This window comes from uncultured Roseobacter sp., from assembly GCF_947501835.1.
Lineage (GTDB): Bacteria > Pseudomonadota > Alphaproteobacteria > Rhodobacterales > Rhodobacteraceae > Roseobacter.
On sequence record NZ_CANMXR010000005.1, the window covers coordinates 1 to 55366 of the forward strand.

At 57.8% G+C, this 55366-nt stretch carries 65 protein-coding genes and 3 pseudogenes (1 of these 68 cut by a window edge); 18 read left to right on the top strand and 50 right to left on the bottom strand.

Features of this window, described 5'->3' with window-relative positions; translation table 11 throughout:
* Window positions 1–191: 191 nt before the first annotated feature.
* A complete protein-coding gene (locus Q1A20_RS11270; protein ID WP_299916970.1) occupies window positions 192–794 on the bottom strand; it encodes a DUF6058 family natural product biosynthesis protein in 603 nt (200 codons plus the stop codon).
* 452 nt (window positions 795–1246) lie between these two features.
* Here Q1A20_RS11270 and Q1A20_RS11275 point away from each other — a divergent pair, with 452 nt between their 5' ends.
* From Q1A20_RS11275 to Q1A20_RS11290, 4 genes are all read left to right on the top strand, one after another.
* Window positions 1247–2743 carry a winged helix-turn-helix domain-containing protein gene (locus Q1A20_RS11275; RefSeq protein ID WP_299407733.1) on the top strand — a complete coding sequence of 499 codons (1497 nt, stop codon included), beginning with the start codon at window positions 1247–1249 and terminating at the stop codon, window positions 2741–2743.
* A 306-nt stretch (window positions 2744–3049) separates the two neighbouring features.
* Complete coding sequence (locus tag Q1A20_RS11280) at window positions 3050–3361, top strand: hypothetical protein (protein WP_299407736.1); 312 nt, start codon at window positions 3050–3052, stop codon at window positions 3359–3361.
* Window positions 3362–3559: 198 nt separating this feature from the next.
* Window positions 3560–3859, top strand: coding sequence for a hypothetical protein (locus Q1A20_RS11285; protein ID WP_299407738.1), 300 nt, complete (start codon window positions 3560–3562; stop codon window positions 3857–3859).
* Window positions 3860–3956: 97 nt separating this feature from the next.
* A complete protein-coding gene (locus Q1A20_RS11290; protein ID WP_299407741.1) occupies window positions 3957–4301 on the top strand; it encodes a hypothetical protein in 345 nt (114 codons plus the stop codon).
* On the opposite strand, the pseudogene Q1A20_RS26130 reads toward Q1A20_RS11290, so the two are convergent.
* From Q1A20_RS26130 to Q1A20_RS11300, 3 pseudogenes are all read right to left on the bottom strand, one after another.
* Window positions 4278–4382: pseudogene (locus tag Q1A20_RS26130) on the bottom strand (FAD-dependent oxidoreductase); the annotation flags it as partial. The gene Q1A20_RS11290 and the pseudogene Q1A20_RS26130 overlap by 24 nt on opposite strands.
* Before the next feature lie 375 nt (window positions 4383–4757).
* Window positions 4758–4999 (bottom strand): annotated as a pseudogene (locus Q1A20_RS11295) (transposase); the annotation flags it as partial.
* Between the two features lie 179 nt (window positions 5000–5178).
* Window positions 5179–5415, bottom strand: a pseudogene (locus Q1A20_RS11300) (IS5/IS1182 family transposase); the annotation flags it as partial.
* Between the two features lie 186 nt (window positions 5416–5601).
* Between Q1A20_RS11300 and ttcA the strand changes: the two are divergent.
* The 9 genes from ttcA to Q1A20_RS11345 all read left to right on the top strand — a co-directional run bounded on the left by ttcA (window position 5602) and on the right by Q1A20_RS11345 (window position 14380).
* Window positions 5602–6429, top strand: coding sequence for a tRNA 2-thiocytidine(32) synthetase TtcA (gene ttcA, locus Q1A20_RS11305; protein WP_299407743.1), 828 nt, complete (start codon window positions 5602–5604; stop codon window positions 6427–6429).
* 117 nt (window positions 6430–6546) lie between these two features.
* On the top strand, window positions 6547–8094 hold the full coding sequence (locus Q1A20_RS11310; RefSeq protein WP_299407745.1) for a bifunctional diguanylate cyclase/phosphodiesterase: 1548 nt from the start codon (window positions 6547–6549) through the stop codon (window positions 8092–8094).
* Between the two features lie 153 nt (window positions 8095–8247).
* The gene (yidC, locus tag Q1A20_RS11315; protein WP_299407748.1) at window positions 8248–10074 is read left to right on the top strand and encodes a membrane protein insertase YidC; all 1827 of its coding nucleotides are present in this window, start codon (window positions 8248–8250) and stop codon (window positions 10072–10074) included.
* Window positions 10074–10811 (top strand): MOSC N-terminal beta barrel domain-containing protein, encoded by a 738-nt coding sequence (locus Q1A20_RS11320; protein ID WP_299407751.1) that lies wholly within the window; start codon window positions 10074–10076, stop codon window positions 10809–10811. Before yidC ends, Q1A20_RS11320 begins: the two co-directional genes overlap by 1 nt.
* A complete protein-coding gene (gene yihA / locus Q1A20_RS11325; RefSeq protein WP_299407752.1) occupies window positions 10811–11461 on the top strand; it encodes a ribosome biogenesis GTP-binding protein YihA/YsxC in 651 nt (216 codons plus the stop codon). The genes Q1A20_RS11320 and yihA overlap by 1 nt, the downstream gene beginning before the upstream one ends.
* A gap of 57 nt (window positions 11462–11518) precedes the next feature.
* A complete protein-coding gene (gene argB, locus Q1A20_RS11330; RefSeq protein ID WP_298974959.1) occupies window positions 11519–12382 on the top strand; it encodes an acetylglutamate kinase in 864 nt (287 codons plus the stop codon).
* A 57-nt stretch (window positions 12383–12439) separates the two neighbouring features.
* Window positions 12440–13234 carry a sterol desaturase family protein gene (locus Q1A20_RS11335; protein ID WP_299407754.1) on the top strand — a complete coding sequence of 265 codons (795 nt, stop codon included), beginning with the start codon at window positions 12440–12442 and terminating at the stop codon, window positions 13232–13234.
* Window positions 13235–13356: 122 nt separating this feature from the next.
* Window positions 13357–13881 (top strand): ferredoxin, encoded by a 525-nt coding sequence (locus tag Q1A20_RS11340; protein ID WP_299916971.1) that lies wholly within the window; start codon window positions 13357–13359, stop codon window positions 13879–13881.
* A 4-nt stretch (window positions 13882–13885) separates the two neighbouring features.
* Window positions 13886–14380, top strand: a complete 495-nt coding sequence (locus Q1A20_RS11345) for a histidine phosphatase family protein (RefSeq protein WP_299407759.1) — start codon at window positions 13886–13888, stop codon at window positions 14378–14380.
* Between the two features lie 23 nt (window positions 14381–14403).
* Here the strand turns inward: Q1A20_RS11345 and Q1A20_RS11350 are convergent, their stop codons facing one another.
* From Q1A20_RS11350 to crcB, 8 genes are all read right to left on the bottom strand, one after another.
* Window positions 14404–15174 carry an amino acid ABC transporter ATP-binding protein gene (locus Q1A20_RS11350; RefSeq protein ID WP_298974951.1) on the bottom strand — a complete coding sequence of 257 codons (771 nt, stop codon included), beginning with the start codon at window positions 15172–15174 and terminating at the stop codon, window positions 14404–14406.
* A 49-nt stretch (window positions 15175–15223) separates the two neighbouring features.
* A complete protein-coding gene (locus Q1A20_RS11355) occupies window positions 15224–16522 on the bottom strand; it encodes an amino acid ABC transporter permease (protein ID WP_299407762.1) in 1299 nt (432 codons plus the stop codon).
* Between the two features lie 5 nt (window positions 16523–16527).
* Window positions 16528–17748, bottom strand: a complete 1221-nt coding sequence (locus Q1A20_RS11360) for an ABC transporter permease subunit (protein WP_299916972.1) — start codon at window positions 17746–17748, stop codon at window positions 16528–16530.
* A gap of 132 nt (window positions 17749–17880) precedes the next feature.
* A complete protein-coding gene (locus tag Q1A20_RS11365; protein WP_298974945.1) occupies window positions 17881–18897 on the bottom strand; it encodes an amino acid ABC transporter substrate-binding protein in 1017 nt (338 codons plus the stop codon).
* Window positions 18898–19086: 189 nt separating this feature from the next.
* Window positions 19087–19803: an ATP12 family chaperone protein gene (locus Q1A20_RS11370; RefSeq protein ID WP_299916973.1), complete on the bottom strand. Its 717-nt coding sequence runs from the start codon at window positions 19801–19803 to the stop codon at window positions 19087–19089.
* On the bottom strand, window positions 19800–20474 hold the full coding sequence (locus Q1A20_RS11375) for an HAD-IA family hydrolase (protein ID WP_299916974.1): 675 nt from the start codon (window positions 20472–20474) through the stop codon (window positions 19800–19802). Before Q1A20_RS11375 ends, Q1A20_RS11370 begins: the two co-directional genes overlap by 4 nt.
* Window positions 20471–21514, bottom strand: a complete 1044-nt coding sequence (locus Q1A20_RS11380; protein WP_299916975.1) for an RluA family pseudouridine synthase — start codon at window positions 21512–21514, stop codon at window positions 20471–20473. Before Q1A20_RS11380 ends, Q1A20_RS11375 begins: the two co-directional genes overlap by 4 nt.
* On the bottom strand, window positions 21511–21891 hold the full coding sequence (crcB, locus tag Q1A20_RS11385) for a fluoride efflux transporter CrcB (protein WP_299501955.1): 381 nt from the start codon (window positions 21889–21891) through the stop codon (window positions 21511–21513). Before crcB ends, Q1A20_RS11380 begins: the two co-directional genes overlap by 4 nt.
* Window positions 21892–22005: 114 nt before the next feature.
* On the opposite strand from crcB, the gene Q1A20_RS11390 reads away from it, so the two are divergent.
* Window positions 22006–23337 carry a replication-associated recombination protein A gene (locus Q1A20_RS11390; RefSeq protein WP_299916976.1) on the top strand — a complete coding sequence of 444 codons (1332 nt, stop codon included), beginning with the start codon at window positions 22006–22008 and terminating at the stop codon, window positions 23335–23337.
* Window positions 23338–23430: 93 nt separating this feature from the next.
* Window positions 23431–24681, top strand: coding sequence for an Hsp70 family protein (locus Q1A20_RS11395; protein WP_299916977.1), 1251 nt, complete (start codon window positions 23431–23433; stop codon window positions 24679–24681).
* Between the two features lie 142 nt (window positions 24682–24823).
* Here the strand turns inward: Q1A20_RS11395 and rplQ are convergent, their stop codons facing one another.
* The 8 genes from rplQ to rplO form a co-directional block, all read right to left on the bottom strand.
* Window positions 24824–25243: a 50S ribosomal protein L17 gene (gene rplQ, locus Q1A20_RS11400; RefSeq protein WP_299916978.1), complete on the bottom strand. Its 420-nt coding sequence runs from the start codon at window positions 25241–25243 to the stop codon at window positions 24824–24826.
* Between the two features lie 159 nt (window positions 25244–25402).
* Entirely contained in the window at window positions 25403–26419 is a 1017-nt protein-coding gene (locus tag Q1A20_RS11405) for a DNA-directed RNA polymerase subunit alpha (RefSeq protein ID WP_298974932.1), read from the bottom strand.
* 114 nt (window positions 26420–26533) lie between these two features.
* Window positions 26534–26923: a 30S ribosomal protein S11 gene (gene rpsK, locus Q1A20_RS11410; protein WP_011567694.1), complete on the bottom strand. Its 390-nt coding sequence runs from the start codon at window positions 26921–26923 to the stop codon at window positions 26534–26536.
* Window positions 26924–26938: 15 nt separating this feature from the next.
* Entirely contained in the window at window positions 26939–27307 is a 369-nt protein-coding gene (gene rpsM, locus Q1A20_RS11415; RefSeq protein ID WP_298974928.1) for a 30S ribosomal protein S13, read from the bottom strand.
* Between the two features lie 236 nt (window positions 27308–27543).
* Window positions 27544–27729 carry a hypothetical protein gene (locus Q1A20_RS11420; RefSeq protein WP_299407785.1) on the bottom strand — a complete coding sequence of 62 codons (186 nt, stop codon included), beginning with the start codon at window positions 27727–27729 and terminating at the stop codon, window positions 27544–27546.
* Window positions 27730–27770: 41 nt separating this feature from the next.
* Complete coding sequence (locus Q1A20_RS11425) at window positions 27771–28415, bottom strand: adenylate kinase (RefSeq protein ID WP_299407787.1); 645 nt, start codon at window positions 28413–28415, stop codon at window positions 27771–27773.
* Window positions 28412–29779: a preprotein translocase subunit SecY gene (secY, locus tag Q1A20_RS11430; RefSeq protein ID WP_298974922.1), complete on the bottom strand. Its 1368-nt coding sequence runs from the start codon at window positions 29777–29779 to the stop codon at window positions 28412–28414. Before secY ends, Q1A20_RS11425 begins: the two co-directional genes overlap by 4 nt.
* Before the next feature lie 119 nt (window positions 29780–29898).
* On the bottom strand, window positions 29899–30381 hold the full coding sequence (gene rplO / locus Q1A20_RS11435; RefSeq protein ID WP_299407790.1) for a 50S ribosomal protein L15: 483 nt from the start codon (window positions 30379–30381) through the stop codon (window positions 29899–29901).
* A gap of 324 nt (window positions 30382–30705) precedes the next feature.
* Here rplO and Q1A20_RS11440 point away from each other — a divergent pair, with 324 nt between their 5' ends.
* Window positions 30706–31446 carry a hypothetical protein gene (locus Q1A20_RS11440; RefSeq protein WP_298974918.1) on the top strand — a complete coding sequence of 247 codons (741 nt, stop codon included), beginning with the start codon at window positions 30706–30708 and terminating at the stop codon, window positions 31444–31446.
* A 54-nt stretch (window positions 31447–31500) separates the two neighbouring features.
* On the opposite strand, the gene rpmD is transcribed toward Q1A20_RS11440, so the two are convergent.
* The 11 genes from rpmD to rpmC all read right to left on the bottom strand — a co-directional run bounded on the left by rpmD (window position 31501) and on the right by rpmC (window position 35797).
* Entirely contained in the window at window positions 31501–31689 is a 189-nt protein-coding gene (gene rpmD, locus Q1A20_RS11445; protein WP_298974916.1) for a 50S ribosomal protein L30, read from the bottom strand.
* Window positions 31690–31691: 2 nt separating this feature from the next.
* Window positions 31692–32270 (bottom strand): 30S ribosomal protein S5, encoded by a 579-nt coding sequence (gene rpsE, locus Q1A20_RS11450; protein WP_298974914.1) that lies wholly within the window; start codon window positions 32268–32270, stop codon window positions 31692–31694.
* A gap of 114 nt (window positions 32271–32384) precedes the next feature.
* Window positions 32385–32744, bottom strand: a complete 360-nt coding sequence (rplR, locus tag Q1A20_RS11455) for a 50S ribosomal protein L18 (protein ID WP_298974913.1) — start codon at window positions 32742–32744, stop codon at window positions 32385–32387.
* A gap of 11 nt (window positions 32745–32755) precedes the next feature.
* Entirely contained in the window at window positions 32756–33289 is a 534-nt protein-coding gene (rplF, locus tag Q1A20_RS11460; protein WP_298974911.1) for a 50S ribosomal protein L6, read from the bottom strand.
* A gap of 11 nt (window positions 33290–33300) precedes the next feature.
* Complete coding sequence (rpsH, locus tag Q1A20_RS11465; protein WP_195819744.1) at window positions 33301–33693, bottom strand: 30S ribosomal protein S8; 393 nt, start codon at window positions 33691–33693, stop codon at window positions 33301–33303.
* 12 nt (window positions 33694–33705) lie between these two features.
* On the bottom strand, window positions 33706–34011 hold the full coding sequence (gene rpsN, locus Q1A20_RS11470) for a 30S ribosomal protein S14 (protein ID WP_298974909.1): 306 nt from the start codon (window positions 34009–34011) through the stop codon (window positions 33706–33708).
* Window positions 34012–34029: 18 nt separating this feature from the next.
* A complete protein-coding gene (gene rplE, locus Q1A20_RS11475) occupies window positions 34030–34593 on the bottom strand; it encodes a 50S ribosomal protein L5 (protein ID WP_299734794.1) in 564 nt (187 codons plus the stop codon).
* Complete coding sequence (gene rplX, locus Q1A20_RS11480) at window positions 34593–34898, bottom strand: 50S ribosomal protein L24 (protein ID WP_298974905.1); 306 nt, start codon at window positions 34896–34898, stop codon at window positions 34593–34595. Before rplX ends, rplE begins: the two co-directional genes overlap by 1 nt.
* A complete protein-coding gene (gene rplN, locus Q1A20_RS11485; protein ID WP_011567679.1) occupies window positions 34898–35266 on the bottom strand; it encodes a 50S ribosomal protein L14 in 369 nt (122 codons plus the stop codon). The genes rplX and rplN overlap by 1 nt, the downstream gene beginning before the upstream one ends.
* Before the next feature lie 72 nt (window positions 35267–35338).
* Window positions 35339–35578: a 30S ribosomal protein S17 gene (gene rpsQ, locus Q1A20_RS11490; RefSeq protein ID WP_298919265.1), complete on the bottom strand. Its 240-nt coding sequence runs from the start codon at window positions 35576–35578 to the stop codon at window positions 35339–35341.
* A gap of 12 nt (window positions 35579–35590) precedes the next feature.
* Window positions 35591–35797, bottom strand: coding sequence for a 50S ribosomal protein L29 (gene rpmC / locus Q1A20_RS11495; RefSeq protein ID WP_298974904.1), 207 nt, complete (start codon window positions 35795–35797; stop codon window positions 35591–35593).
* 438 nt (window positions 35798–36235) lie between these two features.
* Between rpmC and Q1A20_RS11500 the strand changes: the two genes are divergently transcribed.
* Together Q1A20_RS11500 and Q1A20_RS11505 are read left to right on the top strand one after the other, a co-directional pair.
* Complete coding sequence (locus Q1A20_RS11500; protein WP_299407803.1) at window positions 36236–36907, top strand: CPBP family glutamic-type intramembrane protease; 672 nt, start codon at window positions 36236–36238, stop codon at window positions 36905–36907.
* Window positions 36908–37275: 368 nt separating this feature from the next.
* Window positions 37276–37896 (top strand): TIGR02466 family protein, encoded by a 621-nt coding sequence (locus Q1A20_RS11505; protein WP_299407804.1) that lies wholly within the window; start codon window positions 37276–37278, stop codon window positions 37894–37896.
* Between the two features lie 227 nt (window positions 37897–38123).
* Here the strand turns inward: Q1A20_RS11505 and Q1A20_RS11510 are convergent, their stop codons facing one another.
* The 19 genes from Q1A20_RS11510 to rpoC form a co-directional block, all read right to left on the bottom strand.
* Window positions 38124–38474 carry a hypothetical protein gene (locus tag Q1A20_RS11510; protein ID WP_298974900.1) on the bottom strand — a complete coding sequence of 117 codons (351 nt, stop codon included), beginning with the start codon at window positions 38472–38474 and terminating at the stop codon, window positions 38124–38126.
* Between the two features lie 250 nt (window positions 38475–38724).
* Window positions 38725–39138, bottom strand: coding sequence for a 50S ribosomal protein L16 (gene rplP, locus Q1A20_RS11515; RefSeq protein WP_219499988.1), 414 nt, complete (start codon window positions 39136–39138; stop codon window positions 38725–38727).
* Window positions 39139–39151: 13 nt separating this feature from the next.
* On the bottom strand, window positions 39152–39859 hold the full coding sequence (gene rpsC / locus Q1A20_RS11520; RefSeq protein WP_195819735.1) for a 30S ribosomal protein S3: 708 nt from the start codon (window positions 39857–39859) through the stop codon (window positions 39152–39154).
* A complete protein-coding gene (gene rplV / locus Q1A20_RS11525) occupies window positions 39859–40239 on the bottom strand; it encodes a 50S ribosomal protein L22 (protein ID WP_195819734.1) in 381 nt (126 codons plus the stop codon). The genes rpsC and rplV overlap by 1 nt, the downstream gene beginning before the upstream one ends.
* 3 nt (window positions 40240–40242) lie before the next feature.
* The gene (rpsS, locus tag Q1A20_RS11530) at window positions 40243–40521 is read right to left on the bottom strand and encodes a 30S ribosomal protein S19 (RefSeq protein ID WP_067296663.1); all 279 of its coding nucleotides are present in this window, start codon (window positions 40519–40521) and stop codon (window positions 40243–40245) included.
* A 3-nt stretch (window positions 40522–40524) separates the two neighbouring features.
* Entirely contained in the window at window positions 40525–41367 is an 843-nt protein-coding gene (rplB, locus tag Q1A20_RS11535) for a 50S ribosomal protein L2 (protein WP_299407810.1), read from the bottom strand.
* A gap of 288 nt (window positions 41368–41655) precedes the next feature.
* Window positions 41656–42198 carry a hypothetical protein gene (locus tag Q1A20_RS11540; RefSeq protein WP_299916979.1) on the bottom strand — a complete coding sequence of 181 codons (543 nt, stop codon included), beginning with the start codon at window positions 42196–42198 and terminating at the stop codon, window positions 41656–41658.
* A gap of 112 nt (window positions 42199–42310) precedes the next feature.
* Window positions 42311–42607 carry a 50S ribosomal protein L23 gene (locus Q1A20_RS11545; RefSeq protein ID WP_299407814.1) on the bottom strand — a complete coding sequence of 99 codons (297 nt, stop codon included), beginning with the start codon at window positions 42605–42607 and terminating at the stop codon, window positions 42311–42313.
* Complete coding sequence (gene rplD / locus Q1A20_RS11550; RefSeq protein WP_298974886.1) at window positions 42604–43221, bottom strand: 50S ribosomal protein L4; 618 nt, start codon at window positions 43219–43221, stop codon at window positions 42604–42606. The genes Q1A20_RS11545 and rplD overlap by 4 nt, the downstream gene beginning before the upstream one ends.
* Entirely contained in the window at window positions 43218–44090 is an 873-nt protein-coding gene (gene rplC / locus Q1A20_RS11555) for a 50S ribosomal protein L3 (RefSeq protein ID WP_298974884.1), read from the bottom strand. The genes rplD and rplC overlap by 4 nt, the downstream gene beginning before the upstream one ends.
* Before the next feature lie 19 nt (window positions 44091–44109).
* Window positions 44110–44424, bottom strand: coding sequence for a 30S ribosomal protein S10 (rpsJ, locus tag Q1A20_RS11560; protein WP_108838874.1), 315 nt, complete (start codon window positions 44422–44424; stop codon window positions 44110–44112).
* Window positions 44425–44583: 159 nt separating this feature from the next.
* Window positions 44584–45759, bottom strand: a complete 1176-nt coding sequence (gene tuf, locus Q1A20_RS11565) for an elongation factor Tu (protein WP_298974861.1) — start codon at window positions 45757–45759, stop codon at window positions 44584–44586.
* A gap of 108 nt (window positions 45760–45867) precedes the next feature.
* Entirely contained in the window at window positions 45868–47985 is a 2118-nt protein-coding gene (gene fusA, locus Q1A20_RS11570) for an elongation factor G (RefSeq protein WP_298974882.1), read from the bottom strand.
* A 62-nt stretch (window positions 47986–48047) separates the two neighbouring features.
* Window positions 48048–48518, bottom strand: coding sequence for a 30S ribosomal protein S7 (gene rpsG / locus Q1A20_RS11575; RefSeq protein ID WP_195819724.1), 471 nt, complete (start codon window positions 48516–48518; stop codon window positions 48048–48050).
* A 12-nt stretch (window positions 48519–48530) separates the two neighbouring features.
* Window positions 48531–48902, bottom strand: a complete 372-nt coding sequence (rpsL, locus tag Q1A20_RS11580; protein ID WP_011570072.1) for a 30S ribosomal protein S12 — start codon at window positions 48900–48902, stop codon at window positions 48531–48533.
* A 460-nt stretch (window positions 48903–49362) separates the two neighbouring features.
* Window positions 49363–50259, bottom strand: coding sequence for a DMT family transporter (locus Q1A20_RS11585; RefSeq protein ID WP_367180891.1), 897 nt, complete (start codon window positions 50257–50259; stop codon window positions 49363–49365).
* Window positions 50260–50315: 56 nt separating this feature from the next.
* Entirely contained in the window at window positions 50316–51548 is a 1233-nt protein-coding gene (locus tag Q1A20_RS11590) for an HlyD family secretion protein (protein ID WP_299407821.1), read from the bottom strand.
* Between the two features lie 3 nt (window positions 51549–51551).
* Window positions 51552–51902 (bottom strand): hypothetical protein, encoded by a 351-nt coding sequence (locus tag Q1A20_RS11595; protein ID WP_298974875.1) that lies wholly within the window; start codon window positions 51900–51902, stop codon window positions 51552–51554.
* Between the two features lie 232 nt (window positions 51903–52134).
* Window positions 52135–55366, bottom strand: the 3' portion of a protein-coding gene (rpoC, locus tag Q1A20_RS11600; RefSeq protein ID WP_299407824.1) for a DNA-directed RNA polymerase subunit beta'. 1013 nt of this gene lie beyond the right edge of the window; the window shows 3232 of its 4245 coding nt (coding positions 1014–4245); its start codon lies off the right edge, out of view; its stop codon occupies window positions 52135–52137.

Here is a 55366-nt window from a genome sequence, read left to right on the forward strand (position 1 = left end):
AGCGTGACCCGGATGAGCGACAACGGCCCCAAACAAAGAAGGAAAACGAGCTTGACCCAAACGCCCAATTAGAGAAGCTGACCTTGGCTAGGATCCGATCAGTGTGGCGACACGTGCGATATCAGGCCTTGCAATCATCCCGCGAGACCTCCGAGATATTTCTTGCGCACGTCAATGATACAGCGCCGTCGTTAGGACGCTTCAACCTCATGAGGCGCAAACTCGGATTCGACCTTATCGAGGAAATCGACTGCGCGGCCCAGGAGGCCGAGGTCAATCTGACTTAGCTTATCAACCGTCTGCTGCATCATCGCTTCGATGAACATCACACCCGACTGTTTCAGGAACACTGACTCCGGTAAACCGTCTCGCGTGCAAACGCCGTACACACCATTCAGAAAATGGCCCCAGGTCGCATTAGCATGATCTGCATCGAATTGCTTCGTCACAGTTGGCGCAACATCAGTCAAAGCTTTGCCAAGATCGCTCGACAAGAACGCCGAACGGGAGGCATTGTATCGATCAAAGAAATGCGTCCGCGCCCGTTCCTCGGTATCGAGACCGAACCGCTGGATGGCTTCAATCCATGCCTCGTACCCTTTCAGGTGGAACCGATATGTCGTGTCATCGGCGGCATCGCTGACGAACGACGCAGACCGCCCTGAAGCGCCATAGACGTATGACGGACCCGGGAAGACGCGCCTTTCAACGAGTTGGCATAGATCCGACAAGGACAAGTCGCACGTCTGGGCGAAGTCATGTTCTTCTAGAAAGTGATTGTAGAGATAGTTCAATAGCATCTTCGGAACCCATTCTCGCTGTTTTTATAGTGATGGCAGAAAGCTGCAGCAGATTGCTTCGAGGGTGGTCGAAGTATTTGCGCAACCGGAGGTTCCAGTGAAGAAGAGCCGTGGCCGTTGTGCGGACAACCTACCGCTCTTTGCAATTGCGCCAATGTCCGCCTTCGACAAAGCGTTTTAGTGTTTCGAGTTTGTTTAAAGCGCTGTTGGAGCGATTGGGAGGCGTTCTGTGTATAGGGAAAAAGCTCTCAGCTGCGAAGAAGCGAAACTGCGAACTCATAACGATGGCCCCGATGAACGTTCGAAGCCGGCCATTTGTACGCCACTGTTGTTTAATCTAGGTCAATTCCTTTTTTCAGCTAAAGTGCTCAGAAATGGACGACACCTTTGAGCCAATGAATAATATTCGTTTTTTAGATTTTTCCTTCAACGACCAAATGCGGCGATTGACACAAGGAACGAAGGATGTCGCGATTGGGGCCCGCGCCTTCGATCTATTGAGCCATCTGATTTCAAATCGCGACAGGGTGGTCAGCCGTGATGAAATTATGGACATCGTTTGGCCGGGCATTGTCGTCGGGGAGAATAATCTAAATGTGCAAGTGGCCAATTTGCGCCGCTTGCTTGGTGCCAATGCTATTACGACCGTTCCGGGGCGCGGCCTTCGGTTTGGCCTTGACGTCGAGATGGATGCGCAATCGCCCGAGCTTTCCGAGCGCCCTTCGGTCGTCATCTTGCCGTTTTCCAACCTGTGTGGCGATCCTGAACTGGACTGGCTAACGGATGGCTTCGTCGAAGATATCACCACCGAACTTTCCCGGTTTCGCGACCTTTTCGTGGTCGCGCGTAATTCAGCATTCGCTTACCGAAAGATGCCTCACGACCCGCGGATCATTGCGCGGCAACTTGGTGTGCGCTACGTGGTTGAAGGCAGCGTACGCATATCCCCAGATCTTGTGCGTGTCACCGTTCAGCTGATTGACACGGCCAGCGGCGCCCATGTTTGGGCCGAAAGCTTTGACGATGATTTTGCGAGGCAATTCGAAACGCAAGAACGGGTCGCGCGCGCGATTGTGACCTCCCTTGCGCCTTGGATCGACCGGGCCGAAGCCGAACGGGTGCGCAGAACGGCCCCTGAAGATTTGACTGCGCATGGCTTAGCCCGCAAAGGTTGGGCGGTCATCTCAGCAGGTGAAATGTCTTTTGACCCCGCGCCGCGCAACAGGGCGGCAGAACTGGCGCAGCAGGCATTGACCCATGATCCCCAGTCGGGTCTGGCGTGGCGCGTGCTGGCTTGGGTCGGCTGGTGGAACGCCTACCATGCGACAACGGATTCGATGCCTAAGACCTTGGCAGAGGGCATTGACGCGGCAACTCGCGCAATCGCGATTGATCAGACCGATCATCACGCTCGCAGATTGCGCGCCCTTTTGCATTTCATGAATAAAAGTCCCGAAAGCGGCCTGACGGAACTGAAGCAGGCCCACCAAATGAACCCGAATTGTGCCGTCACACTGGCTTGGCTTGGCCTATACGAGGGGTTTTACGGCGATCCCGCAGCAGGCGTTCCTTTGGTCAAAGCAGCGCTGAAACACAGCCCACTCGACCCCGCCCGCGGATCATTTTTAGCTGCGCTTGGGTTTGCACAATTCACGGTTCGTAATTACAGCGCGGCGGCGCAAGCGGCGGAGTCGGCGCTGGCTGAAGCCGCCGACAGCGCCACCCCACTGATCTTAGCGTCAATCGCATGGGTCGGCGTCGGGCGGATCGACAAGGCTCAAGCCGCGTTTGAGCGAGTTGCCGCGATTGCACCGAGCCTTGTGGCGGCTCGGTTGTCAGGGCAGTGGCTAAGCACCAATCCAGACTATGCTGCACGCGCGGATCTGTTTTTCCGTATTGCCGCTGGTCTGGATATACCTGATACCGCTGAAAAGCTGCTATGAACCAATAGCATCGGGCAAATTTTAGAAAATTTTAGCCGAGCGTATAGCTGGTATAGTCACATCTGCGCTTGGATCGATTTGAAACAATCTTAATCTAATCGAAGATGGGGCGAATGCACATTCCGGAAAGCATAAGTATCTAAAAACCGCGGTGGAATTTCCGGACACCTTGAACGGTCGACCGGCCGGTGCCGAGGCGACCGTTCCGTCACGCAGTACATTCAACACTTTTGTTCATGTCATCAAAGAAGCTGTTTTGCCTTAAGCATTTGCCGCTGTCCTCGGAGAATAAGCGCAGGAAACTACATGACCCCAGAAACCCTTGCTCTCATCGCCTCGTATTTGATGTGTTCCGAAGCTGCTGAAGTGCGAGTTTTGGATAGTTCTGAGATCGAACATTGCACGTCTATCTACATGGAAGTGAAACTCGGTTTTGTGCCCGATGTAAGCCTCGACGAATACCAAATGATGTCTGCGGCTCAACGCGCCGAGGTAAATCAGCGGGGCTACGCTGGGTTTTTAGCTTGGCGGTCGTCAAACGCCGGTCCGATGACTGAGCTGGACGTGGACGCCAAACCTTCGGAAATGGCCGTCCAGACCAATCCTCCATATCGTTGATCGAAAACGCTACTGCCGACTGCGAGGTATAGAGCGCACCTACCGGTGCCGAAGTCTGGCCTGCATTGCCCACCGCAAGAAAACATCTGATCTGAAGATGAGTCAGCACATGAACACTTCAACACACTCGATTTGGATTCTGATTTTTCAACGTGTGTCTGCATTTCAATCTCATGTTGAGCTGCCAGAGGACCAGCAATGAAATATGAAAACATCCTGCCTCATCGCTCAGACAATTCCGTACCAGTGCTTAGTGATAAAGAGATTGAAGCTCGCGTTTTCAGAAATCTGGAAGCTACACGGAAAGAGTGGGCAGAGGAACATGAGGGAGCAGCGGTGCTGCTCCAATACCCTGACAATCGGACGCTGTTTCAGCGCATGGCCGCACGGTGGTACTTGCACAGCCAACGAGTGCAACTAAAGACGCAGGATGAAGGTTTCGAGACAGGTTTTGAGCCAGACTGGCCGGGGCATTGGGCGACGGCCAAGTATTTGTAGCAGCCTTGTTTTGGACAATTCATCTATGACAATTGGTTTGGTAACCGGCCCAGGTTGACTCCATCAGATCAAAATGGAGGTGGCGCGATGAAACGGTATGAAACCGCAAAGACCCTTTTTCGCTTGCGAGACCGGCAAGGGTTGGGACGGCTGCAAGTCTTTCTGCCACGCTGATGCGAGCCTTTCGTGTCAGGCTGACGCACTTGCACATACGACACCCCTTGCCGCCTATGCCGAATGGATGAAGGGGTTTTTAACGCCGTTGCCGGATGGCCGTTATGAACTTACAAGCTTTGCGCTGGACGAGGATACCCACACTTTCCAGCCTGATCTGCGTGTCATTTCATGGAAAAGGGACCCAATCGCCAGCCGCAAAGATGTGATCGTCCGAGGTTCTGCATGTGCGATCCGTCCTGATCCAGTTGTCCAGTTCCAGCCCTGAGACCTCTGCAAGGTGCTGATCGGGTCGCACACCGATCCCAACAAGAACGACGTCACAAGCAATGACCGTCCCGTCCGACAACTCCGCCTGAGTGAGGTGGCCATCCGTTCCCAGAAGCCTGGAAGGTTCGGTATTTTCACGCAGATCACCGGCAAACCTCTCTATAGTTGAGCGCTGATATCGGAAGACGGCAATCCGGTGCGAGCTTCAAAAAGCGTTGAAGTTTCGGTTGATGGCGCGCTGGACGAAACACCCCTAATTGCACGACTTTTGCCTGTTCAGGCGTGGAGCCCGGCAAAGAGATCCCATTGGCAATCTCACATTGGTCGCGGCGACAATGGCGCAGCGGCAGACGTGTCGGCGGATTGTGCACCGGCGCTTAGGTAGAATGATCGAGGACTCGGTGTTCAACTCGAGACGGCAAAACCAGCGGTAAACGAGGTTCAAATGCACCTATTCGCAGAGCCGCCGCTTCAACCGAATGCCGAAACAATATCCCACCAGCAGCATGAGGATCAGCAGTTCCGGGTCAACGGATGGCCGCCCCTTGTGCTTGTAGAAGTCCGCGAGATGACGCGGATGTTGCCCAGACCGACGAACTGATCAATAGACCGCTGAAGGTGGTCTTGTGGGACATTATCCTCCCGCGAGAACTCATAGGACAACTGCGTCTGAGCTTCCTGCCCCGCTCCCATCATCGCCAGACCGTCCCTGTAGGACAAATTGAATCAGGCAGTAATGTCTCGATCAAGCACGACTTTTTCAAAAAATTGCGCCCACTCTTTGGAAAAAAACGTATTTTGGGCGCAGAAAGTGGGGGTTTGAATGTGGTGCAAGGGCCTTTCTGATCAGGCTCAGCGCGGTTTCTGCGGTGTAGAAAAGATCTTGCCAGTTTGCGGGGGTTCTGGGCGGTGGCCGCGAGCAGAAATTCGTCATTTGCACCGCATGGGCTACATAAGCGGATGCGTTTCGGCCCGAGGATATGTTTGAGATGCGCGAAGAGTATTTCAACCTTCTTTCGGAGTTTCATCGAGATTTCGTACTGACGGGTGTCGGCAATGTCGTGAGCAACTTGGTGGGCGTCTTCGTGTTCTTCTCGGGTGATCTTGCGCGCGGCGGCATTCAGCACTTGGCTTTGGAGAACCTGCTGACCTAAGCAGCCAGATCCTCCCGACATAGGGCGTTGTCGCTGACAAAGCTGGCTGGTTTTTCAAACAGCCAGACGAGCGCAGAGAGCGGCGGTTGCCCAAAGTGAGCAGAAAGCTTCCAGTAGACGAAGTTTTGCCTTACTCCATCGGCTATGACCGATGACCTTGATGACATCCATCCCATCTTGCAGGGTGCTCCAAAGACGACAGAATTCCGCAAGCTTCGCAAGCGGATCATACGCTCCGTTCGCGAAGCCGTGGAACAATATGGCATGGTGGAGCGGAGCGATGCGCGCTGGCTCGTTTGCTTGTCTGGCGGCAAGGATAGCTTCACGCTTTTAGCGGCCCTTATCGAGTTGAAGTGGCGGGGTCTTTTGCCCGTTGATCTTCTGGCTTGTAACCTCGATCAGGGACAACCAGGGTTCCCGGCAACGGTTCTCCCGGATTTTCTGACTAAAGTGGGTATACCGCACCGGATCGAATATCAGGACACCTACTCCATCGTCGTGGGCAAGGTCCCCGCAGGTCGCACCTATTGTGCACTGTGTTCGCGGCTCCGCCGAGGAAACCTCTATCGGATTGCGCGTGAAGAAGGCTGCAGCGCGGTTGTATTGGGTCACCATCGGGATGACATCCTTGAAACCTTCTTCATGAACCTCTTTCACGGCGGACGGCTGGCGACAATGCCACCAAAGTTGATCAACGAAGAAGGGGATTTGTTTCTCTATCGCCCACTCGCGCATGTGGCTGAAGAAGACTGTGAGAAATTTTCAAAAGCAATGGGTTACCCGATCATCCCCTGCGATCTCTGCGGCAGCCAGGATGGATTGCAGCGACAACAGGTCAAAAAGATACTGGATGGCTGGGAAAGCAACAGTCCAGGCCGTCGCCAGGTGATGTTTCGCGCCTTGATGAACGCGCGGCCATCGCATCTGCTCGACCCAAAGCTCTTTGATTTCCAAAGTTTGGCGCTGAAGTAGATAAACTTTTATACAATCCGAGTGCATTTCAACCGACGGTATTAACCGTAGCGTCACCTGTATGAGCATATTTTCTTCAGAAACGTGCATTTAGCACCGATCTGCAAAGGAAGTATCATGTCAGGGGTTCTTGCCGAAAACTGGGCGCGTATACGTGGGAAAGTAGCCGGTTTTCTAACGCGTCCCATGGCACTTGCCTTTCTGCCCGCCCTGTCGCTGGGAGCTTTTTGGATCGGTGGCGACACGGCTCTGATTGCGGCAGCCGTCATCATGCCTCTGATCTACATGCTAATCGGTGGATTAGACAGTAACCGCTTCACTTTTGGTGTAGGCCGTATGGCATCAGGCATGCTGGATAAAAGCTTGTTTGCAGCGATGGTACAACGGACCTTTGACAAGGCGCAGGAAACCACCCTGACCAGCGCGACCTTCCGGATCGAAATCGACGACGCCGATGAACTTGCTGAACGCTATGGCCAGGCAGCCAGCGACACTGTGGTGAGCCGCGTTAGCGAACGTCTGATCGCCACCCTGCGCGATGGGGACGCGATTGCGCAAACAGGGGATTTCAAATTCTCAATTTGCTTGCAGCCGGTTCGTCAACTGGATCTTGAACTGTGCATCCAACTCGCCGGACGCATGCAGAGCGCTCTGGAAGAACCGATCTCGATTGATGGCACGTCGGTTTACATCACGTCTTCCGTCGGGTTTTGCCAGTTGAGCCGGATCAGCAATGGCACCGCCGAAAGCTGGATGGAGGCCGCTGGCACCGCTCTCAGAGAGGCCCAACACCATGGGCCCAGCGCCATCAGAGCCTATTCTGACGAAATGAAGCGAAAATCGCAGACCAAGGCGGAACTGCGCGAAGAAGTGGCCAAAGCTTTGGAAAGCGGGCAAATTCGCCCATGGTTTCAGCCCCAGATTTCCACTGACACAGGCTTGGTAACCGGTTTCGAAGCGTTGGCGAGATGGCAGCATCCTGAACGTGGTATGATCTCACCCGCAGACTTTCTGCCCGCAATTGAGCAGGCTGACATGCTGGAGCGCCTTGCTGAGGTTATGATGTTCCACGCGTTCAACGCTCTGAAGGAGTGGGACAAAGCCGGAGTGGTCGTTCCAAAAATCGGCGTCAATTTTGCCGGGCCGGAACTGAAGAACCCGCGTTTGATCGACAAAGTGAAATGGGAACTGGATCGATTTGATCTCACCCCAGAGCGGTTGACGGTGGAGGTGCTCGAAACTGTGGTCGCGGGGGCCCCTGATGACGTGATCAGCCGGAACATAAATGGCCTGGGCGAGCTTGGCTGCAGTGTCGATCTGGATGATTTTGGCACCGGCCATGCCTCGATTGCATCCATTCGCAGGTTTTCGGTGAGCCGGATCAAAATTGACCGTTCATTTGTGATGAAAGCCGATCTTGATCCCGAACAACAACGCATGATCAGTGCCATTCTGACCATGGCAGAACGGCTGAACGTGGAAACGCTCGCTGAAGGTGTTGAGACCGTTGGTGAGCATGCGCTTCTGGCGCAATTGGGATGCAATCACGTTCAAGGGTTTGGAATTGGCAAACCAATGCCGTTTGACCAGACCCTCGATTGGATCGCAGTGCATAACGCCAAACTGCAAGATGTGCCGCGCATCATTGGCAATCGCACCGGATAGGCCTTTGGGTCTGCGATGGTGCGGTCCCTCCGAAAATGAATTTCATCAAAGGACACGGCGCGAAATCAGCCAAAAACCCCGATTCCGCTTGACCTTTGTGCCTGCACTCTGTTGAACCCACGCTGATATCAAACAGATCAGGTGGCTGTCCCTATGGACGATCAGAACAAGAACCTCATTCTTGCAACAGCGCTCAGTTTCCTTGTGATTCTGGTGTGGTTTGTTCTCTTTCCACCGCCTGAACCTGACGTTCCCCTCGAAGGCATCCCTGCCACCCAATCCTCAACCGCGGATTCGACTGCATCTGTTCCATCTGCTGCGCCTTCTCCGACGGCTCAGGAGACCCTCACGCCCGAGACCAGCAACGGTGATGAGGCTATTTCCGATGCGCCGCGCGTACCGCTGACCACAGACCGTCTGACCGGATCGGTTTCTCTGCTGGGTGGCCGCATCGACGACCTTTCGCTCAGGGACTACCGCGTCAGTCAGGATGCCGAAGCGGAGATCGTTACAATGCTGGCACCCGTCGGCAGCGCAGATGCTTATTATGCACTTTACGGCTGGGCGCCGGGAGCAGGCGTTGCACCGGATGCTGTCCCTGGGCCAACCACGCTCTGGACGCTTTCGCAGGGTGATCAACTGGGTGTTGGCGCCCCCATCACATTGACCTGGGACAATGGCGCCGGTCTGGTTTTCACGCGGACCATCGAGATCGATGAAAACTACATGTTTTCTGTCTCACAGTCGGTTGCGAACACATCCGCCGCCGCCGTAAATCTCGCGCCCTACGGCATCTTGGCCCGCCACGGGGAACCATCAGAGCTTAAGAACTTCTTCATCCTGCACGAAGGCGTTGTCGCGATGGCGGATGGCGAGTTGACAGAAACAGATTGGTCCGACATTCCGGAATTCGCAGTCGGGCAGCGAGAAGGCGTGCCATCAGAACGGATCGAGGACGTAACCAATGGCTGGATCGGCTTCACTGATCACTTTTGGATGGCGACACTCATCCCTGATCAAACCACGCCAACGCGTCTGACCACAAAGTATCTGCCGCGCAACGACATCTACCAGGTTGAAACCGTTCTGCCGACACAAACGGTGGCCGCGGGTGCGACAGCCACGGTCTCAACGCAGCTTTTTGCCGGTGCAAAGGAATGGGAAACCATCCGCGAATATCAGTCCGCGGGCGTAGACCGCTTCATCGATAGCATCGATTGGGGATGGTTCTTCTTTCTGACGAAACCGATTTTCTGGTTGCTGCACGAGTTGAACCAACTGATCGGCAACATGGGTTGGGCGATCATAGGATTGACCTTGATCATCAAGGCTGTGCTCTTCCCTCTTGCATACAAATCCTATGTTTCCATGGCCAAAATGAAAGAGCTCCAACCGCAGATGGAGAAGCTCAAGGAAGAGGCTGGCGACGATCGACAGAAAATGCAGCAAGGCATGATGGAGCTTTACAAGCGGGAGAAAGTGAACCCCGCCGCTGGCTGTCTGCCCATCCTTCTACAAATCCCGATCTTCTTTTCGCTCTACAAGGTAATCTTTGTCACAATCGAATTGCGGCACGCGCCCTTCTTTGGCCCCTTCCAGGATCTGAGCGCGCCAGACCCGACCTCCATCATGAACCTGTTTGGCCTGCTACCATTCGCTGGTCCGGAACCGAATTCAATCATGGCGTTGATCTTCATCGGCATTCTGCCGCTGCTGCTGGGCATTTCCATGTGGCTGCAACAAAAGCTGAACCCCGCCCCCACGGATCCGACCCAGCAGATGATCTTTGCCTGGATGCCTTGGGTCTTCATGTTCATGTTGGGTGGTTTCGCGAGCGGGCTGGTGGTGTATTGGATCGCCAACAACACGATCACCTTCACACAACAATACCTGATCATGCGCAGCCAGGGCTACAAACCTGACGTTTTTGGCAACATCAAAAGCGGTTTTAACCGGAAATCCAAATCGGACCCACAGTGATGAAAGTCGCCCACATCCTGCGCCATCCGTTGAAAAGCCATGGCCGGGAAGCGCTGGAAACCGTCAGCCTGAACGCGGGGCAATCCATGCCCTATGACCGGGTTTGGGCCGTCGCGCATGAGGCGTCAAAAGCGGATGGCAGCGCGTGGGCACCCTGCGCAAACTTCAGCCGCGGGTCAAAAGCGCCAAGCTTGCTGGCGATTTCATCGCGTCTGGAGGAGGATGCAGAGGTCTTGCATCTCTCTCACCCAGATCGTCCTGACCTCAGCTTTAACCCCGACACCGAAGGCGACAAACTGATCGATTGGGTGATGCCACTGGTGCCGCAGAACCGTGCCCTGCCTGAAAGAATTATCCGCCTGAACGGGCGGGGCTTCACGGACAGTCATTTCGCGTCCGTGACCCTGTGCAATCTGGCCTCCCACAAAGCTGTGGAAGAGCAGATCGGACAGCCCCTTTCCATCCACCGCTGGCGTGGCAACATCTGGTTTAAAAGCACAGCGCCTTGGGTCGAATTTGACTGGATGGGGCGCGATGTACGTGTTGGCGGCTGTGTCCTTCGGTTGCGCGAACGCACCGATCGGTGCCTTGCGACAACGGCCAATCCCGAAACAGGCGAACGCGATACTGACATGCTGGGCGCGTTGAAGCATTGGGGCCATCAGGATTTCAGCGTGCGTGCAGAGGTGATCGAAGCGGGCCCCGTGCAGCTTGGCGACCCGGTTGAGGTCTTGTGATGCAGTTGCCCTTTCCCATCGCCGATGAGCCTGACCCGCAAATTACCGAAACCGGTCGATTGCTTTTTGCGGGCGAGACCGAATTCGTCAAAGGTGTCGTGGCCATGTCAGGGCTGCCCGAACCAGATCGGCTGGAGGTCTGCTTTGCCGGCCGCTCCAATGTGGGCAAATCGTCTTTGATCAACGCGCTGACCGGCCGCAAAGGGCTGGCCCGTGCGTCCAATACGCCCGGGCGTACGCAGGAGATCAACTTCTTCACCGCAGGCGAGGCGCATTATCTGGTCGATTTGCCCGGCTACGGTTTTGCGAATGCCCCGATCCCGGTGGTGGAAAAGTGGCAGCGGCTGCTCAAGCAATATCTGTCCGGACGCCAGACCCTGCGCCGCGCCTTTGTGTTGATTGATGCGCGCCATGGCGTCAAAAAGGTCGACGAAGAAATCCTGAGCCTGCTCGACAGCGCCGCAGTCACCTTTCAGGTCGTGCTGACCAAGGCTGACAAGGTCAAGGAAGCGGAACGTGCCAAGGTTCTGGATCAGGTTCGCGGCGCCCTGTTAAAACACCCCGCCGCCTTTCCCGAGATTGTCGTGACCTCCAGTGAAAAGGGCTGGGGCATTCCCACTTTGCGCTCTATCATCGCGACGCTGGAATAGCGGATCCCTTGCACCATCGCTGACCTGCGCACATAACCGCATGACCCAAGGCCCAGAATGAAGACTCAAGATATGAACCGCGATTGGATTGCCACCGCCAGCACGCTCAACAAGGCGCTCCCCTATCTGCAACGCTATGCCGGTGCCACGGTCGTGATCAAACTCGGGGGCCACGCGATGGGCAGCGATGAGGCGATGGAGGAGTTCGCCCGCGATGTCGTGCTGATGCGGCATGTCGGGGTGAACCCGGTGATCGTGCACGGCGGCGGCCCGATGATCAACGCAAAGCTCGACGCGCTGCAGATCAAATCCGAATTCGTGCACGGCAAACGTGTGACAGACGCGGCCACCATGGAAGTGGTCGAAATGGTGCTGAGCGGTCTTGTCAACAAGCGTATCGTGCAGGCGATCAACCGTCAGGGCGGGCGGGCCGTGGGCCTTTCTGGCAAGGATGGCGCATTGATCACCTGCACGCAGACGCACCCGGAACTTGGATTTGTCGGCACACCGGATGTGGTCAATCCGCGTCTGCTGCGGGATCTGGCGGAAAAGGAATACATCCCGGTGATTGCGCCCCTGGGTGCCGGACATGCGGGAGAGACCTTCAACATCAATGGCGATACCGCCGCGGGCGCAGTCGCCGCCGCGCTCAAGGCAGACCGGCTGTTATTGCTGACGGATGTTGCGGGGGTCAAAAACGCCCAAGGCGATGTGTTGACCGAACTCAGCGCCACCCAGATCCGGGAGATGACGGCGCAGGGCACCATTGCGGGCGGCATGATCCCCAAGACGGAAACGGCGCTTGATGCGCTACAGGGCGGTGTGCGCGCGGCTGTTATTCTCGACGGGCGCGCACCCAACGCCTGCTTGCTGGAGCTCTTTACCGAGCATGGCGCGGGATCGATTATTCGCGCGGACTGACGCAGATGTGTCATGCTGTCGCTTGGAGCACCGCGCGGTGTGTTCTAAGTGTAGCGCATGGAAAACGAAACTCTCATTCGGCTGAGCATTTTTCTGGGCCTGTTTGCACTGCTGGCGACGCTGGAAGCGCTGGCACCCCGGCGTGTGCGCAGTCAACCGCGCAGCCGTCGTTGGACCACGAACTGGGGGATCACGCTTGCAAACACCCTGACGCTGCGAGCATTGGCCTTTGCATTGCCGCTGCTGGCGGTCGGTGCCGCGCTGGATGCGCAGGCACAGGGCTGGGGCCTTTTCAACGCGCTTGACTGGCCCCTGTGGCTTGAGTTTACCCTCGCCGTTCTGGTGCTCGACTTCGCCATTTGGCTGCAGCATCTGATCACCCATAAGGTGCCCTTGCTCTGGCGCTTGCATCAGGTGCACCACGCAGATGTGGACATGGATGTGACAACGGCCATTCGCTTTCATCCGGTCGAAATTGCCCTGTCGATGCTGTTGAAGATCGGGTTGGTCTATCTTTTGGGGCCTGCCGCGTTGGCTGTGATCGTGTTCGAGATCCTGCTGAATGGCACGGCGATGTTCAATCATGCCAATATCCGTCTGCCGCTTTGGCTCGATGCCATTGTGCGGCGCGTTCTGGTGACGCCGGACATGCACCGGGTCCATCATTCCGTGCACCGCTCCGAACATGACAGCAACTATGGCTTTGCCCTGTCGATCTGGGATCAGATGTTCGGCACCTACATTCCCCAACCCAAGGCGGGCCACGACGAAATGCAGGTCGGGCTGGAATGGCAGGACGACAGACCGAGCCGGTTTGGCTGGTCGATCTCCCTCCCCTTCGTTCGGAAATGACACTGCCCGAGACCGAAAGGCTGGCCGCGCCTTCGGGTCTATTTGTGATGGGTGCGTTCCATCCCCCTCCAAATGCGCGTTCAGACGGGCACTGCACCCTTGTCCTACTCGGCGCGGGCAGATTGTGTTGGCCCACGTTCAAAGCAGCATCTGAATATCGCGATGGCCATCCCGATCCCCTTGACCGCTGGTCCAAGAGGGTCATCGGCGCCCTTGCCGTGCAGGTTGGCGCAGATGACATCTATCCTTCAGATGGGCCACCCTACGCCCCGTTTATCGATTGGGCGCTCAACACCGGTCGCTTTTTTCAAAGCCCGACAGGCATGATGGTGCATGACAGTGCCGGGTTGATGATCTCCATCAGAGGCGCATTGACGTTCACCACCAAGCTGGACCTCGACAGTTCCGCAGCGCGCAACCCCTGTGACACCTGCGTCGAGCAGCCTTGTGTTTCTGCCTGCCCGGTGGGTGCATTGTCTGGCTCACACGCCTATGATGTTCCTGACTGCAAAGCGTATCTCGACACAATGGAAGGTCAGGATTGCATGGAAAATGGATGTCAGGTGCGACGGGTCTGTCCGGTTTCGATAGCCTTTGATCGTGCGCCGGAACAATCCGCATTCCACATGACCGCTTTCAAAGGATGACCGCATGCGCCGCCTGATCCTGATGCGCCACGCAAAGTCTGATTGGGGGCATGTCGGTCTGGAAGATCATGACCGCCCCCTCAACAAACGAGGAAAAGCCGCTGCAAAAGCTTTGGGCGCGTGGCTGAGGCAGGCGCGTTATGTCCCGGATCAGGTGATCTGCTCTTCAGCGGAACGCACCGGGCAAACACTGTTGGGCTTGGACCTGCCAGCCCAAACGGAGCTGGCGTTCACCAGAACCCTTTATCTGGCGGAGGCAGAAGAAATGAGAGCGGTGCTGAGCGGGGCAACGGCGCAATCGGTGCTGATGATTGGGCACAATCCCGGCATCGCGGACATGGCCGAACGTCTGGTGGCCATCGCACCCGACCACCCGCGGTTCCTTGACTACCCCACAGGGGCGACACTGGTTGTTGATTTCGACATCAAGGGCTGGAACGAAATCGGCTGGCACATTGGCCAGCCGATTGACTTCATCATCCCGCGCGAACTCGCGTAGCGCGGGGCCAGCAGCACCGGTCTTCAGTGCCCGAGGATCTGGCTGAGGAAGAGCTGTGTACGCGGGCTTTGTGGATTGTTGAAGAAGGCTTCAGGTTCGTTCTGTTCCACGATCTGACCCGCATCCATAAAGATCACGCGGTTCGCCACCTGACGTGCAAAACCCATCTCGTGGGTCACACAAAGCATGGTCATGCCCTCTTCGGCCAGCTCGATCATCGTGTCGAGCACCTCCTTGATCATCTCCGGATCAAGCGCGGAGGTCGGCTCGTCAAAGAGCATGATGCGCGGACGCATGCACAAGGACCGCGCAATCGCCACCCGCTGCTGTTGGCCCCCCGACAGCTGACCGGGGAACTTATTGGCCTGGTCAGGGATTTTCACCTTCTCCAGAAAATGCATCGCCGTTTCTTCGGCTTCTTTCTTGGGCGTCTTGCGCACCCAGATCGGCGCCAGCGTGCAGTTTTCCAGGATCGTCAGATGCGGGAAGAGGTTGAAGTGCTGAAAGCACATGCCAACCTCTGACCGGATCTTGTCGATGTTCTTGAGGTCTGACGACAGCAACGTGCCGTCCACCTCAATAGAGCCTTGCTGATGCTCTTCCAACGCGTTGATGCAGCGGATGAGCGTGGACTTACCGGACCCGGAAGGCCCGCAGATCACGATCCGTTCGCCACGGTTCACAGTAAGATCAATGTCGCGCAGCACGTGGAAGGTGCCATACCACTTGTTCATCTTGTTGATTGTGATCGCGATCTCGTCCGAGACCTGCATTTGAGTTGCGTGTTCAGCCATGATCTGGCCTCCTTATTGTACCCTATCGCTTACGCTACTTGAGGGTGTGTTACCGATGGTCGGTCGCGAGGCGACGTTCTAGCCATTGTGAGTATTGCGAGATGCCGTAGCAGACGATGAAGAAGAGGAGGGCCGCAAAGCCAAAGAGCTCCCAATAGACACCATTCCACTCGGTCGAGGCCAGGATCGGTCCACGGATCATCCCAACCATGTCGAACATCGAGATGACCGACACCAGCGTCGTATCTTTGAAAAGACCGACGGCCACGTTCACGATGCCCGGAATGGAGATCTTGAGCGCTTGCGGCAGGATGATCAGCCGCATCGCCTGCGGATAATCCAACCCCAGACTGTCGGCGGCTTCATACTGACCCTTCGGCAAGGCGGCGAGGCCGCCCCGGATCACCTCGGCAATATAGGCCGCCGAGAACATGGTGATCATGATCACCACGCGCAGGAATAGGTCAACACCGGAGCCGGGCGGAAAGAAATACGCCAGCATGACGTTCGCCACGAAAAGCAGGGTGATTAGTGGCACGCCGCGGATGAATTCGATGAATACCACACAAATCCATTTGATGAGCGGCATGCTGGACTGACGTCCAAGCGCCAGCGCAATGCCAATCGGCACGGACAGGGACACACAGGTCACGCCCAGCATCATGTTGAGCATAAAGCCCCCCATGTACCGGCTGGGCACCGCAGGAAGCGCCGCATTGGCCGAGGCATTGTCCGGGATCAGCCAGCCCCCGATTGTCCAGATGACAAAGGCCGCGATGATGCCCCCAAAGAAGCCGGCAGCGAAGCTACCCGCGACCAGACGCTGATAGACCAGGAAGCCACCAACAATGCCGACAAAGGCGAGGATCGGGACAAAGACCGTGCCCCCCCAGAGCAGGTAATAGGCAATGAACGGGTATATGGCCGTGAAGGCCAGCAGCTTGCGCGGCAGGTCGAAAAACAGCACGGGTGCGGCTGCGACAAACAGCAGGATGAAGGCCAAACCGGGACGCCAATATTGATCATCAGGGTATTGGAAGCCAAAGAGCAGCTGGTTCCAGCGTTCCGACAGGACGGCGAAACAGGCCGCAGACGCCCCATCGAGGATTTCGCGGCAGACGGCAAGGCTCGGCGCCTGCCAGATACCGCCCATGATCCACGGCAGCGCGGATGACAGGATGGCATAGATGAAATACAGCGCGACCAGCGTCAGCAGCCCGTTCAGCGGGGTGGCGAAGAGATTGTCCTTCACCCATTTGGCTGGTCCGGCGGCATTGCTGGGCGGCGGTGCTGTCGGCACCTCCTCTGTACGGACGAAGGCGACGGAATGTGCATGCGTATCTGACATGGGCATCAGCGCTCCTTCAGCTTAACAGAGTTGTTGTAGACGTTCATCACTGCTGAGATCAGCAGCGAGATCGTGAGATAGAACAACATCATCAGGACCACGCATTCGATGGCGCGACCGGTTTGGTTCAGGGTGATCCCGCCCAGCGTTGCAGTTACGTCCGCATAGCCTACCAGGATGGCGAGCGACGAGTTCTTGGTGATGTTGAGGTATTGCGAGATCAGCGGCGGGATAATCACCCGCAACGCCTGGGGCAAAACAACGAGGCTCATCACACGGCCCGAGCGCAACCCAAGCGCCGATGCGGCCTCGGTCTGCCCTCGGGAAACCGCCTGAATACCCGCGCGCACGTTTTCAGCGATGAAAGCGCCGGTGTAGATGGACAGGGCAAACCAGATCGCGATCAGCGGCGCACCGATCTGAATGCCGCCCCTCAGGTTGAACCGGTTGGCAAGCGGATCTGGCAGGTCGAGCCCGATGGGCTGACCCATCAAGAGAAAAATGACGATTGTCGGCACGAAGAGGATCACCAGAGACGGCCACCCCATGGGCAGCAACTGACCGGTCTTGTAGAGCAGGTTGGTCGCGTAGCGCCGATAACCGATGGTCCCGATGATGGACAGAATGAACACGGCCACCACAACCATGGACCCCTCGCCCCAAATCGGCGCGGGTGAATAAACGCCCCGGTTGGTAAAGGCAAACATGCCAAAAAGCATCTCACGTTCCGGGTTTTCGCCCAGATAAGGACGGGCGCCCGGCATCGAAACGGTCATGATGCCGTAGATGATCAGGATCCAGATCAGGACCGGGATATTGCGAAAAATCTCCACGTAAAAGGCCATGATCTTGGATACAAGCCAGTTTTTGGAGAGGCGCAGCACACCGGCGAAAACACCGAAGACGGTCGCCATCAGACAGGCCAGAAAGGCTACCAGCAGGGTATTGAGAATACCGACAATGGCGGCGCGGGCGTTTGTGGATTGGCTGGTATATTCAATCAGGCGCTGGTTGATGTCATAGCCCGCGGGCGCGCCCAGGAAGGAAAAATCGATCCTTAAGCCCTGTGCCTGAAGATTGGCGGCCAGATTGCTATACAAATAGCCAACCGAAAGCGACAGCAGGATGAAAGCGATCACCTGGAATGTCATTGATCGATACCGCGTATCATTGATCAACATAGACAGGTGAAAGGAGCCCTGCGGTGGGTCCGTCAGTGTCGTCATTGAAATGTTCCCCGTGGTTCCGACCTTTGTTTTAACGGGTACTTTGCGCACCTCGGTGGTCGGGTTTTGGTTTTATGGGTCGTTAAAAAGCGAAGGGCGCAGATTTTTTCTGCGCCCTTGGCCGTGTTGTTCTTAGCGGAACGGAGGCGAGTAGATCAGGCCGCCGTTTGTCCATTGCGCGTTGAGACCGCGTGCCAGACCAATCGGTGTTTCTTCACCAATGTTCTTGGCAAAGACCTCACCGTAGTTGCCTTCGGCTGCAATCGCACGCTTGGACCACTCGGCGTCAAGGCCGAGCATTTCGCCCAATGTACCCTCAGTGCCCAGCAGGCGTGCAACTTCCGGGTTCGTGGTGTTTGCGGCCATCTCGTTGATGTTGGTCGATGTCACACCCAGTTCTTCGGCTGTGATCAGCGCGTTCAACGTCCAACGCACCACGTCACCCCATTCGTCGTCGCCGTGGCGCACAAGCGGGCCCAGTGGCTCTTTGGAGATGATTTCAGGCAGCAGAACGTGGTCGCCTGGGTTCTCAAACGTGGCACGAGTCGCCGCCAGGCCGGAAGCGTCTGTGGTGTAGGTATCGCAGGCGCCCGCGAGGTACTGTTGCTGACCTTCCGCGTTTGTCTCGATTGGCACGGGCTCATAGCTGATGTTGTTGGCGCGGAAGAAATCCGCGAGGTTCAGCTCTGTGGTCGTACCGGTCTGGATGCAGACGGTTGCGCCGTCCAGCTCTTTTGCCGAGGTCACGCCAAGCGCTTTGGGCACCATGAAGCCCTGACCGTCATAGTAGTTCACACCAACGAAGGTGAACTTCAGGTCGACATCGCGGCTGAACGTCCATGTGGTGTTCCGCGCCAGCATATCGATTTCGCCGGACGCCAGTGCCGTGAAGCGTGTTTTGCCGGTTGTCGGCACGAATTCCACAGCCGTCGGGTCATTCAGAACGGCAGCGGCAACAGCGCGGCACACCGCAACGTCAAAGCCCTTCCATTCGCCATTTGCGTCCGGAGCCGCAAAGCCCACAAGCCCCGTGGTCACACCACAGTTGAGTTTGCCGCGCGCTTTTACGTCGTCCAACGTACCAGCGGCCGCTGCGCCAGCCGCAAGGCCAGCAACGGTCAACGCGCCAAGGAGTACAGATTTTTTCATTTTTACCTCTTCCTGATTTTCCGCCAGTTTTGGCGGGTCTACCGGCACATTTCGGCCGGAGGCGATATTGGATGTTAGTACCTTCCAAGTGGGCGACATACTGGTCGGATTCAAGCAATAACGTCAAGGGTAGGCTTCGGAAAATCGCGCTCGGCGTTGCGTAACTTCGCATCACTGTCATGCAATCTTCTAAGAATCGGGCTTGGAGAGGTCAAAAACCACTTTTGCGTGTTCAAAAGCCGCTTGCTTGATGGCCGCTGCTGCTTCGGCTTCTTCGTCCTGGCCCCATTGCTCTGCCTGCCAGATTTCATCGAGACGGGAAATGTCCCAAATGGCCCTGGCGCTTTGCACATCTTGCGCGGTCGCGAAACCGAGAATCAGGGACCCCGAGAGGCTGACCAGATCGTGAAACGCAGCCAGCTGATAGGCGGACAGCGCCGCCACCTTGGCCGATAGCCGTTCCAGCGCCTGCGGATCCTGCGGGATGTGCATGACCCCTGCCCGCGCTTCCAGACGCGCGTTCAGCGCCGCGTCTGCCCAGTCGAGAAATGGATCCCAAACCTGTGCCTGACGCGCCACGAGTGCGGCAGGTTGCTCCGCCCGGTAACACAGCAGATCGCTGTCGCCGTAGGCTGCCAGCATTTCGGCGACTTCGGCATGCTGGGTCGCAACCTTGTCCACCGCCGCATTTGCCGTGCGGGTAAAAGGCATGCTTTGTGGGTCAATCTGATCTTCTTGCGCATCCCATTCTGCGGCGATCGCCTCGGCAAACCCGCGGCTGGGGACCAGCAAGGCGCGTTTTGCGGGTGTTTTGACCGGGCGTGCATCCAATGCGATCTCGAACCCACCGGGTTTTTCCACAACCGCTGCGGTTTTCCAAAACCTCTTGGCCTTCCACTCGCTCACGCCGTGATCTCCCAGACCTCGCCCAGAACCGCATCAAGTGCGGTAAAATCGGGCAATACTGTCCGCGCGGCGCGCAATGCGGAAACCGGATGGTATCCCCAGCTCACGCCCACCCCGTGCACACCTGCCGCTGCGGCCATATCCATGTCAAAACTGGTGTCCCCGATCATGACCGTTTGGTCAGCCGCAACGCCGGTGTCCATCATCGCCTGATGGATCATCGACGGGTGTGGCTTTGAGGGGTGAAAATCTGCGACCTGCTGCGTGACAAAGACACCTTCAAGCCCGTGCGCTTCGATCAGCTTGTCGAGGCCGCGCTTTGATTTTCCGGTCGCCACCCCCAACAGCACCTCTGGCTGCGCAAGCAGCCGCGTCAAAGCCTCCCGCGCGCCGGGGTAGAGCGGAGAGGATTGCGCCGCCCCGGTCTTGGCCCGCAATGCCATGTAGGCATCCTTGTAGCCCTGAACCATGCGGGCATGATCCGCATCCGGCGCCAAACGGGCCATGGCCACGTCCAGCGACAGACCAACGATCCCCAAAATCGCGCTGCGCGACGGTGCGGGCTGTCCAACGGCGGCAAAGGCCTGTGCCATGGCGGCGAGGATGTCGGCCTGGCTGTCCACCAGCGTGCCGTCCACATCGAAAATCACCAAGCGCAGCGGCGCGCTCATTCCAGCGCCTCAAACGGATCTTCGGCGGCCAGATCTGTTGTCCAGCCAAAGGTGTCCCAACTCTGCGCCATGTGATCGGGCATTGGCGCGGTCACTGTCACCACTTTGCGCGTCTCCGGGTGTTCGAAACGCATCATCCGTGCATGCAGATGCAGCTTCTTGGAGATGATCCCGCCCAGTTGCGCACCCCAGCCGTCCCCCATGTTTTCCTGACCGGAGCCACCGTATTTCCCATCGCCGATGATCGGATGCCCGATCTCCGCCATATGCGCGCGCAGCTGATGCGTCCGGCCCGTGACCGGCTCCATCGCGACCCAGGCGGCCCGCGATGCGACGCGGTAGAGCGTGGCGTAAAGCGTGTGCGCGCGTTTGGCGCCATAGGTGTCGTCAATGTCACGCGGATGCACCGCGATCATCTTTTCGCCCTCGCCGCCGGTACCGCGACCGGGCGCCTTGACCAGACCGTATTTGATCTCACCGAGGTAGGGTGTCGGGACACCGGCCACCAGCGCCCAGTAGATCTTGCGCGTCTCCCGGTGACGCATCGCGGCGGTCAGCGCCTTGGCCGCAGCGCGCGTACGGGCCAAAAGCAGCACGCCGGAGGTATCCTTGTCGAGCCGGTGAACCAGCCGCGGTTTTTCATCCAGCCCGAATTTCAGGGCCTCCGCCATACCGTCCACATGCCGCGTTTGCTTGGACCCGCCCTGCGTCGGCAACCCCGCCGGTTTGTTCAGCGCAATCACATGATCATCGCGGTAGATCACGCAGGACTGGATCAGCTTTGCATCGGCATCAGAGACTTTTGCCCTGGGCGTGGGCGGCGGGGCCTCACTGCTCGGCAAGGGCGGCACCCGCACCTGCTGCCCGGCCTCCAGCCGTGTGGAGCCTTTGACCCGGCCGCCATCAACCCGGATCTCGCCCTTGCGGCACATTTTCTCGATCCGGCCCTGACTGATGTGTGGAAACTGCCCGCGAAACCAGCGGTCCAGCCGCTGGTCTGCGTCGTCGTCCTTGATGGTCAGCATCTGAACCCGGCTCACAGCAGCACCCCCCGCATCATCCAGAGACCCAGCATGAGACCGGCAATGGACAGGCCAACAGACAGGGCGATGTAGAGCCCCGCCAGCCCAAGGCTGCCCCGCTCCAGCAAAGTCACTGTTTCCAACGAAAATGCGGAAAATGTCGTGAAGCCGCCGAGCAGGCCCGTCATGATGAGGGGGCTGAGATGTGTCAGCCCGCGGTGCGCCGCCAGCACGACGAAAGCCCCCATCAAAAATGACCCGATCACATTCGCGGCCATGATCGCCAAAGGCAGTTCTGTCGGGCCGGTCAGGCGAAAGACCGACACCCCCCAGAGAAAGCGCAACGACGCGCCAATTGAGCCGCCAAGGGCCACCATGATCAGAGTTTTCATCATGCGCGGTCTGTCACGCACAGCCGCTTGATTGTCAAGTTTCCTGCGCGGCGTATTGCGGCGCGCCGGTTCGGATCGCGATTTCATCTCCCCCCGCTCTGCGCTAAAAGATTGCCCATGACTGACTTATTCGGCGACCTGCCAGAAAGTGCACCCCCCCAAGGTGACGAAGCCCGCGACCGCCCGCTGGCGGACCGGCTGCGGCCCACGCGTCTCGATGAGGTGATTGGTCAGGATCACATTCTGGCACCCGAGGCGCCGCTTGGTGCGATGCTGGCGGCAAATACGCTCTCTTCCCTCATTTTTTGGGGGCCGCCGGGGGTGGGGAAAACGACCATCGCCAGACTGCTGGCTGACGCCTCGGACCGCGCCTTCGTCCAGATCAGCGCCATATTCTCCGGCGTTTCCGACCTGCGTAAAGTGTTCGAGGCCGCCAAAACGCGACAACGTATCGGACAGGGCACCCTGCTGTTCGTCGATGAAATCCATCGGTTCAACAAGGCACAGCAGGATGGTTTCCTGCCCCATATGGAAGATGGCACCATCGTGCTGGTGGGGGCCACCACCGAAAACCCGTCTTTCGAGCTGAACTCAGCGCTGCTGTCGCGGTCGCAGGTCCTGGTCCTGCGCCGGCTTGAGACCGAGGCGCTGAATGAATTGATGGCCCGGGCCGAAGAGATGCTGGGCAAGCAACTGCCGCTGGATGCTGAGGCGCGATCCGCACTGGTGCAGATGGCCGATGGCGACGGGCGCGCTCTGTTGAACCTTGTCGAACAGGCCTCGACCATCGCGGCAGATGCCCCGCTCGGGCCCAAGGAACTGGCCGCGCGGCTGCAACGGCGCGCGGCGCACTACGACAAGTCCGGCGATGCGCATTACAATCTGATCTCCGCGCTGCACAAGGCGGTGCGCGGGTCCGATCCGGATGCGGCGATGTATTGGCTGGCACGCATGCTTGCGGCCGGTGAAGACCCGCGTTTTCTGGCGCGCAGGATCACCCGCATGGCCGTCGAAGACATCGGCCTGGCGGACCCGCAGGCCAACCGACTGTGTCTCGATGCTTGGGCAACCTATGAGCGTCTGGGCTCGCCAGAAGGCGAATTGGCCCTGGGGCAGGCTGTGCTCTACCTCGCACTGGCGCCGAAATCCAACGCAGCCTACGTCGCTTACAAACAGGCCATGGGGCTGGCCAAGCAAACAGGTTCAGAGCCACCGCCCAAACATATCCTGAACGCGCCAACGACCCTGATGAAGGAAGAAGGCTATGGCAGCGGCTACGCCTATGATCATGACGCTGAGGATGGTTTTTCCGGGCAACACTATTTCCCCGACGATATGGAGCGGGTGTCATTTTACGCGCCGCCGGACCGCGGATTTGAGCGTGAGATGAAAAAACGACTAGCCTATTTCGAGAAACTGCGCGCCAAGCGGCAGCAAGAAACGGGTTAAACGATCTGCCCTGGCATTGACGTTCCCTATTGACCTCTGCGCAGCGCGCTCATAGGTACGCGCCTTTCGTTTCAGCACCGAGAGGGATCAGGCATGGCGTCGCGCGGCCAGGTATTGGGCATTGATTTCGGCACATCCAATTCGGCGGCGGGGTATCTGGCGGATGGCAAACCGCGGCTGATCGAGATGTCACCCGGAATGACAACACTGCCCACGACATTCTTTTTTGATTTCGAAACCCGCGAGACACTGATCGGTGAGCCCGCCAACCAGGCGCTCCTTGATGGTGCGGACGGGCGGTTCATGCGCGCGTTGAAACGGGTGCTCGGCACCACGCTGATGCATGAGAAACGCCAGATCCTGAATGAGCGTGTCACCTTCGTTGAGATCATTGCCCGTTTCCTGCACCAGATCAAAACCCGGGCCGAGGCCGAAACCGGGTTGATTTTTGACCGCGCGCTATCAGGTCGGCCCGTGGTTTTCCACGGCGCGGGCGATGCGCGTGAAGCGCAGGCCGAGGCCGATCTGAGGGCCTGTTATCTGGCGGCGGGGTTCAGGGATGTCGCGTTCATGCCTGAACCCGAGGCCGCCGCCATCGCCAGTGGCGCGCTTGATCAGTCGAGCGAGATCGGTCTGATTGTCGACATCGGCGGCGGGACCTCCGATTTCTCGCTGTTTCGATCAACGCCTGACGGTGTCGACATTCTCGCCAATCACGGCGTGCGCATCGGGGGCACGGATTTTGACCGCGCGATCAGTATCGACCGGGTGATGCCGCTTCTGGGCAAGAGCACCGAATTGCGTAAAGTAATGGGTCCCGGCACGTCGCCGGTGCCCAACGCGATCTTCAACGATCTGGCGACCTGGGAGAAAATCCCATTTCTCTATACCGCACAGAACCGCCGCATGGTCGCGGAGATGGCGCGTCTTGCCGAAGAACCTGAGAAACTGAGCCGTCTTGCGACGGTGCTGGAGGAAGAAATCGGCCACGATCTTGCTTTTGCCGTTGAGCGCGGCAAGATCGCAGCCAACACCGGCGGTGCGGATCCGGTGATATCGTTGGATCAGATTGAACGGGCGCTTTCCGCCCCCCTGCCCTCCGGAATGCTCGACCATGTGCTTGCGCCCTATGCTCAAAGACTGCGGGAGGGCGCCGCAGAAACGCTGCAGCGCGCGGGTAAGCGCCCTGATCAGGTGGACCGGGTAATCTATGTTGGCGGGTCAAGCCTGATGTCGATGATTTCGAAAACGATGAAAACGCAGTTTGCCGAGGCCCGGCATTCCTTCACCGAAGTCTTCACCGCCGTCACCGACGGGTTGGCTATCGCCTCTGCGAGCAGGTGACGAGGAGCTGGCCGTTCAGAGCAGCCCCGGGTCGGTCAAAAAAGATGTTCGGGTCCTCTGTGCGAAAACATGATCGCCTCATGAAAAAAGCCCCCGTCCGGTCTCGGACAGGGGCTTGGACTTTCGGAGCGATGCGTCCGTCTTATTCTTCAGCGGCTTCCTCAGCAGCCAGGCGCGCCTTGTCACCCGCACCTTTGGCATCACGGTCGCGATCCACGAATTCGATGATCGCCATCGGTGCCATATCGCCATAGCGGAAACCGGCTTTCAGCACGCGCACATAACCGCCCTGACGGTCCTTGTAGCGTGGGCCGAGAACGTCAAAGAGTTTGGTGACGTGTTGGTCCTGCTTCAGCTTGGCTGCGGCCTGACGGCGCGCGTGCAGATCACCGCGTTTCGCCAGGGTAATCATTTTCTCGATGATCGGACGCAGTTCCTTTGCCTTAGGCAATGTTGTCTTGATTTGCTCATGTTCGATGAGCGAGCCCGCCATGTTGGCCCAGAGCGCCTTGCGGTGCTCATGTGTGCGGTTCAGGCGGCGGTATCCACGTGCGTGACGCATTTTCTAATCTCCTAACTGTGCCCTCTACGGGCGATTTTGCTTTGTCTGACCGGGTGATGCGTGTCACCCGGTTCTCCTTGGGGTCTTGCGACCCAGATCGTCCCCGCCAATGCGGGCATTTTGTCCCGCCAGGGGCGGGCAACTCAGTAAAGACCCCTGTTAGAAGGAGTCTTCGAATTTCTTCGCCAGATCTTCGATGTTGTCTGGCGGCCAGTCTTCGACGTCCATGCCGAGGTGCAGACCCATGCCCGACAGCACTTCCTTGATCTCGTTCAAGGATTTGCGGCCAAAGTTCGGCGTGCGCAACATCTCCGCTTCGGTTTTCTGGATCAGATCGCCGATGTAGACAATATTGTCGTTTTTCAAGCAGTTCGCCGAACGCACCGACAGTTCCAGCTCGTCGACTTTCTTCAGCAGCAGCGGGTTGAATTCCAGGCCATCGTCCTCGTCCGCACGGGATGCGGATTCCGGCTCGTCGAAGTTGACGAAGATACCCAGCTGGTCCTGCAGAATGCGCGCGGCAAAGGCCACCGCATCGTCAGGTGTCAAAGAGCCGTCGGTCTCCACTTTCATGGTCAGCTTGTCATAGTCCAGAACCTGACCTTCACGTGTCGGCTGCACATCATAGCTGACTTTTTTGACCGGCGAATAGATCGCGTCGATCGGGATCAGACCGATGGGCGCGTCCTCGGGCTTGTTCTTCTCGGAAGATACATAGCCTTTGCCCTGATTGACCGTCAGTTCCATGTAAAGATCGGCGCCATCGTCGAGGTGGCAGATCACATGCTCGCGGTTCAGCACTTCGATGCCTGCGGATTCGGAAATATCGCCCGCCGTCACAACGCCAGGCCCCTTCGCAGAAATCGACAGACGCTTGGGCCCTTCGACTTCCATGCGCAGCGACACGCCTTTGAGGTTTAGGATGATGTCGGTCACGTCTTCACGCACACCGGCAACAGATGAAAACTCGTGCAAAACGTTGTCGATCTGAACGGAGGTGATTGCCGCACCCTGCAAAGACGACATCAGCACGCGGCGCAGCGCGTTGCCCATGGTCAGACCAAAACCGCGCTCCAGCGGTTCGGCGGTGACCGTCGCCTGGCGCGCCGGGTCGTTGCCCGGTTTCACGTCAAGCTGTTGTGGCTTGATAAGCTCAGCCCAATTCTTGTGGATCATGCGTCCCTCCATTCTTGTCTACGCCCCATGTCCTAAAGGTGAAGACTCTCGAGGTTTCAAAAAAGCGAAATGGGGCCGTGCAAAAACACACGGTCCCAGAGTGTCAACTTGTGCTTAAACGCGGCGGCGCTTCGGCGGGCGGCAGCCGTTATGCGCCATCGGGGTCACATCACGGATCGAGGTGATGTTGAACCCGGCAGCAGCCAGGGCGCGCAGCGCGCTCTCACGGCCAGAGCCTGGCCCCTGCACTTCAACTTCCAGCGTTTTCACGCCATGTTCCTGTGCCTTGCGGCCCGCATCCTCTGCCGCCATCTGGGCCGCATAGGGTGTGGATTTCCGCGAGCCTTTGAAGCCCATGGTGCCAGCAGACGACCAGGAGATCGCGTTGCCCTGCACATCGGAGATCAGGATCTTGGTGTTGTTGAAGGAGCTGTTCACATGCGCCACACCTGCGGCGATGTTCTTGCTGGCCTTTTTCTTAACGCGGACTTTATCACGTGCCATCGGTCAGACCCTCCCTTATTTCTTCTTACCGGCAATGGCCTTCGCGGGGCCTTTGCGGGTACGAGCATTGGTGTGGGTGCGCTGACCGCGTACCGGCAGGTTACGACGGTGGCGCAGGCCACGGTAGCACCCCAGGTCCATCAAACGCTTGATGTTCATCTGCGTGTCGCGCCGCAGGTCCCCTTCGACGGTGTAGTTGGCGTCGATGTGCTCGCGCACAGACAGCACTTCGGCGTCGGAAAGTTCATTGACCCGGCGGGCCGCGTCGATACCAACCGCTTCGCAAATCGCTTTTGCGGAGGCGTTGCCGATACCGGTGATGTAAGTGAGGGCGATGGGAACCCGCTTTGCAGTCGGGATGTTTACGCCGGCAATACGTGCCACGTGGAGTATTCCTTTTCGTTGCGGGTCCGTAGTGCCAGACCCTTTTTTCACAAACGAAGCCCGGAGCACAAAAGGCCGCCGGGCGTCAGCTGATCAGGTGATCTTGTCTTTCGGGAGCGACCCTCAGGACAAATTGATTCTCGTTAGAGATAGCGCGTGTTATGGGCTTTTGGGAAAGGCGTCAACCCTTCAGTATTTTTTCCAGCGCGGCTCCGCGCTTTCGTGAAATCTGACCCTCATTCCTTGTCAGGCGCGGGCATGCCTTTCGCACGAAGGCAATCCGCAAGGTGCCAGTAAAGATTGGGGTTACCACGTTTACTGGCAGGATCAGGGCTCACCGTTGTAATGAACCCTTCTTCACCACCATGCGCGATGTGGATGTGACCGGTATCAGGTTTGTAAAAGACGCCGATCTTCAGCACGTCTTGTCACCCTCACTCGTGCGCAGCGTCATCGCAGATCCCTACGTGTCCAGCGCGCTCTGGATCTCGCCCTGGACTGCCTCGATCGCACCCAGGCCATCCACACGGGACAACATGCCCTTGGCGTAATAGTAGCCGATCAACGGCGAAGTCTGCTTGTAGTATTCCATCAGACGGGTCTTGAGGCTTTCCTCATTGTCATCCGCCCGGCGCTTGAATTCGGTGCCACCGCAGTTGGTGCATTTGCCATCGGCCGGAATGGGTTTGGTGGCATCGTTGTAAACTTCACCGCACATTGCGCAGGTCGAGCGCGCCACGATCCGCGCGACCAAAGCGCTGTCATCCACCCGCATCTCGATCACGGCATCAAGGGTTTCGCCCTCGGCCTCCAGCAAATCCCCCAGCGCATCGGCCTGCGCCAGCGTGCGCGGGAAGCCGTCAAAGATGAACCCGTTGGCTTTGACCGTTTCCAATTTCTCGCGGATCAGACCAATCACGATCTCATCGGTCACCAGCGCACCCCGCGCCATCACATCCGCAACGATCTTGCCCATTTCCGTGCCGGAGTCCTTGGCCTCACGCAACATATCGCCCGTGCTCAACTGCACCATGCCGCGCGTTTCAACGAGGTGACGCGCCTGCGTCCCCTTACCAGCCCCGGGAGGCCCCAGCAGTATTATATTCATCGGCGGACGGGGCTCCGTTTCTTGCGTGTTTTACCGCCAGATTTGCCGCGCAGCTGCGACTTTTCAAGCAGGCCTTCGTATTGATGGGCCAGAAGGTGACTTTGCACTTGCTGGATCGTGTCCATGGTTACAGAGACCACAATCAGCACGGAAGTACCACCAAAGTAGAACGGGATCGCGAATTGTCCGCGCAGGATTTCCGGCAGCAGACAGACCGCCGCCAGATAGCCGGAGCCCAGCACCAGCACGCGGTTGACCACATATTCCAGATATTCCGAGGTCTTCTTGCCGGGCCGAATACCCGGAACAAAGCCGTTTTGGTTTTTCAGGTTGTCCGCCACATCGTCAGGTTTGAAGCTGACGTTGAAGGTGTAGAAATAAGCAAAGAAGATGATCATCACGACGAAGAACGTCAGATAAAGCGGCTGCCCGGGGCCGAAGTTGGCCAAGAGCCATGACATGATCGGATTGGTTGAATTGCCCGAAAACGTGCTGATCGTGACCGGCAGCAGCAGCAATGACGAGGCAAAGATCGCCGGGATCACGCCCGCTGGGTTGACCTTGACCGGCAGGTGGCTGGAGCCACCGTCATAGACCTTCATGCCCACCTGACGGCGCGGATATTGAATGTGGATCTTCCGCAGCGCCCGCTCCATGAAGACCACGAACATGATCGTCGTAATTACCATGACAATCACGCCGATGATCACCGCCGGGCTGATGGCACCGGAGCGACCGGAGGCGAAGAACTGCGCCATGGCGGCAGGCACCTCGGCGATGATGCCGACGAAGATGATCAGCGAAATACCGTTGCCGATGCCACGCGCTGTGATCTGTTCGCCCAGCCACATCAGGAACATGGTCCCGCCGACCAGCGTGATCACGCAGGAGGCGCGGAAAAAGAGCCCCGGATCGGTGACGATATCGCCCGCTTCGAGGCTGACCGCGAGGCCGTAGGCCTGCAGCGTGGCCAGGAAAACCGTGCCGAAACGGGTGTATTGGTTGATCTTCTTGCGACCCTGTTCACCCTCTTTCTTCAGCTGTTCCAGCTTGGGCACCATCGAGGTCAGCAGCTGCACGATGATCGAGGCCGAGATATAGGGCATGATCCCGAGGGCAAAAATGCCCATCCGCCCCAGCGCCCCGCCGGTGAACATGCTGACCATGCCGCCAATGCCCTGCCCCGCCTGCTCCATGAACTCGCGCAGGGCCACGCCGTCGATCCCGGGCACCGGGATAAACGTCCCCAGGCGGTAAACGATCAGCAGGCCAAGTGTGAAAAGGATGCGGTTGCGCAGGTCGGTTGCTTTACCCAGCGCGGACCAGCTGGTGTTTGCAGCCATATTTTCAACGGCAGATACCATGAAGGGCTCTCTTTCGGTACGGTTACGCCGCCCGGGCCGGTTGCGGCGGGCGGCGTAAAGGAAAACTCGTTAGCTTATGTAAGCGGCGAGACCGCCGCCCACAAGCCTATTCCTTGGGCTTAAGCGTCCGCTTCAGCCGCCGCAGGGGCTGCCACAGTCAGCGATCCGCCTGCTTTTGCCACCGCTTCCACGGCAGATTTCGATGCGCCGGTCACTTCGATGGTCAGCTTGCCGGTCACTTCGCCCTTCGCCAGAACGCGAATACCGTCCAATTTACGGCGAATAAGGCCGGACTCGACCAGCACGTCTTCGGTGATGGTTTTCTTGGCGTCGATCTTTTTGGCGTCGATGAATTTCTGGATCAGGCCCAGGTTCACAACTGCGTATGATTTGCGGTTTGGCTTGTTGAAGCCGCGCTTTGGCAGACGTTGGTAGAGCGGCATCTGCCCGCCTTCATACCCGTTGATCGCCACGCCTGAGCGGGATTTCTGACCTTTGATCCCGCGGCCACCCATTTTACCGGTGCCGGAACCGGGGCCACGGCCGACGCGCTTGCGTTTCTTGACAGCACCTGCGTTGTCAGACAGTTCATTCAGTTTCATTGTCGCTTCTCCTTTGGCCGGATGTACCCCCCAGCGACGGGAGCGGGCAAACGCGGCGTTTCGATTCTGTCACCTCAGGGGTGATCGTGGGCGTATAGACGGGGTTGGAGGATGGATCAAGGGTGCAGTTTGAGCGCATCGGAAGGGCAGGGCCCGACCGCGGGGCGAAGGCCGTCTTGCAAAAGGTCCGGGGGACCTTTTGAGGCCGCAGCGGGGTTTACCCCCCGGGCGCGAAGCGCCCGCCCATGGCGGCGGTCGGGCGCTGCCCGTGATCGGGGATCACGGGCTGTTGAAATCGAGTAGCGATTAGCGGAGCATCAACATATGAGCAACTCAGACGACAGACCAATCCCGCCACTGCGATGGTACACCAGCGCATTCGAGCAACTTCAAAACGAGCATCCGCTTCCACAACCGCAGTCTGTTCGCGAAAAGACCGCATTCAGGTTCGAAAAGGAAAACATCGAAGCCGCCCTACTGCTGAAGCTGGCGAGATACATAAGCAGTCTTCACGCCGGACAGCTATTGTTAGCGCAAGGCTTCTTGCAAGAGTTGTCCACCTTGCAGCGAACACTGGATGAGATACACGAGGATATTCTCTTCCTTGGAATGCCATTCTTCGGGTTCTCGAAAACGGAAGACCACCAAAGATACCTCCAAAATTTTTGGGCAAACGAGCCCGAATTTCGCGAGTTCTCAGGCCATCAAAGAAATCGATGGAGCATTCCCCGAAAAACCGTGAGGAGGTACTTATCTCAAGTGAACCCAGAAAGAGCAACCGATCACAGCGCAATCGCGGTATCGGCATATCTTAGTCGTCTATATTCTGGTTACCTCCACGCAGCTGCGCCGCAACTTCTTGAGCTCTACGACCCAAAGAGAAGAAGTTTTCGACTAACCGGTTACCCAGAGTCGAGTCTTCTAAAAGATCACCGACATGATTTTGACAACCAGTTTTTCCGGGGAGTTCTCTGTGTTTCCTTTGTAGCCCGCATACTTAGTGCAGATCAGCTTGCCGCCGAGGCTTACGAAGTTCACAACCGACTTGAGAAACACTTCCATTAAAAAGCGCCCCCCAGTTTCCTGCGGGGCGCTTTCAATTTCAGTAGTGCGAAACGCTTAGTCTCGTTCTTCCACGATCTCGACCATATGGCTGACCGAGTTGATCATGCCGCGCACGGAAGGTGTGTCTTCCAGCTCGCGGGTCTTGTGCATTTTGTTCAGGCCCAGGCCGATCAGCGTTGCGCGCTGTTTGGCGGGGCGGCGGATCGGGGAGCCGATCTGTTTCACAACAATAGTCTTGGCCATGCTTATGCCTCCTCAGCCACTTGGGCGGACGACTCAACATTGTCTTCCCGCTTGGGCAGAATATCAGCCACTTTCTTGCCGCGACGCTGCGCGACAGACCGGGGCGAGCTTTCCTTACGCAGACCGTCCATGGTGGCGCGGATCATGTTGTAGGGGTTCTGTGAGCCGATGGACTTGGACACAACGTCCTTGACGCCCAGCATCTCGAAGACCGCCCGCATCGGACCACCCGCAATGATCCCGGTACCCTCAGGGGCGGTGCGCATGACCACTTTACCGGCGCCGTGACGCCCTTCCATGTCGTGGTGCAGCGTCCGACCTTCGCGCAGTTGCACGCGGATCATCTGGCGCTTGGCCTGCTCGGTGGCTTTGCGGATGGCCTCGGGGACCTCTTTCGCTTTACCTTTGCCGAAGCCGACACGGCCTTTTTGGTCGCCCACAACCACGAGGGCCGCGAAACCAAAGCGCTTACCACCTTTAACGGTTTTGGACACGCGGTTGATCGCGACCAGACGGTCGGCAAATTCCGGTGCTTCGTCACGGTCCCGGCGGTTGCCGCGACGGTTTTCACGTTCTGCCATAGAGAACATCCTTTTATCTGGGCCCGATTTAAAGTGGGGCGCCCGTTTGTCTCAATCCAGGTGGGCCAAAGCCCCCGGATCATCGAGGTCGCCCGCGGGGGCGACCTTCAGCTCTTAGATCTTCAGACCACCTTCACGGGCGGCGTCGGCAACGGCCTTGACCTTCCCATGAAAGAGGAAACCGCCACGATCAAAATAGGCTTCTTCAACACCGGCTTTTTTCGCGCGTTTCGCGATTTCAGCCCCGACCTTGGTGGCCGCTTCGATGTTGTTTTTGCCCACAACACCCAGCGCTTTTTCGAGCGTCGAGGCAGCGGCGAGTGTTTTGCCAGCCACATCGTCGATCAATTGCACCGAGATGTTCTTGTTCGAGCGGTGAACCGAAAGGCGCACGCGACCTGCGTTGACCTTGCGAAGTTTGTTCCGAACGCGCAGGCGGCGCTTCAAGAACAGTTGTCTTTTGCTGTTTGCCATGTCTTGCGTCCTTACTTCTTCTTGCCTTCTTTGCGGAAGATGAACTCGCCCTTGTAGCGGATGCCTTTGCCCTTGTAGGGCTCGGGCTTACGCCACGCGCGGATGTTCGCGGCAACCTGACCAACAAGCTGTTCGTCAATGCCTTCCACCACAACTTCGGTTTGCTTTGGAGCGGTTACGGTCACGCCGTCGGGCGCGGTGTAATCCACGTCGTGGCTCAGGCCGAGGTTCAGCTTCAGGGTGTTGCCCTGCATCTGCGCCCGGTAGCCCACACCCTGGATCTCCAGCTCTTTCTTGAAGCCCTCGGTGACGCCGGTGACAAGGTTTGCAACCATCGTGCGGGACATGCCCCACTGCTGCCGCGCGCGCTTGGATTTACCGCGCGGCGTGATGGTGACAACATTGTCCTCGACGGCCAGCGAGACATCATCCGTTGCATTGAACGAACGCGTGCCTTTCGGGCCTTTCACTTCGATGGTCTGACCGCTGACGGAGGCGGATACACCGCTGGGCAGTTCGACCGGTTTTTTACCAATACGAGACATGCAATCTCTCCTTAGAAGACGGTGCAGAGCACTTCGCCACCAACGTTGGCGCTGCGTGCTGCTTGGTCAGACATCACACCCTTGGGGGTGGAGACAATCGACACGCCCAGGCCCTGACGGACAACGGGGATGTCATTGACGCCCATGTAAACGCGACGACCGGGCTTGGAGACCCGCTTCAGCTCGCGAATGACAGGTTCGCCTTCGTAGTACTTCAGGCTGATTTCGATCGCCGGGTGGCCATCGGCACCGGTGGTCTTCTCATAACCACGGATGTAGCCCTCGTCCGCCAGCACATCCAGCACCCAGGCGCGCAGCTTGGAGGCAGGTGTGTGGACGGTGGATTTACCGCGCATCGAGGAGTTCCGGATGCGTGTCAGCATATCTGCGATAGGATCGTTCATCTGATGCGCTCCTTACCAGCTCGACTTGACCATGCCGGGGATCTGGCCGTTCGAGCCAAGGTCCCGCAGCGCGATCCGCGAAATTTTCAGTTTGCGATAGTAGGCGTGTGGACGACCGGTCAACTGGCAGCGGTTGTGCAGACGCACAGCCGACGAGTTACGTGGCAGTTTCGCCAGCTTCAGGGAGGCGCGGAAACGCTCTTCCATCGGCTTTTCCTGGTCATTCACGATTGCCTTGAGTTCAGCGCGCTTGGCGGCGTATTTCGCAACCAGAGCTTCGCGCTTCTTCTCGCGTTCGATCATAGATTTTTTAGCCATGTCTAATCCTTCCCGCGCTTATGAATTGAAAGGCATGTTGAAGTGCTTCAACAGGCTCTTTGCTTCAGCGTCGGTTTGCGCCGTTGTGGCGATCACGATGTCCATTCCCCAGTTCTCATCGATCTTGTCGAAGTTGATCTCGGGAAACACGAGGTGCTCCTTGAGGCCCATGGCATAGTTGCCACGCCCGTCAAAAGACTTGCCCGATACGCCGCGGAAGTCGCGGATACGAGGCATTGCAATCGTGATCAGACGGTCGAGGAATTCATACATGCGGTCGCCGCGCAGGGTCACTTTCGCGCCCATCGGCATGTCCTCACGGACCCGGAAACCCGCGATGGATTTCTTGGCCGTTGTGGTCAGCGCCTTCTGGCCTGCGATCAGCGTCAGATCTTCGACCGCTGATTTGGCTTTCTTGCTGTCGCGCACGGCGGCAGCACCGCAGCCGATGTTCAGGACAATCTTGTCCAGACGCGGGATCTGCATGTCGTTCTTATAGCCGAACTCTTTCTTCATCGCCGCGCGGATCGTGTCCGCATAGGCAGCTTTCAGGCGGGGGGTGTAATTTGCAGTGTCGAGCATCAGATCACGTCCCCTGTTGTCTTGGCAAAACGCACTTTCTTGTCGCCGTCCATTTTGAAGCCGACGCGTGTGGCTTTACCTTTTGCGTCAACGATGGCCAGATTGCTCAGATCAACCGGCATCGCCTTAGGGATGCGGCCGCCCTGGCTTTCCTGGGACTGACGGGTGGCGCGGATGGCGATGTTGATGCCGTCCACGATGGCCTTGTTGGATTTCGGGTCCACAGACGTTATGTTGCCTGTCTTGCCCTTGTCCTTGCCGGCCAGAACGATGACCTTGTCACCTTTGCGAAGTTTGGCAGCCATTACAGCACCTCCGGCGCAAGCGAGATGATTTTCATGAAGTTCTTCGCACGCAACTCACGGACAACCGGGCCAAAGATACGGGTACCGATGGGCTCGTTGTTGTTGTTGAGGATGACGGCGGCGTTACGATCAAAGCGGATCGCGGTGCCGTCTTCGCGGCGAACTTCCTTGGCGGTGCGCACGACGACGGCCTTACGGACGTCACCTTTCTTCACACGACCGCGGGGGATGGCTTCCTTGACCGACACGACAATGATGTCGCCGACGGATGCGTATTTACGCTTGGAACCACCCAGGACCTTGATGCACTGCACGCGGCGTGCGCCGCTGTTGTCAGCAACATCCAGGTTGGTCTGCATCTGGATCATTTGGTTTCTCCCGACCTTTGGGGGGCCGATGCGTGGCCATGTCCCCAGGGTTTCGAATTAAGGGCGTGCGCCTTAGGCCTCAGCGGCCTCCAGCACTTCCCAACGTTTGGTTTTCGACTTCGGCGCGCATTCGATGATGCGGACGCTGTCCCCTACCTTGAAGGTGTTCTTTTCATCGTGCGCCCGATACTTCTTGGACTTACGGATGGTCTTCTTCAGAACCGGGTGCGTGAAGCGGCGCTCGACGCTGACGGTGACTGTTTGGGCGTTGGCATCAGAAGTGACGACGCCCTGCAGGATACGCTTTGGCATTGAGGGCTCTCCTTACTCAGATGCTGCAGCGGCCGCTGCTTTTTGGTTCAACACAGTTTTCACGCGCGCCGCGTCACGGCGGGCCTTGCGGATCTGTGCGGGGTTCTCCAACTGGCCTGTCGCTTGCTGGAAGCGCAGGTTGAAGGAGGTTTTCTTCAGATTGGCCAGCTCTTCACGCAGCTGGTCCGGCGTCTTGTCGTGCAATTCCTTGGCGTCCATCGCCTTTTTTCCTTTCAACATCACGAGAAGGCCCAACGTGCAACGCACTCTGGTCACCCTGATTCCCGTGGAGTTCATGATGAAGGGGCCGTATAGGAGGGTTGTGGACCTATGGCAACCCCTTATTCCCTTGGCAAATCATATCGGTGGAAGGCGCGCTGAGTCCTTCTCACGCCGTACTCGTGCCTAAGGCGCAACCGAGGAGGCTCCAGCCCTGCCAAAGTCCCAGTCAGCAAACACCGTGGGGTGCCTTACATCACATGTCTGCCAACGATTTGAATGGCCCTATTGAACCCATCTTGCTGGTTTTCTGCGAAACCGCGGAAGTCAACTTTGGCCAAATCCAAGTCTTCGATGGTGGAGCCCTAAAAGCAAGTATATGGAGAGGAGAAGAGCGAATTCTTAGTGAACTGTTCCGTAGCACCGGACCTGATTGCGATGATCGAACTGACTTCCTTACTCGTTCTGGCTCTGGCGCTTGCTGGACCTCTCGCTGTGGCTCATATTGGCCGAAGCCGCGGTGAAGATGCCGAGAACCTCGCCACCAACCTGCTCTGTCAGCTTCTTCTCGCGGTTCTCGCAATGGTCAGCCTTTGGTTGATGCTTGATCCGCTGCAGTTTTCTTTGGGCGCGCTTGGGTTCGGTGCACCAGACCTGAGCACGATCCTTTGGGGTGCAGGGATGGCGGCTTTCTTCGTCTTCGCACTAGGACCCATTCTCCTGCGCCTGCCGCACTGGCTGGGCCTTGAGGGCTTTGAAGGAACGCTGTCCGCGCTCGCCCGTCTTCCACTTTGGTATCTTGTCCTGGCCGTGGTTGTTGGAGGGATTGTTGAAGAGGTTCTCTATCGCGGTGTTGCCTTGGCGATCCTGATGTCTTTCGGTTTCGAGCCCTTGCTTGCGGCCGCACTCGTTGTGGCTGTTTTTGGACTGGCTCATATTCCGATGTGGGGCGTCGGACCAGCGCTCACCACTGTTATTTCAGGAGCATTCTTAACTGTCTTCTTCCTATGGCACGGTGACCTTCTGGCCAATATCATAGCCCATATCGCCACCGACCTTGTCGGCATTACCTTGGGGCCTTTTCTTAGTTGGGTGCGGGGCCCGAGGTAGGTCAATAGTGGCTTTCAGCCGAGCGCTTGGATCACTACCAGACTGCATTTGTTGGCTTCGGATGACAGACTGATCTTGAGACAAGAAGCAGTCATTCATGTATTTGCAGAAAAGGCAGGTTTGGTCCGCTGAGCGGCCGCTTAAGCGTCATCAACCTTTCCTACCCTGCGCTGCCTTGATCCCGCCGATGGCGCACATTCGGTGCACAGTGTACGGAGGGCGCATTCCTCGACCCTGGTATATTTAAGGCTTTAACCTCAGGTTCTGTCTCGCAGGCCCGTTCTGCCGTATCTGCACTCGGTCAAGTGTTGCGCAGCCGCATGGTTAACCCACTCGCCAGCACGGCCCGGCTCGGATAAGACAGGCGCATGTCTGACATCGAATCCCTCTTCGTGACCCGCCTCTATCGCGCCGCCCTCTCTGAGCAGGGTCAGCCTATCGACACCGCCGAGCTTGAGGCCTCGTGCTGGTCCATCGCCGAAGATGACGAGGCGGGCCAGGACTGGTGCGACGAAAACGGATACCCTGGCTACACGAGCTACGCCTCGCTGACCGACCTGCCATACCGCTTTCCGATCTTCAAGGATCTGGTCAAGGTCCTGAACAAACACGTCAAGGCCTTCGCCAAGGACCTTGAATTCAACCTCGATGGCCGCAAGCTGAAGTTGGAGGACATCTGGATCAACATCCTGCCCCCCGGCGGCATCCACACCTCCCACATCCACCCGCAAAGTGTCATCAGCGGCACGACCTACGTGACCGTTCCCCCCAGTGCGAGCGCAATCAAATTCGAAGACCCGCGGCTGCCGATGATGATGGCCGCGCCTGCCCGTGTGAAAGACGCCCGCCCGGAGATGCGGAGCTTTCACTACGTCACGCCCGAAGCTGGCGAGGTGCTGCTCTGGGAAAGCTGGCTGCGCCACGAAGTCCCGCTGAACATGGCGGAAGAGGAACGAATTTCCGTCTCATTCAACTACAGCTGGGTCTAGCCCAGCCAGTTGAATGAGACGCGTGCGGTGTAGCGGGTTTTCGTAGAAAACCTGCGGGCCGCACTCCGTCGCAAGGACAGAGCAACAAAAGATGCATAGCAACAAAAACAGCGATCTCAAGAAACTCTATGAGTGGGTCGTTTCGCCTTTCATTGGGGAGTTCGAGCAAAGCGGCCTTGATTGATACCTTTGCAACGCCTTTTTTGCCACCGAAGCACCGCTAACCTTCATAGGCAACTAAAGCTGGGTTCCTTATAGCCAGTTACAGTAAACGAACCTTGTGCGTTTGGTTGTGCAAACAGTGTGTAGAGGCAGTCACTATAACTCGTTCCACCGCCGTATGTCGTAGCGGTCGCGTAGCTTCCACTACCATATATATTGGTCGTGATCGGAGCGGTATACGAAGTCGTTCTATTCCATTGGAATGCTGTCCGCCCATCCGGAAGTTCCACCACATTGGTAGGTTTGCCATAGTCCAAAACAACTTCTGTTATGTCGCGGCCGACATAGCCTTGCATGATCTGTGTCGCACAGGCCGACATCAATCCGAATGCGATCAACAATAGATATTTCTTCATAACAGCGGCCTTCTCATACACATTTTTTGTTCAACAGTTGCGACATACCTATGCGGGAAACAGGCAGACGAGATAAACGCATAGAGTGTTCTTAGATTCAGTTGATCGCGTCAAGAGGATTGGAGGCATATGGCTCGGCGCAGACCCAATTAAAAACCCCCGCTGATGTCTCAGCGGAGGCTCTCAATTTCTACCGGGTGCCGGCCCGCAGGTTTTCTGGGAAAACCCGCTACACCGCACTCAGAGAAGATTACCAATCTTCTCTGACAACAACCCGGGTCTTGATCGGCAGCTTCATCGCTGCCAGACGCAGGGCCTCGCGGGCGACATCGTCATTCACGCCGTCGATCTCGAACATCACGCGGCCCGGCTTGACCTTCGCCGCCCAACGGTCGACGGAGCCTTTACCTTTACCCATCCGAACTTCGATGGGTTTGGCTGTGACGGGCACATCCGGGAAAATCCGGATCCAGACCCGGCCCTGACGTTTCATGTGACGCGTCATCGCGCGGCGTGCCGCTTCGATCTGACGGGCTGTGACCCGCTCGGGCTCAATGGCCTTGAGGCCATAGGTGCCGAAGTTCAGGTCAGACCCGCCCTTCGCAAGACCCTTGATCGAGCCCTTGAACTGCTTGCGGAATTTCGTGCGTTTTGGTTGTAGCATCTGTCATTCCCCCTTAGCGACGACCGCCTGCACCACGGGGTGCTGGGCCATCCTGGAGTTCTTGTGCTTTACGGTCACGCGCGGCCGGATCGTGCTCCATGATCTCCCCTTTGAAGATCCAGGTCTTGATCCCGATGATGCCATAGGCAGTCGTCGCTTCCACATGTGCGTAATCGATGTCGGCCCGCAGGGTATGCAAAGGCACGCGGCCTTCACGGTACCATTCGGTCCGCGCGATCTCGGCACCACCAAGGCGGCCCGCGACGTTCACGCGGATGCCCAGAGCGCCCATACGCATGGCGTTCTGCACCGCACGTTTCATGGCGCGGCGGAAAGACACCCGACGCTCCAGCTGCTGTGCAATGCTTTCACCGACCAATGCCGCGTCCAGCTCGGGCTTGCGCACTTCGACGATGTTGAGGTGCAACTCGCTGTCGGTCATCTTGGCGATTTTCTGACGCAGACCTTCGATGTCCGCCCCTTTCTTGCCAATGATGACACCGGGGCGGGCTGTGTGGATCGTCACGCGGCATTTTTTATGCGGACGTTCGATGATCACACGGGCCACACCGGCCTGATGGCACTCTTTCTTGATGAATTCACGGATCGCGAGGTCTTCCAGCAGAAGGTCCCCGTAATCTTTCGTGTCGGCATACCAGCGGCTGTCCCAGGTGCGGTTCACCTGCAGGCGCATGCCAATCGGATTGACTTTGTTACCCATTAGGCTTGCTCCTCTACCTGACGCACTTTGATCGTGATTTCCGAGAACGGCTTGATGATCTTGCCGAACCGGCCACGCGCGCGCGGGCGTCCACGCTTCATGGTCAGGTTTTTACCCACATAGGCCTCAGCGACGACCAATTCATCGACGTCGAGGTTGTGGTTGTTTTCCGCGTTCGCGATGGCGGACTGAAGGCATTTCTTCACGTCCAGAGCGATCCGTTTCTTGGAGAACGTCAGGTCCGTCAGGGCCTTGTCCACCTTCTTGCCCCGGATCATCGCGGCGACGAGGTTCAGTTTTTGCGGGGATGTACGAAGCATGCGCAGTTTTGCCATTGCTTCGTTGTCAGCCACGCGGCGGGGATTTTTATCCTTGCTCATGGCTTACTTCCGCTTCGCTTTTTTGTCGGCGGCATGACCGTAGTAGGTCCGTGTTGGCGAATACTCACCAAACTTCTGACCAATCATGTCTTCGCTGACGTTGACAGGGATGTGCTTGTGACCGTTGTAGACACCGAACGTCAGGCCCACGAACTGGGGCAGGATTGTCGAGCGGCGCGACCAGATCTTGATCACTTCGTTGCGACCACTTTCGCGGGACGCTTCGGCCTTTTTCAACACATAAGAGTCGACAAAAGGGCCTTTCCATACTGAACGAGACATAGATTAACGCCCCTTCTTCTTGGCGTGCCGCGAGCGCAGGATGAGCTTGCTGGACGCTTTTTTCTTGTTCCGGGTCTTTGCACCCTTTGTCGGCTTGCCCCAGGGGGTGACCGGGTGACGACCACCAGAGGTCCGGCCTTCACCACCACCATGCGGGTGGTCGATCGGGTTCATCACGACACCACGCACAGAAGGACGGATGCCCTTGTGGCGCATGCGGCCCGCTTTACCGTAGTTCTGGTTGGAGTTGTCGGGGTTCGACACGGCACCAACAGTCGCCATGCACTCCTGACGCACCAGACGCAGCTCGCCAGAACTCAGACGGATCTGCGCGTAGCCACCATCACGGCCCACGAACTGGGCATAGGTGCCAGCGGCACGGGCGATCTGACCACCCTTGCCGGGCTTCATCTCGATGTTGTGCACGATTGTCCCGATGGGCATGCCCGAGAAAGGCATCGCGTTACCGGGTTTGATATCTGCTTTTTGCGACGCAACCACGCTGTCACCGACGGCCAGACGCTGCGGCGCCAGAATGTAGGCCTGTTCGCCATCTTCGTATTTCACGAGGGCGATGAAAGCTGTGCGGTTGGGGTCATATTCGATGCGCTCGACCGTGGCCGCCACATCCATCTTGTTCCGCTTGAAGTCAACGATCCGGTAGAGGCGCTTAGCCCCGCCGCCTTTGCGGCGCATCGTGATCCGTCCGGTGTTGTTCCGTCCGCCGTTCTTGGTCAAGCCTTCTGTGAGGGCTTTGACCGGGCGGCCTTTCCAGAGCTCCGAACGGTCGATCAGTACCAGCCCACGCTGGCCCGGCGTCGTCGGTTTATACGACTTGAGTGCCATGTTGTCTGTCTTCCGTTTTGCTGTACGGCGCTTTACAGCGCCTATGGTATAAAGGCCCCCGTAGGTGCCCGACTTGGATGTCCATACGGACAAAGGCGAAACCCCGGACGAATCCGGGGCTGTGCCGATGGGTTCACTTATTAAAGACGCGAGGGCGGGTCAAGATGTCAGACGACCTTATTGTCGTGGATCAGTATTTGATGGCGCTCCGCGAACTTCAACAGGACCGTTGGCGCATTTTTTCACGCATGTCAGAAAGATGGCTCCGCAATCAACATACCGGTACCCTCAACTATTTCTATAGATCCAAGGAAAAAATTGCATAAACCCGACTGGAAGCAACATGGCAGCCAAGGGACCCAAAACCGGTAAAGCTGGGAAGAATAGGGGCGCAGAAACACCATTTGGATCGCTTATCGGCATGAAGTTAACGATCATGAATATGAGCATAGCGAACGACATTGCAATCAACGCACGTCTAAGGAGCTCAGCGCTCAAGTTTCTATGGTCACGTTTTTTAACCAAATATCTGTTTTTGAAACATATTAATACACCAATAGAAGTTGGGAAACTCACTATCAGTGTCGCGATATAATAAGGAACTGAAATTGGGGAATATCTACTATAACTTTCTACACGAGGGCCTATCAACCATAAGCGTCTGAGAGAATTGATAAATTGATCAGACATTGATCCGGCGAGTAGATAGCCCAGCACGAAACAAGCCAAAATAGCTCCGGATAATATGCACAGCGCTTGGAAGGTCGTAATCGCTTGACCGTCCACGAAGTCACCCGGGCCAACTGGATATTTCTTTTTCGACTTATTCAAAGCACTCTTTTCTTTTTGATATTTCTCGTCAACTTCCCGCGTCAGCGTGTAAGCAAAAAGAAAAACCCCGGCCTCTCAAAGCCGGGGTTTTCAACTTCTTTCTGATGTCTACTCAGAGACCGGTAGACACGTCAATCGTGTTGCCGGCTTCCAGCGTCACATAGGCTTTCTTCACGTCCTTCCGCTTGCCGAGCTGGCCGCGGAAACGCTTCACTTTGCCTTTGGTGATCGTGGTGTTGACCGCTTTGACCTTCACACCAAAGAGCGCCTCGACGGCCTCCTTGATCTGCGGCTTGTTGCTATCGACCGCCACCTCAAAAACCACCGCGCCATTCTCGGACGACATGGTTGCTTTCTCGGTGATGATCGGCTTGCGGATCACATCGTAATGTTCTGCCTTGGCGCTCATTTCAAACGGGCCTCCAGTGCTTCGACGCCCGCCTTCGTGATCACCAGGGTGTCACGCTTGAGGATGTCATATACGTTTGCGCCCATTGTCGGCAGGATATCCAGACCGTCAATGTTGCGCGCGGCTTGGGCGAAGTTCTCGTCCACGGACGCCCCGTCGATGACCAGCGCGCGTTTCCAGCCCAGGTTTGCAACCTGTTTGGCCAGCGCCGCTGTTTTGCCTTCGGAGGAGGCCTCGTCGATGATCACGAGCTCGCCCGCTTTCATTTTCGCGGAAAGCGCGTGGCACAGGCCCAGCTTGCGGAACTTCTTGGTCAACTCGTGACCGTGGCTGCGCGGGGTCGGGCCCTTATAGATACCACCACCGCGGAAGATCGGCGCGTTGCGGGAGCCGTGGCGTGCGCCGCCGGTACCCTTCTGGCGATAGATCTTCTTGGTCGAGTAGCTGGTTTCCGAACGGGTCTTGACCTTATGCGTTCCCGCCTGCGCGTTGTTGCGCTGCCAGCGCACGACGCGGTGCAGGATGTCGGCCCGTGGCTCGAGACCAAAGAGCGCCTCGTCCAGATCGACCGACCCGGCCTTGCCGCCATCGAGTTTGATGACATCGAGTTTCATGCGTCACCTTCTTTCTTGTCTTCGGCATCGCCAGCATCATCAGCCTTGTCAGCCGCGATATCAGCTTCAGCAGCTTTCAACTGTTCGGCTTCCTGAGCGGCTTGCTCTTCGGCCAGACGCTTGGCTTCTGCTTCGGCCTCTGCGGCGGCTGCAGCAGCGGCCTCTTCAGCAGCTTTTGCAGCTTCTTCAGCAGCAGATTTCAGCGCCGCAGGCAGGATCGCGTTTTCTGGGAACGGCTTTTTCACCGCATCCTTGACTGTGACCCAGCCGCCTTTGGAGCCTGGAACGGCGCCTTTGACCATGATCAGGCCACGGTCTGCGTCCGTGCGGACAACCTGCAGGTTCTGGGTGGTGACACGCGCCGCCCCCATGTGACCGGCCATTTTCTTGCCTTTGAAAACCTTGCCTGGATCCTGACACTGGCCTGTGGAGCCGTGCGAGCGGTGCGAGATCGACACACCGTGCGACGCGCGCAGACCACCGAAGTTGTGGCGCTTCATCGCACCGGCAAACCCTTTACCGATGGAGGTGCCCGCCACATCGACGAACTGACCTTCAAAGTAATGGTTCGCGGTGATCTCTTCACCCACGCCAATCAGGTTCTCTTCGTCCACGCGGAACTCTGCAACCTTGCGCTTTGGTTCCACCTTCGCCGCAGCGAAGTGCCCGCGCATGGCCTGAGACGTCCGCTTGGCCTTAGCAGAACCGGCACCGAGTTGAACGGCCGAATAGCCGTCCTTGTCAGATGTCCGCTGCGCCACTACCTGCAGCTTGTCGAGTTGAAGCACGGTCACGGGGATCTGCTTGCCGTCTTCCATGAACAGCCGGGTCATCCCGACTTTTTTTGCAATAACGCCTGAGCGCAACATGATAATGTCCCTCCCTGGCTTACGATTGCAGCTTGATCTCGACGTCCACACCAGCGGCCAGGTCGAGCTTCATCAGCGCGTCCACGGTCTGGGGGGTCGGATCAACGATATCCAGCAGACGCTTGTGCGTGCGGATCTCGAACTGGTCACGGGATTTCTTGTCAACGTGGGGGCCACGCAGAACGGTGAACTTTTCAATCTTGTTCGGCAGCGGAATCGGGCCGCGAACAGATGCGCCGGTCCGCTTGGCGGTGTTGACGATCTCTTGTGTGGACGCGTCCAGCACACGATAGTCAAACGCCTTCAGGCGGATGCGGATGTTTTGGCTTTGGATGGCCATTTTTTCTTTTCCCTAACTGGGGTCTTGAACGGAGAGGAAGAGCAGCCTTATTGCCACCCTTCATCGCGTCTTTTTTGCGTATCGGAGCCTTGCTCCGAAATGGCTGGGGTGCCGAATATGACCCGGCACCCCGATTGTCTAGAGCAAGTTCGCTTACTCAGTGATCTTCGACACGACGCCGGCGCCGACGGTGCGGCCGCCTTCGCGGATCGCGAAGCGCAATCCGTTTTCCATCGCGATCGGCGCGATCAGCTCAACGCCAAAGCTCACGTTGTCGCCCGGCATCACCATCTCGGTACCCTCAGCCAGCTGAACCGTGCCGGTCACATCCGTCGTGCGGAAGTAGAACTGCGGGCGGTAGTTGGCAAAGAATGGCGTGTGACGGCCACCCTCTTCCTTGGTCAGGATGTAGGCTTCGGCTTCGAACTTGGTGTGAGGCGTCACCGAACCCGGCTTGCACAGAACCTGACCGCGCTCAACGCCGTCCCGGTCGATGCCGCGCAGCAGCGCGCCGATGTTGTCACCCGCTTCGCCGCGGTCCAGCAGCTTGCGGAACATCTCCACACCGGTGCAGGTGGTTTTCTGAGTGTCGCGGATGCCGACGATTTCGATCTCGTCGCCCACGTTGATCACGCCACGCTCGACACGGCCTGTCACAACGGTACCCCGACCGGAGATCGAGAACACGTCTTCCACAGGCATCAGGAACGGCTGGTCAATCGCACGCTCGGGCGTCGGGATCCACTCGTCGACGGCGGCCATCAGCTTCTTGATGGATTCTTCACCAATCTCAGGGTTGTTGCCTTCCATCGCCGCCAGCGCCGAGCCGGGGATCACGGGGATGTCGTCGCCAGGGTATTCGTAGGAGCTCAAGAGCTCGCGGATTTCCATTTCCACCAGTTCCAGCAGTTCGTCGTCGTCCACCTGGTCGACCTTGTTCATGTAGACAACCATCGTCGGGATGCCCACCTGGCGGCCGAGCAGGATGTGCTCGCGCGTTTGCGGCATCGGGCCGTCGGCGGCGTTCACCACCAGGATCGCGCCGTCCATCTGCGCCGCACCGGTGATCATGTTCTTGACGTAGTCCGCGTGGCCGGGGCAATCGACATGCGCGTAGTGGCGCGCGTCGGTTTCATATTCCACGTGGGCGGTGGAAATGGTGATGCCACGGGCTTTCTCTTCGGGCGCGCCGTCGATCTGGTCATAGGCCTGAAAATCGCCAAAATACTTCGTGATCGCCGCCGTCAACGTCGTCTTGCCGTGGTCAACGTGACCAATCGTGCCAATGTTTACGTGCGGTTTAGTACGTTCAAACTTTGCCTTTGCCATGGTGGCCTCCTTAGGTGTTCTTTCGGGCGGAAGGCCCGGATTTTATCGTGTGGCGGTCGGCCCGCCGGTCATTGGGTTTCGCCGCCCCCGAAAAAGGGGCAGCGGAATTTACGCGAATTTGGCCTGAATCTCGTCAGAGATATTCTGCGGCACGGGCTCATAGTGATCGAACTGCATGGTGAAGTTCGCACGCCCCGACGACATCGACCGCAAGGTGTTGATGTAGCCGAACATGTTGGCCAGCGGTACGAAGGCATCGATGGCAATCGCGTTACCGCGTGTGTCCTGACCCTGCACCTGACCGCGACGGGATGTGAGGTCCCCGATGATGCCACCGGTGTATTCCTCAGGCGTCACAACCTCGACCTTCATGATCGGCTCGAGCAGTTTCGCACCGGCTTTCTTCATACCTTCGCGCATGCCCATACGGGCCGCGATTTCAAAGGCCAGAACGCTGGAGTCCACATCGTGGAATTTACCGTCGATCAGAGCCACCTTGAAGTCGATCACGGGGAAGCCCGCCAGCGGGCCGCTGTCCATGACCGACTGGATGCCTTTTTCAACACCTGGGATGTATTCCTTTGGAACAGCACCACCGACGATGCGGCTCTCGAAGGAATAGCCTTCGCCCGGCTCTGTCGGCGAGATGATCATTTTCACCTCGGCGAACTGACCCGAACCACCCGACTGTTTCTTGTGCGTATAAGTGTGCTCGACCTCGTGACCAATGGTCTCGCGGTAGGCAACCTGCGGCGCACCGATGTTGGCCTCAACCTTGAATTCACGCTTCAGACGATCCACGAGGATGTCGAGGTGCAACTCGCCCATGCCCTTCATGATGGTCTGACCGGATTCTAGATCCGTTTCCACACGGAAAGACGGGTCTTCCGCGGCAAGACGTTGCAGACCTGTCGACATTTTCTCCTGGTCGGCCTTGGTTTTGGGCTCTACCGCGATCTCGATCACCGGATCGGGGAAGGTCATGGTTTCCAGAACGACCGGATCGTTGACCGCGCAAAGCGTGTCCCCGGTTGTGGTGTCTTTCAGACCGGCCAGCGCGATGATGTCACCCGCGAAGGCTTCGGTGATTTCCTCACGGTCGTTGGAGTGCATCATCATCATCCGACCCACGCGCTCTTTGCGCTCCTTGGTCGAGTTCAACAACGTGTCACCCTTGTTCAGCACACCCGAATAGATGCGTGTGAAGGTCAGCGTGCCGACGAAAGGGTCGTTCATGATCTTGAACGCCAGCGCCGAGAACGCCATGCTGTCGTCCGCGCGGCGGGCGATGTCACGGGTTTCTGTCTCGTCACCGGGTTTGAAGCCCATGTAGTCAACCACGTCCATCGGCGACGGCAGATAGTCGATCACAGCGTTGAGCAAAGGCTGAACACCTTTGTTTTTGAACGCGGAGCCGCAGAGAACGGGGATGAATTTGATCGCCAGCGTGCCTTCGCGGATCAGGCGGCGCAATGTCGGTACGTCGGGCTCTTCGCCTTCGAGGTACATCATCATCGCGTCGTCGTCCATTTCGACCGCGACTTCGATCATCTTGCCGCGCCATTCTTCGGCTTGCGCCTTCAGGCTGTCGCGAATGGGGCGTTTTTCCCAAGACGCACCAAGGTCCTCACCGGCCCAGACCCACTCTTCCATGGTGACCAGATCGATCATGCCTTCCAGCTCGTTCTCCGCCCCGATCGGAATCTGGATCGGGCAAGGGATCGCACCTGTGCGGTCCTGGATCATGTGAACGCAGTTGAAGAAATCCGCGCCGATCTTGTCCATTTTGTTGACGAAAACGATGCGCGGCACCTTGTAGCGGTCGGCCTGACGCCAAACCGTTTCGGTCTGTGGCTCAACACCGGCGTTGGCGTCCAGAACGGCAACCGCACCATCGAGAACTGCCAGCGAACGCTCGACTTCAATGGTGAAGTCCACGTGGCCGGGCGTGTCGATAATGTTCATGCGGTGCTTGGGCGTGTCCGCGGTGGAGCCGTCTTCGGTGCGCTCCCAGAACGTGGTGGTCGCAGCCGACGTGATGGTGATGCCGCGTTCCTGCTCCTGCTCCATCCAGTCCATGGTAGCCGCACCATCGTGCACCTCACCGATGTTGTGGGACTTGCCTGTATAATACAGGATGCGTTCCGAACAGGTTGTTTTACCGGCATCAATATGCGCCATGATGCCAAAGTTGCGGTAGCGGTCGAGCGGATAGTCGCGTGCCATGGGGCTGCTTCCTTGAGGTATCTAAAAACGGATCATCGCGCCCACAGGGGGCGCGACAGTGTTTACCAGCGGTAGTGGCTGAACGCTTTGTTGGCGTCGGCCATTTTATGGGTGTCTTCGCGCTTCTTCACGGCGGTGCCGCGGGATTGAACAGCGTCCAGAAGCTCGCCTGCCAGGCGCTCTTCCATGGTGTTCTCGTTGCGCGAACGGGCGGCTTTGATCAGCCAGCGGATGGCCAGAGCCTGACGGCGCTCGGGGCGCACTTCGACAGGCACCTGATACGTCGCACCACCAACCCGGCGGGAGCGAACCTCGACCGAGGGCTGGATGTTGTCGAGCGCTTCGTGGAAGACCTCGATGGGCGCACGTTTGATCTTGTCTTCAACGCGGGTGAGCGCGCTGTAAACGATGCGTTCTGCGACCGACTTCTTGCCGTCGATCATCAGGTTGTTCATGAATTTCGTCAGCACCAGATCACCATATTTGGCGTCTGGCAGGACTTCGCGTTTTTCGGCTGCGTGGCGACGGGACATTCTCTATTCCTCTTACTTCGGACGCTTCGCGCCGTACTTCGAACGACGTTGCTTACGGTCTTTGACGCCTTGGGTATCCAGAACACCACGCAGGATGTGGTAACGAACACCGGGAAGGTCTTTGACACGGCCGCCACGGATCAGAACCACGGAGTGTTCCTGAAGGTTGTGGCTTTCGCCCGGGATGTAGCTGATCACCTCAAAGCCATTGGTCAGACGGACCTTGGCCACTTTCCGCATCGCCGAGTTCGGCTTCTTTGGAGTGGTGGTATAAACACGCGTACAAACGCCACGCTTCTGCGGGCATTCCTGCAGGTGCATGGACTTTGAACGTTTAATTTTTGGCTGCCGCGGTTTGCGGATCAGCTGTTGGATCGTTGGCATTCCGGTTCTTTCCCCGTGTTGCTCACATATGTGTGCACGAGGACGACCCCCATGCGGTTTAACTCTCTCGCAGACGCGTCCGCCTACAATTTGAATGCGCCTATGGCGCAATCTCTAAACTGCGCCATGGGCGCTACGATTTACATGCGCCTATGGCGCAATGCGAAAAGACCGCCACGCTTCCGTACCGAGGAAACGACGCGGTGGGTTTACAGAGGATCGGGCCGATAGGGGGCCGGATCGTGACCACTTCAGTTCTGAATTCGGCGCGCAAGGTGGACCCCTGCCGTCGAGATAGCGGGCGTATAGAAGGAGTCGCGCATGGTGTCAACAGGCCCGCCCATCTTATCGAGCCGCTGCGACACCGATGCGTGGTACCAGGGATGGTGCAGGTTCACCTGGCAATTAGCCCCCCTTGAAATTGCGGACGCAAGCGACATCACCACGGTGGGCGGCGTGGTTATCCACGCATGAGCGCGCGTTCCCGGTAGAGGGTAAAAAGCCCGGTTGCGACGATAATGCCAGCCCCCAGAAGCGTCATCATCCCGGGCCATTCACCAAAGACCACCCATCCCAGCAGCAGCGCCCAGATCAGCCCCGTGTATCGAAAGGGTGCAATGAAGGAGACATCCCCTGCCCGCATTACTTGCACGCTGAAGAAGTAACCTCCGACGATGAAAAACGACGATGCCGCGATCAATCCACCAAGGCCCGATGTGATCGGCGCCCATTCAATGCTGAGCGATGCCAGCCCCGCGGCGATCAGAACGGTCAGGGACGCGGAGAAAGTGACCAGCAAGGAGGGTACTTGCGGCGAGATCCGTCGCGTGGAGAGATCACGCGCCGTCACACAAAGCACCGCGATCAACGCATAGAGCGACCATTGGGTGAAGCCCTCGAGGCCTGGCCGGACGATCAGCAACATGCCGCAAAAACCGATCAGGATGGCGGTCATACGGCGCCAGCCAATCGCCTCCCGAAAGATCAGCGCCGATCCCAGCGTCACTGTCAAAGGCAACACCTGGAGAATGGCCGTGATATTCGCCAAGGGCATGTTCAGCAGCGCGGTGACAAAGAAGTAAGCCGCGCCAACCTCCGAGAGCGACCGTAGGATGATCAAGGCCCAATCTCGGCGCGACGCCTTGACGCAGAACGCCCCGCGCGACCCTGCCAGAAAAGCGATCAGCAAGGTCGCCAGCACCCCCCTCAAGACCAGCAGCTGGAACAAGGGCAAAGCACCACCCGTCGCCTTGATCAGCGCGTCATTGACGGTGAAACAGGCCATGGATGCCATCATCAACATGGCCCCTGTCACATTCGGGGACCAGACGCCCGCGTTGGCCTGCCCATCCGTCACGATGATGCAACCCGCTCACGGTCAGGCATGAAATCCTCTGCGGTCAAAGCGATCTCCTAGTGGCCGGTAAAGACCAGCGTCTGAAGCGGCAAAAGCAGGGAGCGGATCCTGAGGCCAGCGGCGTGCACGACGCCAACCGTATCCACCACATGCATGAAGAGCCATTGCCCGAAGCCAAGCGAAGGGTCGTCCAGCAGATCGTGGTTGTAGGTATAGGCATTGGCAAGGCAGTTGCTGCCGGGGGGAATATCGTCAGTCTGTCCGGGATAGATCGGTTCCAGAAACGCAAGGATTGTACCCGGAGCGCTCTGCACCTGCACATCCGCCAGGCGGTCCGACGGGCGGATCTGGCCGGACGCGATGACATCCTGCACCTCGGTGATCACCATCGGGATGACGGTAAAGGGTTTCGACGCACACATGATTTCAGCCACGCCACCCTTTTTGACGACCTGCGCGGAGACCTGCGAGAAACCAGCCTGAAACCTGTTTCGCCCGGCATCCGACGGCACCAGAATGCCCGCGGGCCGCAAAATCGGATTGACGATATCACCCTTGCGCAGCGTCAGCTGCTCGATTGTGCCGTCCACACCCGCATAAACCGTGAGCTTTGCAATCTCGGTCTCAGCCTGGGTTAGTGCGGCCTCGGCACTGGCGAGCTGCGCCGGCAATTGTACATCGATCTGAACCTGAAGCGCGTCAAGACCGGCTTTTGCGGCATCCACTTCCCCCTGTCGCACAGCCAATTCGTTTTGCAGCACGGTGACGTCGCGCTCACTGACAGCGGTCGACCCGCGATCACGCAAGGCCACCTGCCGCTGAAAATCTTCCAACGTCTGTTGATAGGCAGCTTGCGCCTGCGCCACGATGGCATTGGCGGTACCACGCTCGGCCTCGACCACCTGCAGGGCCGCATTTACCTCTTCGATTTGCCGCCGCGCGGTTTCTGCTGCCGCTTCCTGACTGCTGCTGTCCAGCTTGAAGATCGGGTCGCCTGCTTTCACCTCTTCGTTGATCTCGACATAGACTTCTTCAACGCGCCCACCGCCCTCGGACAGGATGGTCAGCGTTCGGAAAAACGACGCCACATTGGAGGTCGACGGATGATAATAAAAGACGATGGTGATCAGCATCGTGGTGAGCATCGCACACATGGTGATGCCCCAGCGCAACTCGTACCAGACGGTGAAAAAATCGATCTCCACACCCCAGCGCTTGCCCTGAAAACGACGGCGCAGCAGATAATCGGGCAGAACCGTCAGCAATGAACAGAAAATAAGCTCAAACATATCTTACTTTTCCTTGCTGACCATGGCCTGAAGCGATTGCGCGATGGACGACAGGGGGGTGACGATGTCAGGTGGCCTGAAGGCTGCGAGAACCAGTGCTGCGACCCAGAAGATATTGTTGTGCGTAAAGAGCGCCAGCATCGCCAGAATACTGATCAACTGCAGCTGCGTCGCATTCCCCTTATGCGCCATTTGTTCCGGCAGCGCGTGCAACGTGAAGTAAGCGACGCCCACCAGCAGGATGATCCCCAAAACGAAGAAAACCATGACCGTAAAGAGGTAGTCGCTGCCGTCGGCGGTGGCAAAATAGTGCGGCAGATGATGCGGGGCTAATGGGTGCTGCGTGTCAGACATGAACGACCTTCTGGATCAATTTGAAACGACCTCTTGGGTCGTGTGCAATATCTCGGACGCTATCGTTGAAAAGCTGTCATAGCCACACATTTTGTGGGCGTCTTGAGATTGAAGCCATGAAAATCGTGCTTTGCCGGAGAGTTCGAGCCGCGATCTCCAGTGGACTGAACCTCCAAAAAAGAACCCCCGGCGAATTGCTCCGCCGGAGGTTTCATTTTGCTATCCACCGCTTTTAGTCGCGGCTGTCAGGATCCGGTGTGATGACCTGATCAAAGACATCACCGCCCACCATGTCGTCACCGGAAGGGGCTGCCAGGGCGGCAGCGGCTTCGGCTTCTTCACGGCGTGCTTCGATCACGACATTGTCGCGGTCTTGTGCCACGCGGCGCACCTTCATGGTCGCCCCGCCGGTGCCCGCCGGGATCAGACGGCCTACGATGACGTTCTCTTTCAGGCCGACCAGCTTGTCTTTCTTTCCTTGCACGGAGGCTTCGGTCAGAACACGTGTGGTCTCCTGGAAGGACGCCGCCGAGATGAAGCTGCGTGTCTGCAAGCTGGCCTTGGTGATGCCGAGCAGGATCGGTTCCCCCTGCGCCGGACGACCACCTTTGCTGAGCGCTTTCTCATTGGCGAGATCGAACTCCTGCTTGTCGACATGTTCGCCTTTCAAGAGCGTGGTATCGCCAGAATCCTGGATCTCCCACTTCTGCAGCATCTGGCGCACGATGACTTCGATGTGCTTGTCGTTGATCTTCACACCCTGCAGGCGGTAAACGTCCTGCACCTCGTCGATCATGTAATCCGCCAGCGCTTCGACACCCATAATCGCGAGGATGTCATGCGGCGCCGGATTACCGTCCATGATGTAATCGCCCTTCTGGACAAAATCACCTTCCGCAACCGGGATGTGCTTGCCCTTGGGCACCATGTATTCGACCTTGGTGTCCGGATCTTCAGCGGATTCAATCGCAATACGGCGTTTGTTCTTGTAGTCCTTGCCGTAGCGCACGTAGCCGTCGATTTCCGCGATGATGGCGTGATCCTTCGGGCGACGTGCCTCAAAGAGTTCGGCCACACGCGGCAGACCCCCGGTGATGTCCTTGGTCTTGGCACCTTCCCGCGGGATCCGCGCCACAACGTCACCGGCTTTGATCTCGGAGCCATCCTCGATGGAGAGAACCGCATCCACGGACATCGGATAAGTCACCGGGTTGCCCGCGTCATTGCGGACCGGTTCGCCATCAGCCCCGACCAGAATGATTTCAGGCTTGAGCTCGTTGCCTTTGGCCGCCGAGCGCCAGTCGATCACGATCTTCTGGGTCATGCCGGTCGCATCGTCGGTTTCGTCCTTGACCGCGATCCCGGACACCAGGTCCACGAATTTCGCTGTCCCGGATTTCTCCGCGATGATCGGCAGGGTGTAGGGGTCCCACTCAAAGAGTTTGTCGCCGCGCACCACGTCCTGAGCATCGGTGACGAAGAGCTTGGTACCGTATCCAACCTTGTGGCTGGCCCGTTCCTCGCCATTCTCGTCCTGAATGATCAGCTTCATGTTCCGGCCCATCACCATGGTCTCGCCCGAGGCGTTCTCCAGGGTCTGGGCGTTCTCGAACACGACCTTGCCGGTATGGCTGGCCTCGAGGAACGATTGCTGGCCACCCTGCGCAACACCGCCGATGTGGAACGTCCGCATCGTCAGCTGCGTACCCGGCTCACCGATGGACTGCGCGGCGATGATGCCGACCGCCTCACCGGTATTGACCATGGTGCCGCGCGCGAGATCACGCCCGTAGCACATGGCGCAAACGCCCTCTTCGGCCTCACAGGTCAGCGGGCTGCGGATGCGCGCCGAGGCAACGCCTGCCTCTTCAATGGAATCCGCCATGCGTTCATCGATCAGCGTGCCCGAGGCAACCATCACCTCATCCGTGCCCGGACGCATGATGTCTTCGGCCACAACGCGGCCCAGAATGCGCTCCGACAAGGAGGATACAACTTCACCGTCGTTCACCGCTGCAACAGCTGTGATCGACGTCTCCGTCCCGCAATCGAGCATGCGCACGATGCAGTCCTGCGCCACATCCACCAGACGGCGTGTTAGGTACCCGGAGTTCGCTGTTTTCAGAGCGGTGTCCGACAGACCTTTCCGCGCGCCGTGGGTGGAGTTGAAGTACTCAAGAACGGTCAGACCCTCCTTGAAGTTCGAGATGATCGGTGTCTCGATGATGTCGCCGTTCGGCTTGGCCATCAGGCCGCGCATCCCGCCGAGCTGTTTCATCTGCGTCACCGAACCCCGGGCACCGGAGTGGGCCATCATGTAGACCGAGTTGGGTTCTTTCTCGGCACCCGCATCGTCGCGCTGGCTGGCAGAGATCGAGCCCATCATCGCATCGGTGACCTTGTCGTTACACTTCGACCAGGCATCAACCACTTTGTTGTACTTCTCACCCTGCGTGATCAGACCGTCCATGTACTGCTGTTCGAAATCCTTCACCAGCTCACGCGTTTCCTGCACGATGGGCCATTTGGTATCGGGGATCAGCATGTCGTCCTTGCCGAAGGAAATCCCGGCCTTGAACGCCTCACGGAAGCCCATGGTCATTATCTGGTCACAGAAAATGACGGATTCCTTCTGACCGCAGTAGCGGTAGACGGTATCGATGACCTGCTGCACTTCTTTCTTGCGCAGCAGGCGGTTGACCAGCTCAAACGGCGCTTTGGCGTTCAACGGCAGCAGCGCGCCAAGGCGCACCCGGCCCGGCGTGGTTTCAAACCGTTGCATGACCTCCATGCCGTTCTCGTCGATCTGCGGAATACGCGCGGTGATCTTGGAATGCAGATGCACCATACCCGCGTCCAGCGCGTGCTGAACCTCCTCGACGGAGCCGAAGACCATGCCTTCGCCCGGCATACCCTCACGCTCCAGCGTGGTGTAGTAGAGGCCCAGGATCATATCCTGCGACGGCACGATGATCGGCGCACCGTTGGCGGGCGACAGAACGTTGTTGGTGGACATCATCAGAACACGCGCTTCCAGCTGGGCCTCAAGGCTCAGTGGGACGTGCACGGCCATCTGGTCACCGTCGAAGTCGGCGTTAAAGGCTGAACACACCAGCGGGTGCAGCTGAATGGCCTTGCCTTCGATCAGCACCGGCTCGAACGCCTGAATGCCCAGGCGGTGCAGCGTTGGCGCCCGGTTCAGCATGACAGGGTGTTCGCGGATCACCTCATCGAGGATGTCCCAGACCTCCGGACGCTCTTTCTCGACCAGCTTTTTCGCCTGCTTCACGGTGCTGGAAAGGCCCTTGGCCTCCAACCGCGAGTAGATGAAGGGCTTGAAGAGCTCCAAGGCCATCTTCTTGGGCAAGCCACACTGATGCAGCTTGAGCTCCGGCCCGGTCACGATGACCGACCGACCCGAGAAGTCGACGCGTTTCCCCAGAAGGTTCTGACGGAAGCGACCC

Coding starts and splice junctions, on each gene's coding strand:
- Q1A20_RS11280 (WP_299407736.1), top strand. CDS start 3,050: ATGACCCCAGAAACCCTTGCTCTCATCGCCTCGTATTTGATGTGTTCC.
- Q1A20_RS11285 (WP_299407738.1), top strand. CDS start 3,560: ATGAAATATGAAAACATCCTGCCTCATCGCTCAGACAATTCCGTACCA.
- Q1A20_RS11290 (WP_299407741.1), top strand. CDS start 3,957: ATGAAACCGCAAAGACCCTTTTTCGCTTGCGAGACCGGCAAGGGTTGG.
- ttcA (WP_299407743.1), top strand. CDS start 5,602: ATGACCGATGACCTTGATGACATCCATCCCATCTTGCAGGGTGCTCCA.
- Q1A20_RS11310 (WP_299407745.1), top strand. CDS start 6,547: ATGTCAGGGGTTCTTGCCGAAAACTGGGCGCGTATACGTGGGAAAGTA.
- yidC (WP_299407748.1), top strand. CDS start 8,248: ATGGACGATCAGAACAAGAACCTCATTCTTGCAACAGCGCTCAGTTTC.
- Q1A20_RS11320 (WP_299407751.1), top strand. CDS start 10,074: ATGAAAGTCGCCCACATCCTGCGCCATCCGTTGAAAAGCCATGGCCGG.
- yihA (WP_299407752.1), top strand. CDS start 10,811: ATGCAGTTGCCCTTTCCCATCGCCGATGAGCCTGACCCGCAAATTACC.
- argB (WP_298974959.1), top strand. CDS start 11,519: ATGAAGACTCAAGATATGAACCGCGATTGGATTGCCACCGCCAGCACG.
- Q1A20_RS11335 (WP_299407754.1), top strand. CDS start 12,440: ATGGAAAACGAAACTCTCATTCGGCTGAGCATTTTTCTGGGCCTGTTT.
- Q1A20_RS11345 (WP_299407759.1), top strand. CDS start 13,886: ATGCGCCGCCTGATCCTGATGCGCCACGCAAAGTCTGATTGGGGGCAT.
- Q1A20_RS11350 (WP_298974951.1), bottom strand. CDS start 15,174: ATGGCTGAACACGCAACTCAAATGCAGGTCTCGGACGAGATCGCGATC.
- Q1A20_RS11355 (WP_299407762.1), bottom strand. CDS start 16,522: ATGTCAGATACGCATGCACATTCCGTCGCCTTCGTCCGTACAGAGGAG.
- Q1A20_RS11360 (WP_299916972.1), bottom strand. CDS start 17,748: ATGACGACACTGACGGACCCACCGCAGGGCTCCTTTCACCTGTCTATG.
- Q1A20_RS11365 (WP_298974945.1), bottom strand. CDS start 18,897: ATGAAAAAATCTGTACTCCTTGGCGCGTTGACCGTTGCTGGCCTTGCG.
- Q1A20_RS11375 (WP_299916974.1), bottom strand. CDS start 20,474: ATGAGCGCGCCGCTGCGCTTGGTGATTTTCGATGTGGACGGCACGCTG.
- crcB (WP_299501955.1), bottom strand. CDS start 21,891: ATGATGAAAACTCTGATCATGGTGGCCCTTGGCGGCTCAATTGGCGCG.
- Q1A20_RS11390 (WP_299916976.1), top strand. CDS start 22,006: ATGACTGACTTATTCGGCGACCTGCCAGAAAGTGCACCCCCCCAAGGT.
- Q1A20_RS11395 (WP_299916977.1), top strand. CDS start 23,431: ATGGCGTCGCGCGGCCAGGTATTGGGCATTGATTTCGGCACATCCAAT.
- rplQ (WP_299916978.1), bottom strand. CDS start 25,243: ATGCGTCACGCACGTGGATACCGCCGCCTGAACCGCACACATGAGCAC.
- Q1A20_RS11405 (WP_298974932.1), bottom strand. CDS start 26,419: ATGATCCACAAGAATTGGGCTGAGCTTATCAAGCCACAACAGCTTGAC.
- rpsK (WP_011567694.1), bottom strand. CDS start 26,923: ATGGCACGTGATAAAGTCCGCGTTAAGAAAAAGGCCAGCAAGAACATC.
- Q1A20_RS11425 (WP_299407787.1), bottom strand. CDS start 28,415: ATGAATATAATACTGCTGGGGCCTCCCGGGGCTGGTAAGGGGACGCAG.
- secY (WP_298974922.1), bottom strand. CDS start 29,779: ATGGTATCTGCCGTTGAAAATATGGCTGCAAACACCAGCTGGTCCGCG.
- rplO (WP_299407790.1), bottom strand. CDS start 30,381: ATGAAACTGAATGAACTGTCTGACAACGCAGGTGCTGTCAAGAAACGC.
- Q1A20_RS11440 (WP_298974918.1), top strand. CDS start 30,706: ATGAGCAACTCAGACGACAGACCAATCCCGCCACTGCGATGGTACACC.
- rpmD (WP_298974916.1), bottom strand. CDS start 31,689: ATGGCCAAGACTATTGTTGTGAAACAGATCGGCTCCCCGATCCGCCGC.
- rpsE (WP_298974914.1), bottom strand. CDS start 32,270: ATGGCAGAACGTGAAAACCGTCGCGGCAACCGCCGGGACCGTGACGAA.
- rplR (WP_298974913.1), bottom strand. CDS start 32,744: ATGGCAAACAGCAAAAGACAACTGTTCTTGAAGCGCCGCCTGCGCGTT.
- rplF (WP_298974911.1), bottom strand. CDS start 33,289: ATGTCTCGTATTGGTAAAAAACCGGTCGAACTGCCCAGCGGTGTATCC.
- rpsH (WP_195819744.1), bottom strand. CDS start 33,693: ATGAACGATCCTATCGCAGATATGCTGACACGCATCCGGAACTCCTCG.
- rpsN (WP_298974909.1), bottom strand. CDS start 34,011: ATGGCTAAAAAATCTATGATCGAACGCGAGAAGAAGCGCGAAGCTCTG.
- rplE (WP_299734794.1), bottom strand. CDS start 34,593: ATGCTCGACACTGCAAATTACACCCCCCGCCTGAAAGCTGCCTATGCG.
- rplX (WP_298974905.1), bottom strand. CDS start 34,898: ATGGCTGCCAAACTTCGCAAAGGTGACAAGGTCATCGTTCTGGCCGGC.
- rplN (WP_011567679.1), bottom strand. CDS start 35,266: ATGATCCAGATGCAGACCAACCTGGATGTTGCTGACAACAGCGGCGCA.
- rpsQ (WP_298919265.1), bottom strand. CDS start 35,578: ATGCCAAAGCGTATCCTGCAGGGCGTCGTCACTTCTGATGCCAACGCC.
- rpmC (WP_298974904.1), bottom strand. CDS start 35,797: ATGGACGCCAAGGAATTGCACGACAAGACGCCGGACCAGCTGCGTGAA.
- Q1A20_RS11500 (WP_299407803.1), top strand. CDS start 36,236: ATGATCGAACTGACTTCCTTACTCGTTCTGGCTCTGGCGCTTGCTGGA.
- Q1A20_RS11505 (WP_299407804.1), top strand. CDS start 37,276: ATGTCTGACATCGAATCCCTCTTCGTGACCCGCCTCTATCGCGCCGCC.
- Q1A20_RS11510 (WP_298974900.1), bottom strand. CDS start 38,474: ATGAAGAAATATCTATTGTTGATCGCATTCGGATTGATGTCGGCCTGT.
- rplP (WP_219499988.1), bottom strand. CDS start 39,138: ATGCTACAACCAAAACGCACGAAATTCCGCAAGCAGTTCAAGGGCTCG.
- rpsC (WP_195819735.1), bottom strand. CDS start 39,859: ATGGGTAACAAAGTCAATCCGATTGGCATGCGCCTGCAGGTGAACCGC.
- rplV (WP_195819734.1), bottom strand. CDS start 40,239: ATGAGCAAGGATAAAAATCCCCGCCGCGTGGCTGACAACGAAGCAATG.
- rpsS (WP_067296663.1), bottom strand. CDS start 40,521: ATGTCTCGTTCAGTATGGAAAGGCCCTTTTGTCGACTCTTATGTGTTG.
- rplB (WP_299407810.1), bottom strand. CDS start 41,367: ATGGCACTCAAGTCGTATAAACCGACGACGCCGGGCCAGCGTGGGCTG.
- Q1A20_RS11545 (WP_299407814.1), bottom strand. CDS start 42,607: ATGAGCGCCAAGGCAGAACATTACGATGTGATCCGCAAGCCGATCATC.
- rplD (WP_298974886.1), bottom strand. CDS start 43,221: ATGAAACTCGATGTCATCAAACTCGATGGCGGCAAGGCCGGGTCGGTC.
- rplC (WP_298974884.1), bottom strand. CDS start 44,090: ATGTTGCGCTCAGGCGTTATTGCAAAAAAAGTCGGGATGACCCGGCTG.
- tuf (WP_298974861.1), bottom strand. CDS start 45,759: ATGGCAAAGGCAAAGTTTGAACGTACTAAACCGCACGTAAACATTGGC.
- fusA (WP_298974882.1), bottom strand. CDS start 47,985: ATGGCACGCGACTATCCGCTCGACCGCTACCGCAACTTTGGCATCATG.
- rpsG (WP_195819724.1), bottom strand. CDS start 48,518: ATGTCCCGTCGCCACGCAGCCGAAAAACGCGAAGTCCTGCCAGACGCC.
- rpsL (WP_011570072.1), bottom strand. CDS start 48,902: ATGCCAACGATCCAACAGCTGATCCGCAAACCGCGGCAGCCAAAAATT.
- Q1A20_RS11590 (WP_299407821.1), bottom strand. CDS start 51,548: ATGTTTGAGCTTATTTTCTGTTCATTGCTGACGGTTCTGCCCGATTAT.
- Q1A20_RS11595 (WP_298974875.1), bottom strand. CDS start 51,902: ATGTCTGACACGCAGCACCCATTAGCCCCGCATCATCTGCCGCACTAT.